The organism is Planktothrix sp. PLAVEN19ND (assembly GCF_057220675.1).
Genome location: NZ_CM170132.1, coordinates 5,497,707 through 5,554,055, shown reverse-complemented (window position 1 = coordinate 5,554,055; position 56,349 = coordinate 5,497,707). Strand labels below are relative to the sequence as shown.

Here is a 56,349-nt window from a genome sequence, read left to right as displayed (position 1 = left end):
TGAATCAGGAGCAATTTCTAACCCTGGTATTTGTCGAATTTGCTGCTGCTCTTTAACTAAATCCGATAAAGAATCAATATTAACTCCAATGCGATGACAAGCGGTTTGCAGTGCGTCCATAAATTTGTCTATATCATCCCCATAACCCGCGAGTTGAGCCGCATTTTCCACACCTTGTTTAGCATTAGCTTTCGCACAATCAATTAATTCTAGGTCGGTCAGAGGTTTTGATTTACTCATTGTTATAATCTTATTAATACAGTTAATCTATTTTACCTTAAATCCCTAAATTTTAATTAAAAATATAGCAATATTCCCTATTCCCTATTCCCTATTCCCTATTCCCTATTCCCTATTCCCTATTCCCTATTCCCTATTCCCTATTCCCTATTCCCTATTCCCTATTCCCTATTCCCTATTCCCTATTCCCTATTCCCTATTCCCTATTCCCTATTCCCTATTCCCTATTCCCTATTCCCTATTCCCTATTCCCTATTCCCTATTCCCTATTCCCTGTTCCCTGTTCCCTCATAACAGCATCTTCAAATTTATATCCCACCCCCGTCACCGTTTTAATAAAAGTGGGATGGGAGGGGTCAGGTTCAATTTTTTTCCGTAGTCTAGCAACATGGGTATCCACAACCCTTTCATCACCAAAAAAGTCATCTCCCCAAAGTTTATCTATCAGTTGGGTACGACTCCAAACCCGACCCGGATAACTCAGAAAAGTTGATAATAAATTAAATTCTAAAGTGGTTAAATCCAGGGTTTCTGTGTCCCCTGACTCTAATTGATAACTGGCTATTCTTTGGTCTAAATCCACTAAAAAATGCGGGGTTTGATACACTTGATTCGGTTGACCACCTTGGCGCAAACTCCTTCTTAATAAAGCTCTAACTCTAGCCACTAATTCTCTCGGACTAAAGGGTTTAACAAAATAATCATCCGCCCCGGTAGACAAACCAATAATCCGATCTAGTTCTTCCCCTTTTGCGGTTAACATCAAAATATAAGGGTCTTTTTGCCCGGGTTTTTGACGAATTCTAGCACAGACTTCTAAGCCATCTAACCCGGGAATCATTAAATCTAAAATAATTAAATCCGGTTGTAATTCTTGAAATTTTTGTAAAGCGGCTAACCCATTATTAGAAATCTGGCAAGAAAATCCTTCCGCTTCTAAGGTATGCTGAATTAAACGAGCAATTTCGGGTTCATCCTCAACAATTAAAATATCCATAAATTAGAATTACATGGCAATTTGTTCAGGACATTCCAAATGTAAATTGCGATCACCAAAGGGAGCATCTACAAAATTACAATGATGGGGGCGATCGCTATTCGGATAACGATTAGCCTGAAAAAAACGACAGGTCATACACATTTTTGAGATCGGAATTTGACCCGCATCTTGTAACTTCAGAATCATTTTAATCAATCCTCGCAAGAAAACAGTCTGTTCCAGTTCAGAAAGTTCTCCCACCGCATCTAGGAATAAATCAGACCAACAAGAAGTTTCTGCCGCGGTGCTTTTGCCTTTCGGAGTGAGGGTAATGGCGATCGCCCGTCCATCTTCGGGAGATCGGATTTTTTGCACCAAACCTTTTTCGGACAACACCCGCACCGCATCACTGGCCGTTGCCGGGGTGACGGCTAAACCTTTTGCCACCGCAGACAAACGCATTCCTTCCGATCCGTTTGCTTCTAATAACGATAGAATTTGGGCTTGGGTGGGCGAGAGTCCCTGTTGTCCAGCATCTTGCCAAGATTGACTTTTCAGGGCAAGGCTGATCTTAGAAAGCCCGACCAGAATTCGTTGTTCGGTTGAGTCAGAACACAAATTCAAACCATTTTTAGATTCATCGGTATTCATATTAGCTGGTGGTTCACTGGTTTCTATAGCCAATGTCTGGGATAGGTGCGTCCGGGTGCTGTGTTATTAAATACAAAAGTCCAGAGAACAATAATAGCTGATCCGGCTAACACGGGAGTTAATAAAAAATGCCAAGATACCCCACTCATCACGCCGACAAGGGCCACGGCTCCCGATGGAGGATGAATGGTGCGCGTGAGTTTCATCAGCATAATGGTAGTAGCCACAGCTAAGGCCATCACCCAAGGTGCCGTACCACATATCTGTACACAGAGAATGGAAACTAGAGCCCCCCAAAAATTGCCCCCGATGACATTGCGCGGTTGTGCTAAGGGACTATCGGGAACACCAAATACCAGAACCGCCGTTGCCCCCATCGGTGCGGCAATCAGGGGATAATGACTATAGGCAGAAAGATAGGCGAGGATACTAATTCCAACAAAACTACCCAGCCAAGAAAGCAACACTTGAGGATAGGAAAATTGAGGCTGATAGGATCGACCTCGATGACGGGAATGCCGAATATAAGCAATTAACCGTCGATGTTTCATCCTTCTAAACACCCTAGCCTTGTTCATCTGAAAACACCCAGAAAAACTCCCATCCTATTCCTCGTTTTCGACTAGTTTTAAAACTTCCGGGGGATAATCTGCACCCTCTAACATGACGGTTGTAATCACGGTATAAGCATCAACCCATGCTTGTTTGACCTCGGGAGTCCACCCATCGCCCGCTAATCCGGCTAGAGTTTTGAGCAGGGAGTTCCCAACTAGGGGATAATGTTGTGGAAGCACGCCATATTCGACATGACGAGTCCCCAAGCCTTTGAGGGTTTGTTCCAAAAGTTCGGAGTTGCGAAGATTCTCGACCACGAACTTCAATGACCCAAACAGATGATCTCCTTGCTGATCCATATGTGTATGGGTAAATAGGGGCTTGACTTCTGGATAATCACCTAAAAGATTGGTGTAGAAAGCCACCTTGAAATCTTGCTCTCGATCCTCTATCAGTTGGAAACTCGTCTGTAGAACCTCAACATTTAACGTCATGTCAGTCAATAGAATATTAGTTAGGAGTCCTAATTATTAGGATTCCTAACTAATATCATGGTCTCCCCAACCTGTCAACCGCTATTGGCATCTGGCAAGAAAGGGGTCTGATGTCCACTGAAACCCAGTACAGGACTTAATCTGTTAAACTGAGAAAACCTAAAATCTAAAGTTAATCCCAACCCCGACAATGCAAGAATTTTTTCAAAACGTTTCTCGCTATCCCCGTTATTTTATTACCTTTACCCTAGGAATTTTCTTTTTCCTATTTGAACGTCTCAAACCCCTCTTAAATCGCCCGGTAACTGCAACTGCATTAGTAATTTTACTATTCAGTGTTTTTGCCTTTACCTTTTTTACCTTAAAAGCAATGTTAGGATTAAACCCAGTTTAAAAAAAAGGGAGGGAAATTCAAACCTTCCCTTTTTATGTTTTGTTTAAATTTAAACTATGTTTCTTGCAATTCATCCAAACGGGCTAACACTTCCTGACTATGAATTGCAGGATTAACCCCGAGAAATATTTCCCTTAAAATCCCATCAGAATCGATAATAAAAGTATGACGCATGGATATAAAATTAATCCATGAACCATAGGATTTACTGACTTTTCCATCAACATCAGCTAGTAAGGGAAATTTTAACCCTTCCGAATCACAGAACTCAGCATGGGATTGAATATCATCGGCACTAATCCCTAAAATTTGGGTATTTTTCGCTAAATATTTTGGTAAATCCTGTTGAAAACGACGAGCTTCTAAAGTACATCCAGAGGTAAAATCTTTAGGATAAAAATAGAGAACAACCCATTGTCCTTGATAATCAGATAAAGAAATTTTTCCCTCTCCACTATTAGTGGGTAAGGTAAAATTAGGAGCGGGTTGATTCAATGGGGGCAGTTTTCCCCCTAACGCCCAAGCGGGTGAAGTTAGGTTGAAGCTGAACACAGCTAAACCCAAAGATAAGAGGAAACTTAGAAATAAACGACGGGACATGATTATTGAGAATAATTACAACTTTTGATCCAGTTTACCCAATCTTAGGAATAACAGGAACTTAAATTTGAGGTGGGGTGTCTGAATATTTGCAATATTTTATCCTAATTGTCATATTGATTGTAAAATATCAAGAGAAAATTAGGTTAATTTAAGACCATCTAACTCATTATTTTATTATGGCTGATCTACCTCAAATTAATAGTGCTGCTACCGTGATTATGGTGGTTGAAGGTTTACCAATAACCATTCAAGTTGATGGAGCAAATGCTCCGATAACGGCGGGAAATTTCGTTGATTTAGTTGAACGAAATGTTTATAATGACACCCTATTTCACCGCGTTGTTCTTGACCCCACGCCCTTTGTGGCTCAAGGAGGCGACCCCCAAAGTAAAGATCCTAATGTTCCTGCAAATTCGTTAGGAAGTGGGGGTTTTATTGATCCTGCTACGGGTGCAATCAGAAATATTCCCTTAGAAATTAAACCTCAAGGCGCCACAGAAACCCCTTTATAGTCAAACTTTTAAACAAGCAGGAATTACCGTTCCTCCGGTGTTAAGTAATGTCGTCGGTTCGATTGCCATGGCGCGGTCTTCAGGAACCGATACCGCTTCCTCACAATTCTATTTTAATTTAGCGGATAATTCCACAAATTTAGACGGGAGTTATGCGGTTTTTGGTACGGTAACTCAAGGCTTGGAAATTGTTAATCAAATTCGAGTCGGGAATGTAATTTGGGATGCCGCCGTTGTCGATGGAATTATTCCCAGTCGGGTTTCTGGAATCATTTCAGATGCCAATATATTGAATGGATTTATTAATACCATCAATCGCGCTAGTCTGCCTTTAAGTTATGCCTATCCTCGTAATTTAGATGCAGATAATGTCATAACCATGACCCCTGATATTACCCAGAATAATCCTCGGGGACTATTAGCCGGAGGTGGAAATGATCGGGTTACAGGTTCCACAGGAAATGATGTCATTAATGGAAATCAAGGGAATGATTCTCTGGATGGAAATGACGGCAATGATTATATTTTGGGAGGAAAAGATAATGATAGCATTACCGGCGGACAGGGCAATGATATTTTAAATGGAAATCGGGAGAATGATACCATCTTTGGAGGAGCGGGTTCAGACTTTATTCGCGGTGGACAAGGTAATGATAGTTTAAATGGCAATAATGGTAATGATTTCCTCATCGGAGATTTAGGTACCGATACTTTAACCGGAGGTGGCGGGGCTGATATTTTCCTATTACGCGGGGATGAAGCCGCAACGGTTTCTGATATCAATTTCGCCGATATTATTACGGATTTTAAGATTTCAGAAGGCGATAAAATTCATATCATCGATACGATTCCTCTGGCTAATTTAAGTTTTACATCTTCCGGGAATGACACCATAATTAAGATTACAAATTCAGGAATTTTAGGAATTGTTAAAAACGTCCAACCCAGTGTTGTCCAAACCGCAACAGTCATCACATCACCTACGGATTTAGCCTTAACAATTGGTTAATCATGTTTAATTGTTGTTGTGCTTTAGTGCTTTTAATAGGGGTGCTAAAGCACAACAACGAAATTTTTTATAGGTGCAAATAATTATAACTACCTAATTATCCGATTCTGTTTGATCAAAACTAGGAGTTAATGGTCGGTTTTGACTGTCTCCCAATCCCGAAGCATTTCCTATAGCAATAATAAAAAAAAATAAAGCAATAATTAACCATCCCAACGTTCCCCAGTCTGGCGGTTTTGGTTTTGGTGCATCGCTTTGAGACATAAAATTAACCTAGAAAATTAGGATTTACAAATTCTTTGTATCTTTGGGGTTAAACAAAGACTAAAATCTATTATTTTAACGGTAATGTTTTCACCGTCAAAACTTGAGGAGCAGAGGCATCAGGAGGATAGAGAAAATCAACTTTGACGGGTCGAGTTTCTTGCGGTTTTATGGTTAATTGTACTAACGCTTCTCCCTGTTGTCCCCGTCTTTGAACTAAATGAATATAGCGAGTTTGGGATTTTCCTTGATCATCTTCATAACTGAACTTAACAGTCCCTCGGAAGAAAACTTGAGGAGCTGGAGGGTCAAAAAACCTTAATCCAGGTTGGGATAATTTGTCTTCTTTGATCGGAGTTTGTAAGGTTAAAATAACTTTTTGGGGTTGACTTTTTGGGTTGTAAAGCGGTAAAATTAGGTTATATTCTACCCCATAATTTCCGTGGGCTTGATAGGCAGTATCGGGATATCTAACCACTAAAGGAGCGCTTTGAATTTGATTAGTTCCTAACTGTCCTTTGGGTAGGGTTGCGATCGGATAAGAAAAGGCTTCTCCTGGTTCGGGAATCGTTAAAATAGAACGGTTTGGATCAACAATATTAGCATTCCAACGGGAACCTAATGCCACTCCCGCCACCCGCCCATAGATAATTTGCTCAGGATTAGTATTAGGAGGAGTGGGGGTACGATCTCTGGGTGTAACTAACATTCCTTGCTGTAATAATTGTTCCCATTCTGTGAGAGTCGGTGCAATTTCCGTCTTGTTTTTTTGCACCGTTGCATATTTAGCCAAACTCGCAATATAAACCTTGCCATCACTCTCTAAACGCATTAAAGTAGACCGACCATTTAAAGGAGGTTCTAAATTTTTAACTGGAATGGGAGCATTTAATAATAGGCGACTACTTTGGGGCGGAATTATAATTTTTTCCACAAATTCAGGTTGTCGTTTTCCGCGTAAAATATCATTCATTACCCGACTTCCTGGCCCAGCAAAAATATTACCTGCTGAATTATCTAAAACCGCATCCAGGGGAATAAAGGGCGCATCCGGTTGACTTAAATAACTGGCGGCTTCTAAAATATTAATAGTAACGGGTTTATTGCCAGGATTATAGGCTAATATTCCTAAATAAAGGGTTCTTAAATCATTTTCTTGGGGAGGTTTAGCAATGTGGTGAGCAAAAATATCAAATTTGCCTTGGAAGGGAAAATTTAAGTGGGCTGCGGGCTGGTTTTTATTGGTTTTAGGAAAGGTAGAAAGTAAAATTCCTTCGTTTAAAATGAGTTCGGGACTGTTACTATTAAACACCGGAATTTGATCTAATTTTCCGGGCAAGGGTCGCACCTGCTGCGGTTGTACAATTTCATTCACCGGAGGGGCGGCTTGAGCAAATAGGGTTAAACTCAGAAATAAGGGTAAGATCATCGATATCAGATTGAATGGTTTTGAGCCTATACAAAACAATATCCTACCTTTCTCATGGGAAATGCAGGATACTGGCTTCAAATTTCAGATTAGGTTATCATCTAACCTGAAATTCAAATAATATTTTGTTAAACTCCTCGGGTGGGATTCGAACCTACGACCAATCGGTTAACAGCCGACCGCTCTACCACTGAGCTACCGAGGAACGTTGTGTCTCTCTTTTAGCCACAGTTACTAATAGTAGCGCTAGATCCTAAATTTTTGCAAGCTTTTTTGAATAATTTTTTTTTGACTTTGGCTGCAAAAGCTGAAACCCTCTTGATGCAGTGATTATAACCCCATCCTCATGCGAGCCAAACGGTTTTGAGCCTCGGCGTCCAGGGAATTCGCCAAAAAACGGCTCGGAGATGGTTTTCGGGGTTGATGACGACGCTGACGACGCTGGGTAGTAGCTTCCACCGCTTCAGCCAACTGTTCGGCGGACATCCACTCCGCCCCATAGCCGGTGACAGTTAACTGTTGAGCGCGGTCTGAGGTCGCCACAATTAACCGACGTCGGGACAACCTAAGTTGACGTCCCAAGGAAGCACAGAGTTTTTCAATATAAGTATCTGCGGTTTGCCCAAAACCGGTATAATGAATCGACACATTGCGAGTAATAGTTTCACTAACGCCGGGGGTATTTTGATAGTGAGCATCAAAAACCAGTCGGGCATCAAGTCCCTCAAAGGCGCTATAGTCCACTAAAGTCTCAATCAAGTGTCTCCGCGCTGTTTCCATGTCGTCAACATCGCGTTTCTGTCGCAATAGAGGCCAGATTCCAATTATGTTATAGCCGTCTACAAATAAGACAGCTTTACTGAGGGAGCTACTCATGGTTCAATTTTAAATAAACTTGCCTGGATTGGACGACCCATCAAAAAGCGCCCATAACCCATTTTTGTTTACATATTATCACAGAACTTTAGGGTAATTTAAGGTAAGAGGACTTATGCAACGGGCGCAGCGATCGCCCTTGCCCCATGACTTTCTGTCCTTAAAACCGGATATTTGCTCGAAGTCCAGCAATAAAGGCATCATCGATAAAATTACGGGGAGGATCAATATATTGAAAATCAGCCGTGAGATAGAAGTAGGGAGTCACCCCATAACTGTAGTACACCTCCAATCCCTGTTCATCGCCAAACCGATTTTTTCGGGAATTTAGGGTGTCTTGCAGATCATTGCTTAAGTCATAGTAGTAATACCCTAAGCCAAAACTATCTAACTCCCGTCCCCGGAATAGTCCCATCCCTCCAATGCCCGCGATCAGAGACTTCTGGACATAATTCGGATTCCCGTCGGAGATAGCCCCCTTGAAAAATACGCCCCACCCCTGTCGGGGGTTACTCGGATTCAGATGCAATAGATGGGAGAATTGGAAGGCAACACTATAAGCTCCCTGCTTTGTCGAAGGTTCTATACCCGCCCTAAAACTCTCAGATATAGAACTAAAATCCGTTCCTGCTTTGGTGGTGTAGATGCCTGTAAGCGAAAAGCTGGTGGGACGTTGGGCAATTTGGGTGTTATAGGAGGTGGTGAGGGAAAAAGTTATCCCATTGCTAAACAGATCCCCTGGCCAGTAATCCCGAGTCCGATCATCGGGATCATAGACCCAAAACGACAGATTGACCGGATCAAGTCTGACATTGGCGATCGCACCGATAAATACCGGTGGCACTAACCCACTGGGCGGAGCCGCAAAGACGGCATTCATAAATCGGCGGTTGCCCCATCCCCCAAAAAAGAGATCGTTTTCCAGCAGATCGAGGGCATTGATTTTGCCGATCAGGAAGGAAGCGCGATCGCCCAAGCGTTGGGAAAAATAGAGAGATGTTGCTATTACAGTATTCGGGCTGGCTGAGGGAAACTCCATCGCTGTATTGGTCGGGAAAAAAGTATTCCCTAAAGCTCCAGGGAGATTGCCAAAGCGATACTCAAGATGGGTATTCAGACCTCCTCCTTCCCAGAGTCCGAGTTTGGCGGTATCCAATTTTACAAAGCTATCCAGCCGACCGCCATATTCAAAGGGTTGATCTCCGGCACCGGATACTAGGCCCTGGTAAAACTGGGTGAATTCTAAGTCAAATGTCATCCCGTGATCGGCAAGGGTGCTGCGAAAACCGCCCCAATCCCCCGTCAGCTTGCCACTAAAAGGGTTTGCAGGTTGGGATTCTGGGGATTGAGGTTGATCTTCTGTCTCCGTTGGGTTGGCTTGAGGGGAAGGAGTCTCAAGGGTTGAATCTGTGCTATTTTCAACTAATAGATCTTTTGCCTGAGTAGAAAAGACAGGTATCTCTGATAATGAGAGAATGGCTTGGTGATCAGTGAATAATTCCGAATATTCGGGTAATTGCTGGGGATTAGAATTGATTTCCTCTGGAGGGGTAGGGATCGGCGATCGCTCATTGGCTCTAACTGGGAAGGGTGCGATCGCGATTGATAACGTCAATAGACTACCAACCAAAAGTTTACTAGCATCATCGCCTCTAGCTCCAAAAAAGACTAGGGCATCGGATGGGATAGTGTTCATTTCTACCTTGATTTTTGATGAGGTCAAACCACATTTAAACACTATATTTCCAGGTTAGTATCTGGGGATATCAACCTGGTTTCTTAACAATAACTAGACCCGAAAGTATGGATTTTTCGGGTTTGGGTTTATTCAATCAAGATTTTAGTATAAAGTACCACCCACGGTTTCCTCCCTTAACATCACCGAATGTGACATCATTCCTCCCGATAGATTTCGGGCTTTAAATCCGTTTTGTACCAGAATCCGTGTTGCGTAGTAAGCACGCTGACCCGATCGGCAAAAGACGAGGATCTCTTGATCCCGGGGGAGTTCGCCCAAACGAGCGCGGAGTTCAGGTAAGGGAATATTGACCGCGCCGGGTACACTTTCTATTTCGAGTTCTTCTGGATTACGGACATCGAGAAGCAGGCCTGATTCTATATTATTCCAATGACTTAAAGGCATATCACCTCTGAGAACATCGGCCGCCACCATTCCCGCAAAGTTGACAGGAGCTTTGGCACTGCCAAACTGAGGTGCATAGCAAAGCTCGGTTTCTTCTAAATCATAAATGGTCGCACCCATCTGAATCGCCATGGCAATAGCATCAATCCGCTTATCCACCCCGTCCAAACCGAGGGCTTGCGCTCCCAGTATCCGGCCATCGGATTTGCGGAAAATGACTTTCATCGCCAGCATTTTCGCACCGGGATAATATCCGGCGTGGGAGTTGGGATAGATATAGATTTTTTCAAAATCCGTATCACCGAGTCGGGTTAGGACTTTTTCACTAACACCCGTCCAAGCGATCGCACCCCCAAACAAGCCAATGATCGCAGTGCCTTGAGTTCCTCGGAAACGGGAGTTACGCCCAGCAATAACATCGGCGGCAATTCTACCCTGACGATTCGCTGGGCCAGCTAGAGCATAGAGAGACCATTGCCCGGTGACAAAATCTTTAACCTCGATCGCATCCCCAACGGCGAAAATATCCGGTTTGCTAGTCCGCATTTGGTCATCAACCCGGATACCGCCTCGCTCGCCGATTTCTAGTCCCGCCTGTTTCGCCAGATCCGTTTCGGGTTTCACCCCAATTCCCAGGATGACAATATCTGCGGGATAAGTCTTACCGGATTTTGTGAGAACTTCCAACGAGCCATTGGCAGCTTGTTGAAATCCGGTCAAACCGTCATTCAGGGAGATGCGAAGACCGTGTTTTTCTAGGTAGCGTTCGCCAAAACGAGCCATTTCCTGATCGATGGGAGTCAGGATTTGATTACCCCTCTGGATTAGGGTCACTTCCAGTCCCAGATGAATCAGGTTTTCGGCCATCTCCAGTCCGATAAAGCCACCACCGACGACCACCGCCCGCTTCGTCCGTTTAACCGTCTGAAATCCCGAATAGGTGTCCATTCCACATGGCTCCGTTGTACCCTGTTCAATCCAGGTGCGGATGGTGCGGGCATCGGGTACAGTCCTAACAGAAAAAATACCCGGAAGATCAATTCCCGGCACTGGGGGACGAATCGGAGCAGCCCCGGGTGAGAGCACCAATTTGTCGTAGGATTCGGTGGTAACTTCACCCGTGGCAACATTCCGCAAATCTACGGTTTTATTTTCCGGTGAAATGGCGATCGCTTCGCAGCGTGTCCGCACATCAATCGCAAACTGGTTTCGGAATGTGCTTTCATCCGCAACTAATAGACTGGACTCTTTTTCAATCAATCCCCCGACATGGTAAGGGAGCCCACAATTGGCGTAGGAAACATAGGGGCCACGTTCTACCATGATGATTTCTGCCGTTTCATCTAATCGGCGCAGACGAGCCGCACAGGATGCGCCACCGGCTACTCCACCTACAATGACGACTTTCATTGACTTATTCTCACTTAACTTAATTTTTACAACAACCATATTCTACATCCCACGTCTTTCAAGTCAAGCGTGGGATGTAGAATACCCGACTTTAGGAGGAGTGAAAGTCAATAAGTTAGCTCTGAAAGGATTGAAATTAATTAAAAGACCTGCACCATATACTTCTAAATCTTGTTCGACTTGTGGTGTGATTGGTAAAAGAAATCGGTACGATTTTAATTGCCCTGATGGTCACTACCATAATTCCGACCTTAATGCTGCACGAAATCTATCTCAATGGGATGGTTTCTCATGTCAGTTAGACCTAAAGAGAGATGCTTCTGTAATGGATTCATCCGGTTTAACTGATGGGGTGCTTGGCACACCCCCGAATTCGGTGAATACGGTTAAACAAGAGTACATTCAACTGTCTCTTTTTGACTGGGCTAGATACGAGAATCCCACCCCTTTAGCATAGCGTAGGGGTGGGAGTATCAACTATTGATTATCTCACTATTTTTGCACTAATAACCATTGAATTCCAATTTATTGGAGATTAGATTTCAAAAAATTGATGTACAGTTCTTGATAGCGATATTGCCAAACACTATAAATCAGATGACGCAAATGTTCAGGAACTTGTGCAGAATAACTCAGCTTAAATTCTGGATAAAGAGAAACTAAGCGTGTCATGAATGATTTCTCCTGTTAAGATGAGGGTGGATAAGGATGATCCCAAAACAAGGTAATTTCAAGATTGGGAAACCTTTGTGTAAACTGTCTAATCACGTCCTGGCAACTTTCACAGGGCTTTCTTTCACTATATAAATAAAGTTTTCCCTCAATTTGGGGATTATCAAACATTTCTAAAGTTTCTGCTAGGGCTGAAAGAGCTTTATATTCAGCATCCGTATCCATGAGATAACCGGAATAAGAATTAACAATTGACTAAAAACGAATTTTCAAATATATTTAAGCTGTTAAGCATCTAAATAGGGGATTGGGAAATCGTGAAACCCTTGTAGTGCCAGCGTCCTCGCTGGCTAGGATATAAAGTTTAAATGCGGAACAGCTTATTCTCAGATATAAATTAAATCAGGATTTCCCCATGACTGTACAAATTGCTGGAAAATACACGTTTGTCTCCCAAGAGAACTTCGAGGATTACTTGAAGGCTGAAGATGTTGGGATGATCATCCGAAATGTTTTGGCATCAACCAAGCCGGACGTGATTGTAGAGATTTACGGCGACAACTTCACGATTACCACCGTCACCAGCCTCAAGACCATCAAGATGAGCTTTACTTTAGGACAGGAGTATCAGTCTGACCCAGGAACAAACAAAGTTGGCAAATACATCACCACTTTTGATGGGAGTGACACCTTGTTCACCCAGAATGTTGAGAATCCCTCTGCCACATCTTCCATAAAATTCACCAACGATCAAATGATCATGACCATGACAACGAACGAAATCACTGCAACCAGAACATTCAAGAGAGCTTAAAGAAATAGAAATAGAGATTTAAGACTCGCCCAAAATTCATCACAATTTCTATTTTCTAGTAATAATAATGTTTAAATTCAATGTTGTTCGGGTTGAGATAAATTCTCTAAACGTTCTATCCATTGATTAAAATGAGGACATTTTTGTCTAATAGTTTTTAAACCAATTTTTTGAGCCATTAAAGGTGCAACAGAAGGTTTTGCACCCTCATAAAGAGGAATAGCTTGAATAATTCGTTTAGAAGGAGCCGTTTGTTCTCCATCATTAATGAGTTCTGGGGAGTCAAAAGATTGACAGAGAGAAACTAATTGTTGAACCTCTGATTGATAGTCTGGAAATCGTTCTTCAAGTTTAATGGGATCAGATAAAATCAGAGCTTCAAATTCATGTAATTGAATATAGGGAATAAAACGACTATCGTTGATATCGCCAAATAAAGCATTCTCTAATTGTTCAACCTTTTGGTAAGGATCAGGTATTTTCTGTGCTTCCTCAAATTCAGGGAAATCATTAGGTAAAGCATATAAATCAAACATTGTTGTAAATCTAGCTTCAGGATGTTTATCCTGTTTTAACCAGAGAATAATATCTTTTTTTGCTTTTTGATAACTGACTAAACCGCCTCGATGAACTGCGGTTCTTGTTCGTTTCGTTGTAATACAATGGACATCAGTGCTAATATTAAAATAGCCTAAATGCTCTGTTAAAATTGTATTGATAAATTCTTCTTCCGTTTGACCTTCAGCAATAATATGTAAGCGGATCATCACTTGGGCCTTCCTCCCAAAACATTTTTATTCCAAAGTTCCGATAAAGAATATTCCTCTAACCAATCTTTCAAAGGTTCAGGATCGAGACGCTTGAACTCAGAAGCACGTTGTTTACGGTCAACAATAATAATATCTTCCGGTGCAAAACAATCAATTAAAAAGGTTGATTGAGTCGCTAAAATTACTTGAACTTCGTGAGAAATACTCTGAATTAATCCTGCAATAATATTAATGGCATAGGGATGTAAACCTAATTCGGGTTCATCTAAGATTAAAACATCCGGTAAATCAGATATTGGTTGTAACAAGAGGGTGACTAATGCCATTGTTCTTAACGTTCCATCGGAAATTTGATGAGAACTAAAAATAATATCCGTATTTTTTTCTGTCCATTGTAAAATAACAGTATTACTAACGGGTTCCAAAACAAAATCATCAAAAAAGGGAGTAATTTGAGTTAAGGTATCAACAATAATTCGATAATGTTTGGGTTCTGTTTCCTTTAATCTCAACAAAACTGAGGCTAAATTGGCTCCATCCTCCCGAAGATAACGATTATCTTCAATACTCCACCTTTGCCGAATTCGAGCCGTGTCAGAGGTATTATGAAATTGATAAACTTTACAATTCTGAACTAAAGAAACTAAAGTTCTAGCTGTCAAATCTCCTTGATTAAAAAGATCAATAATCTTGGCTTCTTTATGACCAGAATCCAAAGAAATCCAATCAGCTACTGAACGAAAACGAGAACTAGAAAATCTGTACTTTTCCTCGCCAAAAATCAATGTATCTGATGCTGCATAAAACAATCTGAAATAGTAATCATTTTGACCTGAATCTGTTTCAAAATTAAGTTCTGCTTCCAGTTGAGGTGTGATTGCAACCCCATCAAACAGTAAGGAATTAGCCCCTCCAGATTGACCGATAAAAAGTTGCAATTTTCCTTGAGATTGTATCATCCACGACAATAACTTAAAAAACGAAATCAAGTTAGATTTTCCAGCCCCATTAGCCCCAATTAAAATATTAATTTTATTGAGTTCTAATTCTAAGGATTGAATTGATTTGTAACCTTTAATTTTGATTTTTTTTAGCATAATCAAGATTATCTAACTTTAGGGTTTAAGATCCGATCGCCTCTCTTAAAGCATTTTGGGTCATCGCCGCGATCGCTTGATCTGTCGCTTTCGGAAGGTGATAATATTTCCCCCCCGCCGTTTTCGCTAACTCCTTCGCAAACCCCGTAGAAATAAATTTACTTTCGGTATCAATCACTAACAATTGCATCTTTAACCCGCGAATTTTTGCAGCAATTTCTAATATTTCCTTCTTAATATCCGGCTTTTCTCCTTCAATTTGGGGTTCTCCCAAAGACCGAGATAAAGAAATATTCCCCCGCCCGTCAGTAATCGCCACAATCACCACTTGACCAATATCCCCCGACTGTTTGGCATTCACCCCGACTCTCACCGCCTGAGTCAACCCGTGGGCTAAGGGCGATCCACCCCCACAGGGTAAGCGTTCCAGCCGTTTTCGGGCCGCCGCAATCGAACGAGTGGGCGGTAACAACACCTCCGCCTGTTCCCCTCGGAAGGGAATTAACGACACCTGATCTCGACTTTGGTAAGCTTCGGTTAACAGTTGTAACACAGCCCCCTTTGCCGACTGCATCCGGTTCAGGGCCATGGAACCCGACGCATCTACTACAAATACCACCAACGCCCCAGATTTCCGGGCCAACCGTTTCGCCCGAATATCCCCCTGTTCCACAATCACTTTTCGCCCCGGTTCCCGCAGACGTCGGGCTTGTTGATAGGGTGCGGCTGCGCGTAACGTCGCATCAACGGCAATTCTTTGGACTTTCCCCTTGGGTAAAACGGGCTTAATGTACCGCCCCCTGTCATCGGAAAAAATCACGCTGCGACTGCCGGATTTCCCTTGACGGTTTGCCATTTGGGTAAAATACAAAACGCTATCATCCAGGATCACCCCTTCCGGGTCAAAAATAAATTCTTCGGGGATGGTGGCTTCTTCTTCCGGCTGGTCTTCCTCGTCTTCCTCGTCCTCGTCTTCCTGCTCCTGATCTTCCGGGGACTGATCTTGAGGCGGTGGGGGTGGCGGGGGTTGCTGTTGCTGTTGCTCGGGAGGGGGAACAATTTTAGCCCGGGGGACAATCACTAATTCCACCGCCCGACGTAAATCATCGGCGTTGACGGTGGTACGTCCTTCCAAGGCGGCCGAGGCTTTGGCTACTCTTACCGCAAAGAGTTCCGCCCGATGACCCATGACACCACCCCGCACGGCTTCTTGCACTAAATATAAGATTTGTTCCGGGGTAATCACCACATCTTTTAACCATTCTCTGGCTAAAATAATCTGGGTTTTCAGATCATCTAATTCCTGATTATATTGTGTTAAAAAATCTTGGGGCGATCGCGCATAGTCCATGACTTGATCTACCGCTTGCACCCGTTCGTCTAAACTGAGAACTCCATCGGCGGATAGGGCGATCGCAATTCTATCGAGTAAATGATCCCGTAATGACCCTTCTTCGGGGTTAAAGGTGGCGATAAATAAAGGTCTACAGGGATGTTCAAAACTAATCCCTTCCCGTTCGATTACATTCCGGCTTTCGGTGAGAACTGTTAATAATAAATTAGCAATATTATCATCTAACAAATTAATTTCATCGACATATAAAACCCCTCGGTTAGCTGTAGCTAAAAGTCCGGGTTGAAATACGGTTTGACCCTGTTTAACCGACTGTTCTAAATCCACCGAACCCACTAATCGATCTTCGGTGATCCCTAACGGAATTTGAACAAAGGCGGTGGGGACAATTTCCGTCGGTTGCGTCTGATCAACGGGTTCAGCGTTAGCAATTGATCCTTTAACAACTTCTATCGGGGGTAATAAAGCGTGTAATGCCCGCGCCATCACAGATTTAGCCGTTCCTCGTCTTCCGGCAATCACCACACCCCCCAAACCAGGGTCAACCGCCGCCAGTAATAGAGCGAGCTTAATGGCACCTTGTCCAATCACCGCAGTGAGGGGAAAGGAGGTAATCACAGGGGCGCTAACGGGCGCAGACATAGCTTTAGAAATGACAGAACAATATCCTATAATAGCAAATAATGGTACTTTTGTTAATTGGTTTTCCTAAAAAGTTATGAAAATTATCAATTTCAGATTATTTCAACAGCTACAAAACTATACCAACACTTGTGGAATAAATCCCCAATTGCGATTAATTATTGTTACGGGTTTAATTAGTTTAGGGGTTGGATTTCCGGTTTTAGCAGAACGTCAGGGAGATGTAGAAAGATTAATCAGTACCAATCAATGTCAACAATGCGATTTAAGTCAGGCTAATTTGGCAGATGCAAAGTTAGAAGGAGCGGATTTATTAGGAGCAAATTTGCAAAAAGCCAACCTCAAAGGAGCTAATTTAAAAGGGGCGGATTTAAGTTCAGCTAATTTAATCGAAGCGGATTTATCTGGGGCAGATTTACGCGATACAAAGCTCCTGAGTACCACGTTAAGAAAAGCGAATTTAAAGGATGCTGACCTTTCTTGGTCTGATCTTTATCAAGCGTTTTTAGAAGATGCTCAATTTAATAATGCTAATTTATTAAATGCTAATCTCAATAATGCTAAATTACAAGGAACTAATTTTTGTGGTGCGACTATGCCCGATGGACAAAAAGGAAAATGTTAATTATCGTAAACTAGAGAGTTCATCCACAATTTTGATTTTTCCGCGAGAGACTCCTCGGAGTAATCGATCTACACAGCGTCTTTCTTCTTCTGAGAGGGATTCATCTAAAATCGCTGCGAGGAGTCCATACCGATCCGCAACGGTTAAATGACCTGTGGCGTTCACTTGAGCGAACAAATCACCCAGGGCAGATTGTAGGAGTTGAACTTTAGGAACCATAAATATTCAATGTTAACCCAATATTCTAATCTTTACAGATTTTTCATACAGTGAACGTGATTTTACATCAGCTTTACTTGTGATTTCTGGGAATATAATTTGTGATTGAGATAACTTAAAATTTGTGATCGGGTTAAAGTGCTATGGCGATCGCGGAACAATGTCAATGTGACCAAAATCACAATTATCAACCCTATTTTGGCTCTATTGAACTTTCAAATCCTTAATTTTATGATTCACCCTTTAATTGCTCATTTTCAACTTTTAGCTCGTTATAATACTTTAGCCAATCAGCGATTATATTCAGCCTGTGCAGAATTAACCGACGCAGAACGTAAACAAACTAGACCAGCTTTTTTTCAGAGTATTCATAACACATTAAATCATATTATGGCGGACAAATTCACGATATGTTAACCCAAACTATTGTTAAACCCCCCAGTTTAGATATGCACCGGATTCTTAGACCTTAGTTATACCTTTAAATCGGATCTCGTAGTGAGGGCTTCAGCCCTCAGAAAAGCCCTTCAGGGCTTACTAAATTTTAAAGAGAATGGTTTTATTGCGGTTTTTTCTGTTATAATAAACCCAACCTGTGGAAACGTAGAATTTTGCGTCTCTCCTCAATAACTAATTTAAAATACCAATGCCCTTTAATTCTACTCCCCACAAATCTAATCCAGTTTTGACAACATTCGTTTCCGTCTTAGGTTTAAGTATAACCTTGCTCAATAACCCTCTAGCGATGGGTGAAATGGTCAATCCTACTTTAATAGCAAGTCAACCTCAAGGGGCAACAGTAACGGGAAAAGATGGTCAATATGTAGCTAAAATTATTGTTAATAGTTCTGCGGATACCACTTGGAAAGTTTTAACAGATTATAATAATTTTTATCAATTTTTGCCGAATGTTATCAGTAGTAAAGTCTTAAAAACTCAAGGGAATCAGAAAATATTTGAACAAATTTATCAAGTTCAGGCCCTTATTTTTAAACAACAAACTAGGGTTCGGATTGCTAGTACAGAAACCTATCCCAAACAAATTGATTTTAAACTGGTTGATGGGGACTTAAAAGCTTTACAGGGAAGTTGGAAAATTGAACCGATTTCGGCTCAACAAGTTTTAATTGAGCATCAAGTTAAGGTTGACCCGGGTTTCACTCCTAGTCTATCTTTATTTTATAGTATCTATGAAAATAGCTTAAAACAAACCCTAGAGGCAATTAAAAAAGAAACTGAACACAGAAATTAGGGAAATTTTGACACTCAGACTTGAGGATTCTAACTAAAGGGGGATTTACCTTCTTTGAACTGGCGGGCGAGTCCCGCACTGTCGATCCCAGCAATACGGAAGCGACGGTCTAAATCCGTGGGGTCGGGAGAGGTTTTTTCGGCTTCTTCCATGGTGACCCGGGCGGCAATCACCTGTTCAAATAGGGCTTGGTTAATCAGTTGCATTCCTTCATAGGTATCGGATTCCATTAACTGTAGGGCGTTTTCCTCATCGCCTTTGAGCAGATAATCTCGCATAGCCGGGGTATTCACCAAAACATCGTGAACCGCCGTCCGTTTATTATCCACGGTGGGAACTAATAATTGAGCAATCACCGCCACTAAGGAATCACAAATCTGAATCCGCACCGTCGGTTGTTCATCCACATTAAACAGGTTTAACAGACGATTAATGGCATTTAAAGCATTGCGGGTATGAAGTGTCCCTAAAACTAAGTGACCCGTTTGGGCGGCTTGTAGGGCTGTATTAACAGTGATCCGATCGCGCATTTCCCCAATTAGAATCACGTCGGGATCTTCCCTCAGAACCGCCCGTAATGCGTTATTGAATTCTAAGGTATGTAACCCCACTTCCCGTTGACTAATCAAACACATCTTTGAGGGATGAACAAATTCAATCGGGTCTTCAATTGTGACAATATGCTTTTTAGCCGTTTCATTCAAGTGACGAATCATCGCCGCTAAGGTTGTGGATTTCCCCGAACCCGTTGGCCCGGTGATTAAGATTAAACCCTGGGGAGAACTAATAATATTTTTCAGAACTGGGGGTAACGCTAACTCATCAATGGAGGGAATTTGTAAATGAATTAAACGTAAAACCATCGCCCCTCCGGTCAGGGAATCAAAACAATTCACCCGACAGCGCACTAACCCCGGATAAAATACTGCCGTGTCTAATTCCTTCGTATCCGCAAACTGTTGGCGTTGATGGGGAGTCAGAATCTCATCCAAATAATGTTCAAATAGTTCAGGAGTGACTTTAGGCTGATCCTTGGCTCTGGCCATTTGACCCTGAATCCTAAATCGAGGCGTATGTCCGACCCGAATATGAATATCTGAGGCTTTTTTGCTGTAAGCATCCTTGACCATCATTTTGATCGAAGATCCAGAGTTGATAGCAACAGATGAAGGCTCCACCCCACTAGGGGGGGGAGGCATTTTGGGGACAGGCTTGGGGGAAGCGGAGTTCGTCATGGTTTTTTAGATGACTTCAACACAATTTGGCATTAATTAAATTATAAAGAATATATATCTCCCCCGTCGGCTTTGTAAAAATTTCGTAACCCAACCCCAATCTCCTTTGTCCTCAATTACTTTTTCCCATGAAAAAAAATCGGTTTAAATTGCAACGTTGGTTAGAATTTCATGCGGTAGCTCCTGCTTATAGCGGTGGATTACTAATGGGACTCTCTATCTTTTTCTTTGGCTCCGCTACTAACACAATGGCGGGATGGTTATATGTGATTAGTGGAATTAGTTTTGCTTTATTAGTGATCGCCGCAATTTTACCCCAACGTTCCCTATCAGCCCTAAAAATTAAACGAGAAACCATTCACCCCGTAAGTGTGGGAGATGATTTAACCCTGGAATTAACGATTGAAAATTCTACCCATCAAGCGAGAATGCTGATTCAAGTTCAGGATTTATTACCCCCCAGTTTAGGAAAATCTACCACAGTCATTGAATATTTACCTCCCCATGAATCTCGTCAATGGGTGACTTATATTCCCACCCAGAAACGCGGAATTTATCATTGGCTGGGAGTGCAATTCAGAACCGCCACACCCCTAGGATTATTTTGGTGTAGTCGAGAACGAGAAGCCCCGGCAACGGCGATTGTTTATCCGTTAGTTTTGCCCTTAACTACCTGTCCGATCATTGATGAAATGGGACAGGATTATAACCCGAATGTCTATGAAAATCGTCAGTTTCAAATGGCAACAGAAGGCATTACCCGCACTTTAAGACCCTATCGTTATGGTGATGCCACCCGTTTAATTCATTGGCGTTCTAGTGCGCGTTATGGAGAATTACGGGTCAGGGAATTGGAAACTTCTAACGGGGGTCAAGAAGTTATTATTAGTTTAGATAGTGCTTTTTTCTGGCAACCCGATGATTTTGAGCAAGCTGTAATTGCTGCGGCTTCTTTATATTTTTATGCGTCTCACAGTCAATTAAATGTGCAGTTATGGACGGCAAAAACCGGACTAGTTTCTGGCAATCGAGTGGTTCTTTATACCTTAGCAGATGTTCGGTTTGGGGAAGATAGAGTTGTAGAAAATCTCCCTAACTTCCCGATAATTTGGTTAACTCAAAATCCCGAATCTTTAAGAAAATTGCCCAGGGGAAGTCGTTGGTTGCTTTGGCCGAATTCTTCTTCCCCATTGTCTCATAAAAAAATTGATGACCCTAGCCAAAAGTTAGCTAATTTGGGATTAGAAATTATTCCCGATCAACCTCTAAAATCTCAACTGCAATCTTCCTTGAGAAAATCAAATTTTTAGTCTATTAATCAGGATAAATTAATTTTTTTGTCTGTAATTTTATCGATCCTGTCTGCTGTTTTTTTCAAAGTTGCCACCCCTTGCGGTACAATCGAAATAATATTGTTATACAAATTACACGCCGATCCATGACCCCAGAAACTAACGATAAATTATCCACTCAAAAGAGCTTAATGGCGATGAAGCAGTTCTCCGAACAGTACGCCAGACGCACGGGAACTTACTTCTGCGCCGAACCTTCGGTTACTGCTGTGGTAATTGAAGGTTTAGCTAAACATAAAGACGAGTTAGGAGCGCCTCTTTGTCCTTGTCGTCATTATGAGGATAAAGAGGCTGAAGTCAAAAATACTTTTTGGAATTGTCCCTGTGTTCCCATGCGAGAACGCAAGGAATGTCATTGTATGCTATTCCTAACCCCTGACAATGATTTTGCTGGAGATCAACAAAAAATTTCCCTAGAAGAAATTGAAGAAGTTCGCTCCACAATGTAATAATTATTGGGTATTGGTGTCGGTGTTAGGTGTTTAATTTTAGGAAAAGATAGAGTTAGTAAATTCTTACTCATATCTGGTTTTGGGTTAGGAGTTTAAATCCATGCAAGAGGAAATTCCCCAGGAGTTTTGGCAAGGAGTTGAAGAATTTAATCAACAACAATTCTATGCTTGTCACGACACTTTAGAGGCTTTGTGGATGGAAGCACCACAACCGGAGAAAAAATTCTATCAAGGGGTTTTACAAATCGCCGTCGGGTTGTACCATTTAAGCCAAAAAAATTGGAAAGGGGCTGTTATTTTGATGGGGGAAGGGCTGGGAAAACTAGACTATTATTATCCTGATTATAGTGGGATTAATGTAGAACAGTTGATGGATGAAACCAGCCAGCTTTTAAAAGCCTTACAAATAGCCGGAGCCGAAAAGGTGGAGGAGTTTTTACCCTTGATGCAGCCTCAAGGTACTGTCCAAGGTTTAAAATTACCGAAAATTCAAATATTGACTCTGACACTGATAACTGATAACTGATAACTGATCACTGATTCCAATGGCTATGACTAAATTACGGGTGGGATTATTATTTGGTGGGTGTTCTGGGGAACATGAAGTTTCGATTAGTTCCGCTAGGGCGATCGCCAAAGCCTTAACCAGCGATGAAAATGCAACTCGATACGAACTGCTACCCGTCTATATTCAAAAAAATGGGGTTTGGAAAGATAGCGAAATTGCCCAACAGGTTTTAGCCTCGGGAAAACCCCTATTAACTAGCGATGAAGCTCAACCGGGCGATCGCATTCCTCAAAATATTAATTTATCAGAAATTGACCTTTGGTTTCCCATTTTACACGGGCCCAATGGCGAGGATGGAACCATTCAAGGGTTATTAACTTTAATGCAGGTTCCCTTTGTCGGTTCCGGGGTATTAGGTTCTGCCATTGGCATGGATAAAATTGCGATGAAAATGGCATTTTCTCAAGCGGGTTTACCCCAAGTTAAATATAAACTGGTGATGCGATCGCAAATTTATTCTAACCCCTGTATTTTCCCTAAATTATGTGATGAATTAGAAGCGGAATTAGGGTATCCCTGTTTTGTCAAACCCGCTAATTTAGGGTCATCCGTTGGCATTTCCAAAGTCAGAAACCGTCAAGAATTAGAAACTGCCCTAGATAACGCAGCCAGTTATGATCGACGGATTATTGTAGAAGCGGGAGTTATGGCTCGGGAAGTCGAATGTGCCGTATTAGGAACAGATAGACCCAAGGCTTCTGTAGTGGGAGAAATTACCTTTAATAGTGATTTCTACGATTATGAAACTAAATATACCGAGGGCAAAGCCGATCTATTTATCCCAGCAAAAATTAGCGATGAAATAGCCAATAAAATTAAAGAAATGGCGATTCAAGCCTTTTTAGCTGTCGATGCCGCCGGGTTGGGACGGGTTGACTTTTTCTATGTGGAAAAAACCGGAGAAATTTTAATTAATGAAATTAATACTCTCCCTGGTTTTACGGCTACGAGTATGTATCCCCAACTTTTGGCAGCAACGGGGGTTTCCTTCCCTGAATTGGTGCATCAACTCATTCAATTTGCCCTAGAAAGACATTCGGAAATTAAACGGGATTAAAACCAGGGGGAAAACAGATCTCGCTCTTTTTAAGGCGATTTAATCTATAGTGCTATCAATTAAGGTAGGACAATACTAAACTTTCTAACAAGGGTTATAACTTACTATTCCCTATTCCCTTAGATTAGTGCATGGGTCTGGGATAACAGGGACGACAAGGAGAGCCGATACAAACTTGGTCGGAGGGCATACTTTTAAATACACTACTACGCGCCCCAATCACTGAATTTGCGCCAATTTTAACCCCTGGCCCAACAAAACAATCCATCCCCACCCAAACCCCATTTTCAATGTAAATGGGGGCTGTTTGTAATTCAAATTTAGGATCTTTAATATCGTGACCTCCGGTGCATAAATAGCTTTTTTGGGAAATAACGCAATGTTCACCGACAATAATTTCATCTAAACTATAAAATACAACATCATCCCCAATCCAACTGTAATCACCAATGGTAACTTTCCAAGGATAGGTAAATCGGGCGGTGGGACGCAGGATCACGCCTTGACCGACTTTAGCTCCAAATAATCGTAGGATTTGACAGCGAATTCCATTAAAAGGATGTAAGCTGAGGGGAAATGCGATCGCTTGCACTAACCACCATAACAACACAAACCAACCCGGTTTTCCCCGATCAAAATTAGATTGATCATATTGGCGTAAATCCACAAAAGTTGTTTTTTCTTGCAACATAAATCAATGGGGAATGGGGGGTTTAGCAGATTTTGGAGTAACATTTAATTGTCCACCAAATGTACGCAATTCAAATAATTTCACCCCGATTTGATATTCATATTGGCTCAAAAGACGGCCATAAATATATCCGGCTTTACCATCTAAGAATCCCAAGCGGATGATATAAAATATAATAAATCTTAGCAAGGGTTTAAAGGGTAATCTCACCCAAATTTTCTTTAAAAATCGTTTGCGTTGAACCGAATCCCCAAATAGATCAGCACCAATAGTTTTGCTATCATCCGTCCCCATCAAAGTATTATAATAAACCCGAGCTTCCCAATTAGAATAACGATTATGACGCTCAATCCAGTGGAATAAATCTCGAAAATCTTCATGGAGCATATCATTTTTCAGATATCCTACTTGACCGGAAGACATGACAACGTGTTCATGAACTTCATTATCGCCAGTATTGGGAACATCTTCCGTATTTAAGTTTTCATAACGGCCTAATTTATGCTTAAATAAACGCAAATTCCAGTCGGGATATTTGCCCCCATGACGCACCCATGTTCCCAAAAAGAAGACCCGACGATTAATATAATATCCTGTATATTCTGGGTTTTTGATTACTTCAGCAATTTCATCCCAAGACTCGGGGGTAATCCGTTCATCGCAATCTACAATTAACACCCATTCATTTTTAAAGGGTAAGGTTTCTAATGACCAATTTTTCTTTTTCGGCCATCCCCCTTTAAAATAAAATTGAACCACCTTAGCCCCATAATCTTCGGCAATTTCCACACTGCGATCGCTACTTTGGGAATCAACTACAAAAATCTCATCAGCCCGGGCTACACTCGCTAAACAGGCGGGTAAATTCGATTGTTCATTTCTGGCTGGAATCAAAACAGAAACGGGAAGTTTGGAGGGGTTAGAATTCATAGTTAAACTTAACAATAGATAAAATGATTGACCACGATTGCAATTTATTTTTGAGAATTCTCTGGTTTAGATTCAGAATGAACTAAGCCAGAAATTGCAGCACCCAAATAACCGATTTGACCATAAGCATACACGAAATTATCAAATCGTAAGGCAGGATTATCAAAATATTTAATGGTTTTGTATAACCCTCGGATAATGCGTTCCCCACCTCGTCCCAGTTGCACAATTCCATCCCGCCCTGCTAACTGTTCCCGATAACATTCGCTAATGCCTTGCCACCATCCCCGCTCCATAAACCAAGCTCGGTTGACGCGTTCCGGTGCAACATGGTGGGCAACTAACGCTTCAGGAATATAAGCGACTTGCCAACCTTGTTTAAGGGCGAGTTCAGTCATCTGTAATTCTTCGTTAGATAATAACCGTTTTCCCACCCGACCTAAATTGACATCAAAACCGCCAATTTTCTCTAAGAAACTGCTACGGATGGAATAATTTAACCCTCTGGGTGTCAAACCAGGATTTTGAATTTCAACCCACTGGTCTCCCAAATTGTATGCACCCAAATTTCCGGCTAAATTATCAGACAACCAAGGTGGGGGAGTGATTCCCTCTGGCCAAATCAATGTGACTTTCCCTCCAGCGATCGCCAGTTTTGGATGATTTTCATAAGCTGAATATAACACTCTTAACCATGGAGGTGTGGCAATGGCATCGTCATCTAAATAGGCAATAATCGGGCTTTGGGAGTTTTTTGCCCCTGTATTACGAGCCACGGATAACCCCGTTACGGGTTCATAAATATATCGGAGTTTAGGATGGGGAAGACGAGCTTCAACGACTTGACGGGTTCCATCCGTTGAAGCATTATCAACAACAATAATTTCAAAATCAGTAAAATCTTGTTGCAGTAAACTATCAATTGCTAAACCCAAATATTGTTCTCGATTGTGGGTACAAATAATCGCCGAAATCAGAGATTGTGACATGAATTAGACTCCATTCTGGTGCATAAGAACAACGGGAAATAAATTGATAAATACAGAGTGTCTATTTGAGATTAGACTGATGGGAACTGACACGAGTTAATAACCACAAACTCACGGCAATTCCGATTACTTCCGCAGCCATGGCACTTAGCATAGCCTGAATTGCAATTAGATTGAACGGGGTGACAATAGAACCTGGATTCAAAACCGTTGTCCCCGGAGTTGGAGTCAGAATTTTAGACCCTCCCGGGGGTAAGGTCAGCATCCGATACAATAAGGTTCCCACAATTAAGAAACCCACTAAAATTACACAGATCATACCAATCAGATTAATCACAATTCCAATCCATAGGGCATGAACTACTTCTACTTTCGGGGGGCGCTCATTCGGATCTTCTAATTTACTGCCAATTTGAGTGTATCGGAAACACCAATAAATTGTAAAAATTAAAGCAAATAAACATCCATATCCTAAAACTATAACCAAGGCTGAATTGTTAGTATTAGAAGGGGAAGCCGGTCTTAAAAACAAGACAAAAATTAAAAGCAATATCGGAATAATTGCCAAGATAGATTGTACCCAAAACCCGACATAACCCAAACGACGGAAATCTTGGGCAATTTCATGAACATTAGGAGAATTCGAGTCATAATTCGTATAGGGATCAACCATTTTTTTCCTTTGGTAATTATAAAAAGAGGCAATAGGGAATAGGGAATAGGGAATAGGGAATAGGCAATAGGCAATAGGTAATGGGTAATAGGTAATAGGTAATAGGGAATGGGGAATGGGGAATGGGGAATGGGTAATAGAAAGAGTTTACCTCCCCCTGCTCCCCTGCCCCCCTGCTCCCCCTGCTCCCCTGCCCCCCTGCTCCCCCTGCTCCCCCTGCTCCCCCTGCTCCCCCTGCTCCCCCTGCTCCCCCTGCTCCCCCTGCTCCCCCTGCTCCCCCTGCTCCCCCTGCTCCCCCTGCTCCCCCTGCTCCCCCTGCTCCCCCTGCTCCCCCTGCTCCCCTGCTCCCCCTACTCCCCCTACTCCCCTAACTCCCATTGATCTAATAAATCATTAAGTAAAAGTTCTTGAATCCAAGTTTTACTAACTACGGTTAAGGGTAAAGCTAAAATTAAGCCTAACACGCCGAAAAAGGTGGCAAAAAAGATTTGGGCTGTTAAGGTAATCGCGGGTAACAGATCAACCTGTTTTTGCATGATTAGGGGACTTAACCAATAGCTTTCTAAGTTTTGAATAATAACGTATAAGATAATCACTGCCAAGGCTTTCCAAGGGGTATCTAATAAGGCAACCGCAACGGGAAAAATGACGCTGGCTGTTGGGCCAATATTAGGAACAAAGTTAAAGATTCCCGCTAATAGGGCATGGGCAAAAACAAAGGGAACCCCCAAAATTAATAGACCAATACCACTCAAGACTGCAACAAAAGTGGAAGTAATCACAATACCCCCCATCCATTGCAACAAGACTATTTCACATTGAGATAGAATATAATCTGCCCGATGGCGGTAAAATGAGGGAAATAGACGCACAAATCCTTGACGATAGGACAAAGGATCTGCTAATAACATCAAAGTAAATATTAATACCAATACAAACTGTAAAAAATTGCCAATTGAGTTAGAAAAGAACGCAAAGAAATTTCCTAATAGTTTTTGAGCTAGAGGCCCAACTTGTTGTGCTATTTGAGTTACATTCGGTAGTTTAATATTCAGATTCGGAAGCCAAATTGGAGGATTTTTAATTAAATGGTTTAGCCAAATCAGAAATTTATCGTATCCTATAGGAACCAGTTTAATTAGTTCTTGAAACTGCCCCCAAAACGGAGGTAAAACCATACTAATTAACACCGCACCCATGACCACAATTAAAGTTAGGGACAGGAGAACAGCCCACCCTCGTCGCAGTCCAAACCGTTGTATCCGACGCACTAAACTGTTAATCGCAATTGAGAAAACAACCGAGGTAAACACCAGCAGTAAGATCTGCCTAAACTGCCATAGAATAATTAAAGCAATAATTAAACAAAGAAACCCGATCCAGTCTGCTAGTTTCAAGAGATTAACTCCTTCAATATGCTACAGCCTCAACTTTTAAATTGGGAATGTTGTGATACCCTTCCTATCCATTCCGATGCAGTACGAGTGGTTGCGATTAGTTGTGATGGCCAACTTCTTGCCAGTCGCAGTGATGACACCACTTTGCAAATCTATAACTTGAAAACCCCCTGCCAGCCTATCATTTTAGCGGACAATTTAGACCGAGAATATCCGGGCTATGGGTTAGCATTCAGTCCAAATTCTCCCATACTAGCGATTGAATCTGACAAAAATGTTCATCTTTGGAATACAATTACCCGTCAACATCAAGTATTGGACTTAGGACTATCGGTTCCAATTTGTTCTTTGGCCTTTAGTCCCAATGGTCAACTCTTGGCCGCGGGCAGTTTTGATGGTATGATTGGGTTTTGGGATTTAACCTCTAATCAACCTCTCCCCCATTTAAAAGCCCATTCCTTTCCGATTTGGTCATTAGCTTTTAGTCCCGATAATTTGTTCTTGGCTAGTGGGAGTGGAGATGGCACAGTAGGATTATGGAGTTTAGATCACCGACATTCCGATGCTCTTTTAGTCGGTCATTCCTTCCCCATTTGGTCAGTGGCTTTTAGTCCCGATGGTTTAACCGTGGCCACGGGGAGTGAGGACAAAACCATTAAACTCTGGTGGCTAGAAATTGGTCAGGAGTTAGTAACTTTCCTTGGTCATACGGGTGCTGTGCAATCCCTGGCCTTTTCTCCAAACGGTAGAATTTTAGTGAGTGGAAGTCAGGATAAAACCTTAAAGCTATGGCAAATTAGCCCAAATTTACAGGTCGGAAACCAATCAGACCCGATTCAGACCTTCACTGGTCATACAGATGGGGTTGGGACGGTGGCTTATAGTCCTTCTGAAGATTTAATTGTTAGTGGAAGTACGGATGGAACAATTAAACTTTGGCGACAAAGGGGTTGAGGGGTTGAGGGGAGCAGGGGAGGCAGGGGAGGCAGGGGGAGCAGGGGGAGCAGGGGGAGCAGGGGAGCAGGGGGAGCAGGGGAGGCAGGGGAGGCAGGGGAGGCAGGGGGAGCAGAGGGAGCAGGGGGAGCAGGGGAGGTAAACTCTTTCCATTACCCATTCGTAATTCGTAATTCGTAATTTCGTTATGGCAGAGAATGCCCGGTTTTGTTATGAATAAAATCTAAAATTTTAGAATAGGCTTCAGCATTGGTTTGAGGGTTAATAATAACGGGTTCTTTACCATCGGGAAGCCAAAATGTAATGCGTTGGCTCGAATCAATTACAAAGGTATTAAGACGATTCAAGTCAATAATATATTCATGACGATCATAAACAATTCTAACCCAATAGTTAGTTGGGCAATGGGTTGTAATTCTTTGAATATATCCTAAAATATCCTCATAGGTTTTGGGATTAATTTGATGGTTAATAATCATTTGTTTGCCATTAGCTGGCAACCAAAAGGCAATCCGTTTATTAAATCCAGATGCAAACGCACTTACACTATCGAGATCAACGAGATAGGTTTCTCGCTCATAATTCATTTTGATCCAGTACGCCACAGAACCTCCTCAGACCTGTGAATCCTTCCCGGGACTCAACTCGCTTGTAAATCGGATCAACAGACCAGAGGACAATGATCGCTTACCCATTCTGTATCATTATAGAATAATTACCGATCAGATAGGATCAAAATCTCCCCTGAAATTAGAAATTGATGCCCCTGCTCTTTCTTTCTGACTGAATTAACAATTCTAGGTTGACATCCGCCCCGGCGTGAACGCACGGGGATTCCATCTATTTAAGCAGAGCAACCCTTCGACAAGCTCAGGGGACAACTGCTTGAATTCTAGTGGGTTGACGCTTCGCGGGCTGCTGCCACAAATCTTAGTGGTCTTCTGCTTGCCTCCACGTCCGTTTAAAGTCTCCGAAAGCCCTCCGGCGACCTTGATATTAATTGCGGCGTTAACATCCCTATCGTGAGATTCACCGCAATTTAAGCAAATCCACTCTCTAATATTTAACTCTTTTTTGCCACCACGAAAACCGCAGCAAGAGCAAGTTTGAGAAGTAGGAGTCCATCTATCAATTACTCGAAAATCACGCCCGTACATGACTGATTTAGCTTCTAACATAGTTCTAAAACTACGCCAGCCTAAATCCGAAATGGCACGGGATAGTTTTCGGTTTTTCATCATCCCTGATACATTCAAGTCTTCCAAGACTATTGTTTGGTTTTCACGAATAATCTGGGTTGAAAGTTTATGTAAAAAATCGTTTCTAATATCAGAAATCTTGGCGTGAAGTCTAGCTAGTTTTTTTCTAGTAAGTTCTCTTCTTTTGCTCCCTTTCTGTTTTCTTGACAAATTACGTTGTAATCTCCTTAAACGCTTTAATTGTTTCTTTAAAGGTTGAGGGGATTTAATTTTTTTACCATGGCTTAATGTCGCAAAATCAGTAATCCCTAAGTCAATCCCAACACTTTCTTCATTCTGGGGTAATTGTTGAGAATTAAACTCAACAACAAAACTAATGAAATATCTATCAGCACTATCCTTGATTAAGGTAGCACTAGAAGGAACTGCGGGTAATTCTCTGCTCCAGATTACTTTAATATCACCTATTTTAGCCAGGTGAATGTAATCAGAATTAGGATAGAGTTTGAAACCATTATCGGTAAATCTAGCTGATTGCTTAGATTTACGTTTCTTGAACTTGGGAGGTTTAACTTTCTTGCCTTTTCTCTGTCCTTTACAAGATTTGAAAAAGTTAGAATAGGCTTGCTCTAAATCCCTTAAACTTTGTTGTAAGGGAATGGCAGAAACTTCTGTTAACCATTGCTTTTCAGTTGTCTTTTTGAGTTCTGTTAGCCTTTTAGAAAGCTCATTACCAGAAGGTTTTTTGTTACCCGCACGGTATTGTTCTTGGCAGTAGGCTAAGGCATCGTTAAAAACCACCCGACAGCAACCAAACAATTGAGATATTAGCCTCTTTTGTTGGTCTGTTGGGTAGATTCTGTATCGATATCTTAGCTTCATTACCTGTGTTTGAAACTTTCTTATTTAGTATACACTAAAATACAACAAAAAGCCTAAGTGGAACTTAGGGGTTTTCAACCCAAAATTTCCGATAATTCAGTCTAAGAATTAAACAGGGAATTGGAATACAACCCGGTCTGGTCTAATTGTCCATGGGTAGGGTGCTGTCCTTTAGGTTGGGCTGAGTTCCAATAAATTGGTTGCTGCGGCTACAAATCCCTGAAATAGCGGGTGCGGACTATTCGGTCGGGATTGGAATTCGGGGTGAAATTGGGTAGCCACGAAAAAGGGATGGTTGGATAATTCAATGATTTCTACTAAACGGCCATCGGGAGAGGTTCCACTAATCAGATATCCAGATTCTAAGAATAGTGTTCGGTAGGCATTATTGAATTCATAACGATGACGATGGCGTTCATAAACAACTTCCTGTTGATACAGTTTAAATGCTAAAGTATCCGGCTGTAAGCGGCAGGGATATAACCCTAAACGCATGGTTCCCCCCAAGTCCACTACATCCTGTTGTTCAGGTAATAAATGAATTACAGGATTAGGGGTTTGGGGATCAAATTCAGCACTATGCGCCCGCTCTAGTTTGGCAATATGACGTGCCCATTCAATCACAGAACATTGCATTCCTAAACATAACCCCAGGAAGGGTATTTTATGTTCTCGGGCATATTCAATTGCCATAATTTTACCATCGGTTCCTCGTTGTCCAAACCCGCCGGGAACCACAATTCCTTGCACATTTTTGAGATAGTTCTCAGGATTATTCCCCTCAATATCTTCGGAGTTAATCCACTCTAAATGTAATTCTGCCCCCTCCTGAATAGCCGCATGACGCAGGGATTCTACCACTGATAAATAGGCATCGGTTAACTGGATATATTTGCCCACAATGGCTATTTTGATTTGAGGATGGGGGAGAGGACATTTTGTATTTAGATCCCGATGATAAAGCCGATCAACTAATGTTTGCCATGCGGTTAAATTCGGTTGTCGTTGTTCTAATTGTAACAGTTTTAAACTCTGTTCGGCAAGTCCTTCTTTCTCTAAAAGTAAGGGGACTTCATAAATACTATCTGCATCGGGGGAGGTAATAACACAATCAGCTTCTACATCACAAAAACCAGCAATTTTTTCTTTAATTCCTAGGGGAATTTGGCGTTCACAACGACACACTAAAATATCCGGTTGAATCCCAATTGATCGTAATTCTTTAACCGAATGTTGGGTCGGTTTGGTTTTCATTTCCCCCGCCACACCAATCCAAGGAATTAACGTAACGTGCAGATAAATTACATTTTTCCGACCCACATCTTTCCTAAATTGACGAATTGCTTCTAAAAAAGGTAGGGATTCAATATCACCAACGGTTCCCCCAACTTCCGTAATCACCACATCAGGATTCGTGTTTTTTGCCACTCGATGAATCCGTTCTTTACATTCATTGGTAATATGAGGAATCACTTGAACCGTGCCTCCTTGATAGTCTCCCCGACGTTCTTTATTAATCACCGCTTGATAAATAGCCCCGGCCGTGACACTATTAAGACGGGACATGGAGGTATCGGTGAAACGTTCATAATGTCCTAAGTCCAAGTCCGTCTCCGCCCCATCTTCGGTCACAAAGACCTCCCCATGTTGAAATGGACTCATGGTTCCAGGGTCAACATTAATATAGGGATCGAGTTTAAGAATAGATACGGAGTAGTTCCGCGATTTGAGCAGACGTCCTAAACTGGCTGCAACAATTCCTTTTCCAATACTCGATACCACCCCACCCGTGATAAAAACAAACTTAGTCATAAAACAATACCTGAGCCTTTCTATTCATCTATTAATTGTGCCATAACTACTTACATAAATTTGAAAACGACTGATAAATTTAAAGGTTACCAAGTTGTGATTCCTTAATGGCATTACTTAGAAGAACGAACTAATAAAAAACTCGCAATTCCAATTCCCAAAAATGTCGGTAACCAAGCTGCAAAAAAAGGAGTCATAATTTCTTTTTGACCCAATGCCCCGGTAACAAAAGAAAGTAAATAATATCCGAAAATCACAATTACACTAATCCCAAAACTGGTTGCTCGACTGGTACTTTGGGGTCTACTTCCTAATGCAACACCCAATAAAGCAAAGACAACACAGGAAAAAGGGAGAGCATATTTTTGTTGAATTCTAACTTTGGTTTTAATAATTTTTTGTTGATCTCCACTCAATTTCATTAACTTTAAATAATCTCGAGCTTGAGCAATATTCATCTCATCAAACCCCCGTTTCCGTGACGCTAAATCTAGGGGAGTACGGGAGAGTTTAATCTGTTTATGATCAAAACGAACAATATTCCGATAAGATCCATCGGGATTTACAATATAAACCGTGCCATTAAAGAAATCCCAAGTATTAGCAGAAAAATTCCAATTGGCAGATTTTGAAGAAATAATTTGAGTTAATTCCGGTTGGGAAAGATCTAAGATTGTCACTTCTAACATTTGACCTTTGTCAAATCTTTGGGCATAAAATAACCGGATTAAGCGACTAAACTTTTTGTCAGTACCCTCTATTTTAATTTTCTCATATTCGGGATAAAAAATATTATCTTCTTGAACGGGAAGGTTGCCTTCATTTAATGCCTGTTCATAGGTGACAGATGCTTTATAATTAGCCGCCGGAACAATCACCTCATTAAACCAAAAGGTTAACCCCGTGATCATTAAACTGAAAATTAATGTGGGTACTAATAGCCGATATAAACTAATTCCACAACTTTTCAGGGCAATTAATTCACTATCACTAGATAAACGACCATAGACCATTAAGGTACTTAAAATCATCGCCATAGGAAAAGCTAAAACGATGAATTCCGGCATTTTTAAGAGAAAAACCTCAACCGCGATCGCCACGGCCAAACCCGACTCCGCCACCTGTCGAACTAAGTCAAAAACCGTTCCTACGGTTAACGCAACCGAACTAAATAATCCCACCCCAAACACAAAGGGTGGAACTAATTCTTGGATTAAATATCGATCTAAAATTGAAAGATAGGGCGGGAGAAATTTACCAGAAATAAAAGACTTATCAAGAGTAATTTTCATAGTTGAAAACTGTCACCTAAATAATACTGCCGCACTAGAGGATTATTATAGAGTTCTTCAGCAGTTCCCGATGCAAAAATTTGTCCATCTCGCATAATATAAGCTCGGTCTGTAATAGCTAAAGTTTCCCTAACATTATGATCCGTAATCAAAATTCCCATATTCCGAGTGCGTAACTGAGCCACAATTTCTTGAATTTCGGAAACTGCAATCGGGTCAACACCAGCAAAGGGTTCATCTAAGAGCAAAAACTGAGGTAATTCCAACCCCGTCGCTAAAGCCCGGGCTAGTTCCGTCCGTCTTCGTTCTCCCCCAGAAACCTGATAACCTAAAGTCGAGGCTACTTTTTCTAAGCGAAATTCCCTGAGTAAAGTATGCAGACGTTTTTGCCACAAATGACGCGGAACATGGGTTTGTTGTAACACCAATAAAATGTTATCCCTGACACTCAGATGTCGAAAAATACTCGGCTGTTGCGTTAGATAACCAATTCCTAAACGGGCACGTTGATGAATCGGTAAATGGGTAATATCAATTTCATTCAGATAAACGTTCCCTTGGGTCGGTTTTTCTAATCCCGTGGCAATATAGAAAGTTGTGGTTTTACCTGCACCATTAGGCCCCAATAATCCCACAATTTCCCCCTGGGAAACTGATAAATTGACTCGACTAACAACTATGCGTTTACGGTAGGATTTGTGAATATTCTCCAGCACTATTTTCATAACCAAATTTGTTATAAATAATTTAAGGATTACGCGGTGCTGAAGGTGCGCTTAATGGGGTTTTAAAAGCAGGTTTAGGATTAAAAGGTTCAACGGTGGCGTTTTTCGGGCTGGCACTTTCATCGGGGACTAAATACATGGATTCTACCTGTCCTCCCCCTTGCGGTAGGGCAATAAACCGTCCTTCATCAATTAAATAGGTGACGGTTTCCCCGCGAATGGTATTCCCTTCTTGTAAAACAAATACATTTCCACTGAGAATGATTCGACGTTCTCGACTGAAATATTGGGCCTGGGCTGCGGTAGCCTGAATACTACGGGCGGGATAGTTAATTTGAACGTTCCCCCTGGCGGTGACAATTCCCGTTTGAGCATCGGCTTCTTGAATATCGGAACGCACGGTCATCGCCCGCCCGACGGCATTTTTCGCGGGGGGTGCGGTTTGGGCATAACTGACTACACTATCCGTGACAAAACCACCGACTAGAGCCATGGGTAACAGCAGGATGAACCCTAGGGGGAGAGTGATTGAATTGAACAGTTTGGCAATCGGCATTATGACGCTAGAAACTCTAAAAGGGTGACTGGGTGGTGCAATTAAGTAGTGGACGCTGAAATTGACCCACCATAAGTCTGTGTGCCCATTGTACTCTATCCCTAACCCTCAAGGCGGGCATCGGTTATTACTAATTGATTTCGGATTACTCAAGCTATTGGAAAGGCGAATAGATAAATATATAGCAAAAGATAGGTCGGGCGGGTTTATTTAGATTATTGGTGGGTAACATAATTTATCAGGTCGGGCGGGTTTATTTAGATTATTGGTGGGTAACATAATTTATCAGTGAACCCGCCCCTACCAAATTTATTAAATATCACACTGAAATTACAAATAATCCCTGTAGGGGCGGGTTCGCCTGAATATTTGAAACCCATCAACAAATTATCAAAACCCGCCCCTACTACCCCACCGACTACTAAATATGTCCGATGGAAGGTTTACCATTACCCATTACCCATTACCCATTATTACCGTTGACGTTTTTCATCTTCTCGACGTCTGCGATCACGCCATTCTGCTACGGTTAAATATAGGACACCCCCAGTAAAAATGATCAACATGGAAAAAGCCACCAATACCAAAATTTCAATCAGAGTTAACTCTTGTAAAAATTCCATAGGTCAATTAAAAATCCAGTTTTTATCTATTTTAATTCAAACGGTAGGGCGCGTGAAATTAATTTATTAATTATCACTCACCCTACAAAAATTTGGCAAAAGTATCAATCCATCAACCAGGTTTCCAAGGTTTAAACCGCAGGTAACTCATCCAAAATGGTAAACCGAACATGATTAATAGCTAAGGTTCCCAAAGAGACTTTTTCCCTGTCAACATCAACCCCTTCACTGGTCAATCGTTGAAAACGAATACCCTTGCCAATTTCAATATGATACCAAGCTAATCCCATAAAAAATCGCAGAGGATAGGGCCCACCTTCTTGAATATCATCGGGGTTAGATTCCATGGGAACCCAACCGAAACCAGGGATATAAAATTCTAACCAAACATGATTATATTCCGGTTGTAAAGGCACTCCTCGACGGTCAGCAAATTGCGGGCATTTATAACGGCCAATAGTTCGACAGGCGATGCCATTTAATCGGGCTAAAGCTAATAAAACCCCCACATATTCCCCACAGGAACCTATGCCTCGCTCCAGAACTACATCAGGATTTTCAATCTTAGAAGTCAGACTATAGGATAACTGATCATAGACATAATTACGAATACTTAAAAGTTTTCGCAGGAAATTAGTTTCATTGCGAATGGCTTCCTTCGCTGCGGCTTGAACAACTGCCGTATTCATGGCTAAATGATCATCATCTACCAAATATTTTTCAGGCATATCTGGGGGAATTTCAGGTAAATTTTCTACGTGACGAGGATGGATTTGATATTTGATACTCCGAACTTCTAATAAGGCTTTCCAACCAAAAATCAAACGCTCCGTCGAGGTCAAAGGATTAAATTGAAATACCGCAACTTTTTCCCCATCTTCCACTTCCTCTCGAAAAGGAATTCCAATGGCTGAAACCTCTAAAACCTTCTGGCGATTTGTATTAGAAGGTAAAGCAATTCGCCATTCTAAATTTTCAATATGAACCGCATCTAAGGGTTCTAATTCCTCCACATAGGACATTTCAATCAAATATCCATTAGAGGTGGCATAGTTTTCCTGGGAATTAAAATGAAAAGAGAGGGGATGGATAAAGGTGCGATCGCGTTTTGCTAATTCAAACTGATCATAAGAACTGGGATTATCTCGGATATAAAGTTCACTTCCAGCATAGGCTACATAGAGAACTTCTTCACCCGTTTCTGGATCGGTATAAAAGGTTAAACCACTGGGGGATTCAAAGGGAGTTAAGACACTAAATCGAGTTTCTCCCGTTGCCTTTTCTAAACAATAAACCGTTTGTTCTTCCCGATCACAAACCCATAATTCTTCATTTCTAATTGTTAAATTTTCTACCCCAATTCCTGGGGCAGAAAAGCGGGTAATTTCTCGTTTGGTATTTTGACTATAAACCAGAACAGAAGCAATGCGATCGCAAGCCAAGTAAAGAGTAGATTCATAAACCGCAATTCCAGTAGCTACATCCGGTAATTGCATGAACAATTGAGGCTCAAGATTAATAATAGAATTATCCTGAACAACCCGGGGACAAAAATAGACTTCATTTCCGCGAGTAAACCAAAGATTGTCCCCCCAAATTGCTAAACCTGTAACATCTCTAAAAGCCAAAGTTAAATCAGGATTAACCACCTTGGCATTATCAGTTTTAGGGTCAATTTGCAGTAAAAATCCTCGGGAGGTATCAATCGCTAATAGGGTATTTCCTAGCCCCGTTAAGCCATATAAAGCCGAAACCCCAATCGGTCGAATTGTTCGAGGTTTAAAACTGCTATTTTTCCCAACAGTCAATGAGTTAAGATTCATAGAAATTGTCATTATAGATGAAATCAGGATATTTATTGATCGAATCAGGTCAAAGTTCAGACTTAGGATAGGCGACAACACCTAAATTTTCCTAAAATCTGATTCAGACTCAAACATTTAAGATTAAGCACAGATTTTGACAAATTTTGCAGGAACATTAGATACAATAGTGATGTCGATAAATGCTACTCTCTATGCCCATCGGTAAGCGTGATTAATTATGGCTATGCCAATGTTTTTCCTCCACCGTGCAACCCTTGGACTAACGTTATTGTTGCAAATCGTGGTTGCTAATAGTTTGATTGTGACTGCCGCCCATTCAGCCTCTTTACCTCAAAATCGGGGAAATGAAGATAATCGGGTTGATTTTGGGAATGGGGAACGGGTTCAGCAACCTGAACAACCCAGCCCAAGTAGTGATTCACCGTTCACCAACTGGAATGCCTTTACACCACCCCAACGGGGAGTACCCGGGCGTCGAGAAGGGGGCGGCACTCGGGGTATCGGTTGTCCCAGTTCAATGACTGCGTTAATTCCAGAGTCTACAATGGGTCGCACCGCATCAGGTCAACCCGCATTTTTTCTTTATATTCCAGGGACAGTCGATCAAAAGACATTAGAATTTGAGATTGCAGATGAAGGGGATAAAACCCTTTACAAAACCACATTTCCCCTCAGCACCGATCGCCCTGGAATAGTAGGAATTCAATGGTCTGAGAACTCTAAATTCGCAACTTTACAAAACAATAAAAACTATCGTTGGTATATAGCACTAAAATGTAACAGTAGTGATTCTTCTAATGATATTCTCGTTAGTGGCTGGATTAATTCCGTTGCTTTAAGTCCTAATCAAAAACTTCAATTAGGACAAACGACCGATCCCTTAGAACGTTTAAAAATATATGCTAAACAAGGACTTTGGTATGAAACACTATCAACTTTAGCAACCTTGAAATTGAAGGATTCTGGAAATTTATCCATTGAAAATAAGTGGAACGATCTATTAAAATCTATTGGCTTTGATCCGGCTCAAAAACAAACTCAGATTGAAAGAGAAAAAGCTCAATCTATCCTCGATGCTCCTATTCTGAAAATTCAAACCAATTAGTAATCCCCGTCAACGGAAGTAGACAGTCATTGTAAACAAAAAGTTTGATTTTATTGTTTCCATGATTGACTGATTACTGATTACTGATTACTGTTAACTGATAACTGATAAAAAAATAGGCATTCTATGGGCAGGAGTGAAAATTTTACAAAATTTCGTCGCGGTGGGGTGATAGTTACCAGTACCCTATTGCTGCTTTTGTCCCTATTTTCTCGTCAAGGTCTTTCCCAAAACTCTCCAACCCTGATCTCCTCTGGAACAGAAACCCCGGAACCCCTGACCCCCGATGAGGAGATTCCAGTTGTCAAATCAATCCCATTCCTTTCCCCGACCGCTATAACACCCTCGGAACTCGCTGATATTCCTCCAATTCCTCCTCTACAAACCCTGAACTTGGCGGATTTCTCAGGACAAGGGGTTTCAGGAGAATCTTGTGATTTCGGGAATTGTCCCACTTTAGCCCAAGCCTCACCGATTAATATTCCCCCCCAGGTTCCCCAACCCGATCCGAATCGCGATCGCTTTTTACCCCGACCTCCGATTCCCCCCAAACCTGAACCCCCGCCAACTCCTGAATTAACCCCGACTCCGACCCCCGCCCCTACCCCATCAACGGATGAAACCCCGATTCCAGTTCAACAGATTAAGGTGACGGGTAGCACCATTCTCACCTTGGGGGAAATTCAAACCCTAGTTACCCCTCTGGAAAATCGTTCCGTTACTCTCACCCAACTACGGGAACTGGCCGATAAAATTACAGCTATTTATTTAGAACGGGGTTACATTACCTCCAGGGCGATTGTCCCTGAACAAACCATTAATAATGGCATTGTCGAGATTCAGGTGATTGAAGGAACCCTAGAAAATATTGAGGTGGAAGGAATCAAACGTCTCCATCCCTCCTATATCACCCGAAGGATTCGTTTAGGGGCCGCTAAACCCCTGAGTACGGCTGCCTTAGAAGATCAATTACGACTATTAAGAATTAACCCTCTCTTTGAAACCGTAGAAGCCAGTTTAAGGGCTGGAACCCAGGAAGGTCAAAGTATTTTAATTGTGCGGGTTGTAGAAGCACCGCCCTTTGGGGTTAGTTTGAATGTGGATAACTATTCGCCCCCGAGTATTGGTTCTGAACGCATGGGGATTAGTGTGCGTCATCTTAACCTCACAGGTCGCGGGGACTTCCTGGGACTGTCTTATAATACCACTCGCCTGATTGCCAATGGGGATTCAGATATTATCGATGCTTTGTATAGTATTCCGATTAACCCCATGAACGGAACTATACAACTGCGAGTTCAACCTTACCAAAATCGGATTACTCAAGAGCCATTCAACGCCCTGAATATTGAAGGGAAATCTCAACGGTATGAAATTAGCTATCGTCAACCAATTATCCGTAACCCGATCTCAGAATTTGCCCTTTCTTTTGGCTTTGCTTACCAAGACAGTCAAACCTTTTTAGATAATAACGGAGAACCCTTTGCCTCCGGGCCAGATAGTAAGGGTTATACTCGCACCAGTGTGCTGAAATTTGGACAGGATTATCTGATTCGAGACACAGAAGGCGCTTGGGCTTTGCGATCGCAATTTAGTCTCGGTTTAGATATCCTCGGCGCTACGGATGTCAGTACCCCCAATGCGGCGTTTTTAAGTTGGTTAGGTCAAGTCCAACGGGTACAACGTTTAGGAGAAAATAATCTATTGATTGCCCAAGGGGACATACAATTATCGGCTGATCCATTATTTCCCTCGCAACAATTTGTTATAGGTGGTGCGTTATCCCTCCGAGGCTATCGTCAAAACGTGCGGGCTGGGGATAATGGCTTTCGGATTTCCTTTGAAGATCGGATTACCCTTGATCGCAATAAGGACTCCGAACCCGTGTTTCAACTGGCTCCATTTCTCGATTTTGGTGGGGTTTGGAACCATGACCGCAACCCTAACCAAATTATCGGCAAAACATTTTTAGCAGGTGCAGGACTAGGATTAATTTGGCAACCTGTTAACGGGTTAAATCTTCGCCTAGACTATGGGATTCCCTTAATTAGTATTAGCGATCGGGGCAATAATATTCAAGATGATGGGATTTATTTTAGTGTGACTTACACACCTTAATCAGTTATCAGTAAACAGTTTAACTTTAGCTGGCATTGGCAACCACCAATTCAACATCTTCTGGTAATGTCTCTCCTCTGTCTTGATATTCTTCCTGAATCATTTCAAAAACATAAACTAATTCAGATAAAGCTGCTTCTGAACTTTTTCCCCAAGCATGACAACCCGAAATTGCACCGAACGTAAGCGACAAATGTTCCATTATCATCAGGACGGGTAACAATCGTATACTCTTGTAAAATCTTCATGGCTATCTAATCACGCACATAATATCCAGAATTAGTTAATTCAATCCTATCTAAATCTAGGTATTTTGGCTACCATTAACCCCAAAAACCCGGTTTCTTCAAGAAACCGGGTTTTTAATCCCCAAATATGAAATTTGATGAGAGATGTTACAGATGCTCCCTCTAACGTCCATTAAATACTTTTGTTCCAGTATTCTAAACCCGTCAAAATTACATCTTCTAACCACTGCTTGAAGCGTTCTATTAAATTATCTTCTTCGTCTGCATAAGAGAACTGGAATGGGGAATCTGTTAAAGACTCAATATCACTAATATTGCTTTTATCTTCCTCAGAATCATCTCTATGATAAGCACAAGCAGTACATACAAGCAATCCTCGGTATTCATGTCCTAGAACATGAAATGAAAGAAGAAGCATTGTTGATGTTTCTACATTAATAACTAATTGAATCCAAGTGTGGTAATTCCGAAGATTTGCAAAGTATCCCAACTGTTTGGCTGTTTGGAGCACTTGATAGCGATGATAATATGAGCGATCATCGTTACTAGGAGCAGGAATCGTAAAAACCTCTGCATTATTAACGAAATTCTGGATAGATAACTTAATTTCATCAGCAACGTCTTGTAGGCGATTAGAAGCTATATCAAATAATTTTGAGGCAAAGCTTTCAGCCTTCTGGCATCGTTCTTGAATAGATGCTGGTTGATTTTGTTTGAATTTTTCAGCGATAGAAGAAATGATAACTTTAGTTCGTCGCGTCTCTGATAATACCTGCTCTGACAGACCCAGGCTTCTTAAGAAAGATTGCTTTTGACTCTTAGCAAAAAGATTAATTAAGCTGGATAGATTACCCTGATCTGCCTCTTCCAAAGCTGCGATGTAGACTGCTCGATCATCACGAGTGAGAACCAAAGGAAACCAACTAGCTTGGATAAATACTAAACTAGCTAAACAACGAGCAACACGACCATTTCCATCTTGAAATGGATGAACTTGTGTAAATCGATGATGTAACCATGCAGATTCAATCTCAGGAGGAACTTTTTGAGCACAATGTTGATGATGTAACAGAATCAGTCTATCCATCTCAGAGGCAACTTGCTCGGGAGGACAGTAATGATGAACAGAAACCGTCCGGTCGCAAAGGATTATTCGGTTGACGTTTCCAGTCGCCTTTTATTAAAGAGACAGGAAATATTCTTCCTGTACCTGGATCTAGGGCTTCTGTACTGTCTTGACTCTGGGTTAAAAGTTGATGTAACTGCTTGATATAGGAATTTGATAGTGTTCTTTGCCCACCTACAAAATCAAATAATCCTTCAATTGCCGCCTCTTGATCTTTAATCAGAGAAACCACCTGTTTAACTGGACGATCTGTGGCTCCATGGGGAATTAACGCTTCATTAATTCCCTGTTCGATCAGCAAACGAGTGATGCCGCGATCTATTGTGTATAAGCGCTCCATTATTCCAGTTTCAATTGCTATTTCCCTGCGTAGCTTCTCATTGAAAGTTTGAAACTCACTAGATTGACGTAGACGCTCTGCTTGCTCGTTCCAAACAGTTACTAGAGGTGGCAATTCAGAACTTGCCAAATTCTTCCAGTCTGACTGTAAGTCTTCTATTGGTTCCCAAAACATAAACCTTTGCCTCTATTGACATAAATTGATTCTAACTTTCTTGTCTTCTGATAGATAGCCTTTTGGCTACCTTTGCACTGAACTTAGAACAAATTTGATAAGCCCCGTTGTTGTGCTTCAGCACAATCAGAAACCTATAATAAAAACAATTAACCTCAATAATTTCCTCGTTTCTAGGTTCTACCTAGAAATGATATTAATGGAGGCTCCGCCTCCTGTTATTTGAGACAGAGCCTCAAGTTTTCATTCCAATGCAGAGCATTGGAACGAGGGGAAAAATTGAGAAATCCATGATTTATTTCTTATTGGCACCAGAAATAATCCCTCCCAAAACAGCAAGTCCAAACATGACACTTCCAAAGATAGCTCCGCCATTGTTATTAGATCCTTCTCCTTGAAAATATTGACTGACGTGTCGTACTCCGCTAACTTGATTATATCCCCAACCTGCTTCTGACGGTTTGACATGGGTGACAAAAATAGTCGTAACTGCAATGATCGTACTCAAAGTTAATGTTTTCAATTTCATAGGTTATATAAAGATAAGTAAACTTGATGTTGTCATAGTGAATCAGATAGCTCCTATTCATTTGGGCTAATTCGCTCAGATGAATAATTACTACACATCATTTTAACTAGGTATTATTATCGGATAATTTTTGATTCTGTACAGTCGGAAAAAGTCGGATTAAGTCGGGAATTTTATATTTTTTTCAGATTTGAGAAAGTCGGAAAAAGTCGGAGAAAGTCGGAGAAAGTGGTTGAGGTCGGAAAAAGTCGGGTACAATAGAGACAAAACTAACATCTAACACAGGGTATGGACGTGCAAGAAGTCCTCAGACTAGCGGATCACTTGGTTTTTACCAAGACGGGAAAGCGCCTGGATGATCTTCAAGAAGCGATATTAAGGGGGAGTTTAGAGAGCGAAAAATACTCAAAAGTGGCGGATGCGTTTCACTGTTCTGAGGGTCATGTCAAGGATATTGCTTCTGATTTATGGAAAATTCTCTCCGATGCTTTAGGGGAAGAAGTGAGAAAATATAATTTACGTTCGACTCTGAATCGGCAAAAATATTCTAATTTCCTAAATTTTGCTAAAGATTCTGTACAAATTAATCATATTAATGTTTGTAATGAACCTCCTTTATCCTCAGATGATTCTGCTACACCTAAAAATTATAAAAATCAACCTTTATTAAGAGTTAATTTAGATGATGCACCGGATATTTATGAATTTTTTGGACGAACAGAAGAACTCGCAACTTTAACAGATTATATACTCGAACAACGCTGTCGAGTGGTGATGCTTTTGGGGATGAGTGGGATCGGAAAAACCGCATTAGCGGTTAAATTAGTTCAAGAGATTCAACAACATTTTGATCTGGTAATCTGGCAAAGTTTGGAGACTGCGCCCGCTTTAAATGAATTATTAATAAATTTACTGCAATTTTTATTAGATAAACCAGCAAATCAACTTCCGATCAATTTGAATGAACAATTGAGTGAATTAATGAAGGGATTGCGATCGCAACGTTGCTTAATTATTTTAGATGATTTTCAAACTCTATTTAATTCAGGTCAATTAGCTGGAAATTATCGACCAAATTTTGAGAATTATCGGTTATTTATTAAAAAAATTAGTCAATTCAATCACCAAAGCTGTATTATACTAAATAGTTGGGAATTACCAAAAGATTTAATTGAATTAAGAGGGAAAAATACAGCGATACATTATTTATTGCTTTCTGGTTTAGGAGAATCAGCAAAAGATTTGTTAAAAGCTCAGGGATTATCAGATATTGAAAATTGGAATACTTTACTTGATTATTATGGGGGAAATCCATATTTTCTAAATAGTATTTCTACAGTTATTAAAAATTTATTTGGGGGTAAAGTTTCTGAATTTTTAGACTATGAAACTTTATTTCTAGGAGAGGATTTAACGGAAAGTTTGACCCAACAGTTTAATCGGTTATCGGAATTAGAGCAAAAAATTATTATTCATTTAGGACAAATTCCTAATGGGATTATGCTATCAGAGTTTCAATCTAATCTAAAAATATCTCATTCAGATGTATTAAAAGCCTTAGCTTCTTTAGGACAAAGGTGTTGGATTGAAAGATTAGAATTAGATAATAAAACCTATTTTACCCTTCAACCGATGCTGAAATATTATATAGCGAGTCTAAATGAATTGTAAAAAATAGGGATCAAGATATTTTGAAGATATCATTTGTCCTGGAGGTACGCCCCAAAAACCCGGTTTCTTCAATAAACCTGGTTTTTGATGTTTTGCAAAAATTAACATTTAACGGGGTTAGTTTTGATCCAGGAATTTTTAGGGTGAATAATCAGTAAAATTGCTTAGTCCCGTGGGCCGAAAATTCCTGAATTACGATGGGATACCAGAGTCAATGATCCGTCTTTAACTGATTACTGATTAGGGTCAGGGGTGATGATCACGATAAATTTTCAAAAGCTGTATCTAGTCCTATTTTATTTTTTTTGCTTATTGTAACTATTTTTATAAAAAAAATAATATAAAAAATTAAAATAATGTTAATTTAGGGCTTAAAATAGCTTTTAAAGCTATAAAATTGAAATTAACTTTTTAATCAACCCTCAAACTTTAATTTAAAGCCCGATCTATTAAAATCACCCCTTTCCTTTCTGGGGCAGTTAGACAATAATGGCTGTATCGAATCAAGAAAAGCACTGCTATGGCAGTCAAGAGTCTTTAACAAAAACCGATAAGGAGAAAAAATCGTGAAATTAGCAGTCTACGGTAAAGGCGGAATCGGTAAATCAACCACAAGCTGTAATATTTCTGCCGCTTTAGCCAAACGGGGTAAAAAAGTCCTGCAAATTGGCTGCGATCCCAAACACGACAGCACCTTTACCCTCACGGGGTTTTTAATTCCCACGATTATTGATACCTTGCAGGAAAAAGACTTTCATTACGAAGATATTTGGCCCGAAGATGTGATCTACAAAGGCTATGCCGGGGTTGATTGCGTGGAAGCGGGGGGCCCTCCGGCGGGGGCTGGATGTGGCGGTTACGTCGTGGGAGAAACCGTCAAACTCCTGAAAGAACTCAACGCCTTTGACGAATACGATGTCATCTTATTTGATGTTTTAGGAGACGTGGTTTGTGGTGGTTTTGCCGCCCCCCTCAACTATGCCGACTATTGTGTGATTGTCACCGATAACGGTTTTGATGCCCTGTTTGCCGCCAACCGCATCGCCGCCTCAGTCCGAGAAAAAGCCCGGACTCACCCCCTACGGTTAGCAGGTTTAATTGGTAACCGCACCTCGAAACGGGATTTGATTGAAAAATACATTGAAACTGTTCCCATGCCCGTGTTAGAAGTGTTGCCATTAATCGAAGATATTCGGGTTTCTCGGGTCAAAGGAAAAACCCTATTTGAGATGGCCGAAACCGATCCCTCCCTCAACTATGTCTGTGACTACTACCTGAATATTGCCGACCAACTATTATCCCAACCCGAAGGAGTCGTCCCCCAAGACACCCCGGATCGGGAATTGTTCTCATTGTTATCAGATTTTTATCTAAATCCGAGTCAACCCCTTGTTCAAAGTCACGATCCTGAGCTAGACCTGATGATGGTTTAATATGTCTAGCTATCTCAGGATGAGGATATAGAGGTTATGGCTTTCTTCAAAGACTTTTCCGTCGCACTTAAAGATAAGTGGTTGCAATATTACCAGGCCAATCGGGATTGGCTGGTGCTGCAAATGGATTTGAATTCAATCCCGACCCCAGATGGCGGTCGAAGACCTGCCTCATCCCTCATTTTGGGAACGATCAACGCCCTTGACCCCGAGGCAGCCCAATTGATGTTGCCATTTTCGAGGCTCAATCCCGATCCCGAAAAACTGATTGAGGTATTAGGGCTAAATTTTGACCCGGATTTGGCGTTGGGTGGTAGGTCTACATCGGAACAGCCTGCAACTGTTGTGGTTCAAGCCCCAACTTCTGTTCCCGTTGCCCCAGGTTACTCTCCCTCAACAGAAATACCTACTTCCGTAGCTCAGGCTGTCCCTGGATATCATCCTCCGGCACCTCCAGAAACAGCGAGTTTAGAGGGGGACATCACCCCGGCACAAAAACTCAATGTTGCGGGTGCTGTGGCGGTTGCGGCGGGCGCTGCTGCGGTTGTGGGTGGGGCTGCGGTGATGGAGGAAACCCTTGATGACTTCGATCTCGAAGAAGAAGAAATCACCATCGATGATGATTTGGACATGGGGGATCTGGATACGGATGTCGGTGAGGATCTGGATTTAGATATCGACGCAGAGACAGCTACCGCAGCCGAGGAAGACTTTGATTTTGGGTTGGGGGATGAATCAGAATCTCTGGAGACTGATGACCTAGATATGGACTTGGAGTCTGATGAACTTGAATCCGATGATTTGGATATGAGTTTGGAATCCGATGAACTTGAATCCGATGATTTGGATATGAGTTTGGAGTCCGATGAACTTGAATCCGATGATTTGGATATGAGTTTGGAGTCTGATGAACTTGAATCCGATGATTTGGATATGAGTTTGGAGTCTGATGATTTGGATATGAGTTTAGAGTCCGATGAACTTGAATCCGATGATTTGGATATGAGTTTGGAGTCCGATGAACTTGAATCCGATGATTTGGATTTTGGGCTAGAGTCGGAAACAACATCGGCGGAATTGGACATCAATACCGACTCGGATGTCTGGGGAGATGAGGTTCAGACGGAACTGGGAGAAGATGATGGTTCGACTAATGAGCTCGATCTGAGTTTAGACTCCTCCGATGAGATTGGTTTAGGGGGAATGGATGATTTTGGGTTAGAAGCGGACGACCTCGGTTCAGACGAGATCGGCGAGTTGGAATTAGGAGATACGGATTCCGGTCTGGATGATGATCTCGGTGATTTCGGGTTAGAAGATAGTTCCTCCGATGGCTTAGGCTTCGATACTGGAGGCAATTTAGATGATTTGGGATTAGGAGATGATGATTTAGGGGAGTTTAATCTCGATGATATGGGGGATTTAACCACGGGAGATATGGATGATATCGATATCGAAGGGTTAACTGGTTCTTCCGATGATGATGAAATTTCCCTGTCGGATTTTAAATAATTTCCCGACTTAGTTTCCTAATCCTTAATCGGGTTTGGACTTTGGATCGTGCCGATTCAAAGTCATAGATATTCTTGTCAAATTTTGAGTACAAAACATCCGATTAAGAGGAGAACATTATGACCGTTGCTCAACCACAACCGGAAGGTTTAAGCTTTGAGTGTGAAACCGGAAATTATCACACCTTTTGTCCAATTAGTTGTGTCGCTTGGTTATACCAAAAAATTGAAGATAGTTTCTTTTTAGTAATTGGGACAAAAACCTGCGGCTATTTTCTGCAAAATGCCATGGGGGTGATGATTTTTGCTGAACCCCGTTATGCCATGGCAGAATTAGAAGAAGGGGATATTTCCGCTAAACTCAATGATTATGATGAATTAAAGCGGTTGTGTTTACAAATTAAACGCGATCGCAACCCCAGTGTGATTGTTTGGATAGGTACTTGCACCACTGAAATTATTAAAACGGATTTGGAAGGGTTAGCGCCGAAATTAGAATCTGAACTGGGAATTCCGATTGTGGTTGCCCGGGCTAATGGGTTAGATTATGCCTTTACTCAAGGGGAAGATACGGTATTAGCAGCCATGGCCGCCCGTTGTCCCGATAAAGCACCCGTAGCAGAAACGGAAAAAAATGAACGGAATGCCATTCAAAAATTAATGAATTTTGGCAGACAAAAAGAAGATGTTGCTCAAGAAGAATCGGAATATGCAAGTCATCCGCCGTTAGTTTTATTTGGCTCTTTACCCGATCCGGTTGTTACTAATTTAACCTTAGAATTGAAGAAACAGGGGATTAAAGTTTCCGGGTGGTTACCTGCAAAACGTTATACAGAATTACCTGTATTAGAAGAAGGGTATTATGTAGCAGGAGTTAATCCCTTTTTATCTCGAACTGCAACAACATTAATGCGGCGTCGTAAGTGTAAATTAATTGGTGCGCCGTTCCCGATTGGCCCCGATGGAACTCGAGCTTGGATTGAAAAAATCTGTTCTGTTTTTAATATTGAACCCCAGGGTTTAGATGAACGGGAAGCGCAAATTTGGGCGAGTATGGAAGATTATCTTCAAATTGTTCGGGGAAAATCGGTGTTTTTCATGGGGGATAATTTATTAGAGGTTTCCTTAGCCCGGTTTTTAATTCGGTGTGGGATGACTTGCCCAGAAATTGGGATTCCTTATATGGATAAACGGTATCAAGATGCAGAGTTAAAACTATTAGAAAAAACCTGTCATGAGATGGGAGTTCCTCTGCCAAGAATTATGGAAAAACCGGATAATTACAATCAAATTCAACGAATTTATGAGTTAAAACCGGATTTAGTGATTACTGGAATGGCTCACGCTAACCCCTTAGAAGCCCGGGGTATTAATACTAAATGGTCGGTGGAATTCACCTTTGCCCAAATGCACGGGTTCACCAATGCACGGGATATTCTGGAGTTAGTGACTCGGCCGTTACGTCGGAATAACAGTCTCAAGGATTTAGGTTGGGATAAGTTAGTTAAGGAAGATGCAAAGGTTTAATTGGCGAAATTAGCTAAAATCCATCTATGATTATAGGGGCAAGGTAAGACTTGCTCCTATTTTGGTTTACTAGAGGTTAGAAAATGATTAAAGAATTTAATGTACTGATTGAAAAAGATTCTGATGGTTATTTTGTGGCATCAGTTCCTAGTTTAAAAGGTTGTCATACACAAGCAAAATCCCTTGATGAGCTTATAGAACGGATTCAAGAAGCGATAGAACTTTGCCTAGAATTTGAAGATTTTTACTAATAATTATTATGTTATTCAACTCAGATGATGAACTAACAATTTCAGAGTTTTTTGACCCTGATTCTATTAGTGTTTCAACTCGACCCATGACGGTTCAGCAACTTCTAACGAGATTGGAAAATAATCAACTGAATTTAGCGCCAGAGTTTCAAAGAAATCAAGGAATTTGGACTCAAGTAGCTAAAAGTAGATTAATCGAATCTGTTTTAATTCGTTTTCCAATTCCAGCTTTTTATATTGATGCAACAAATGAAGAAGAATGGTTTGTTATTGATGGAATACAACGGTTAACTACTTTTAAAGAATTTTTAATAGAAGAAACCTTAGAATTAAAAAAATTGGAATTTTTAGATCAGCTTAATGGAGCAAAATCTTCCGATATTCCCAATTATTTAAAGCGACGAATTAGAGAAACAGAATTAACTATATTTTTAATTTTAAGAGGAACATCTAAAGATGTTATTTTTAGCTTATATAAAAGAATTAATCGAGGTGGTCTTCCTTTATCATCACAGGAAATACGTTATGCAAAAAATCAAGGTAAAGCGACAAATTTATTAAAATTTATAGCAAACTTAAAATCTTTTAAAAATGTTACGGGTAAGAGTTTAACAGATAAAAGAATGTTGGCTCAGGAGTGTATTTTGAGATTTTTAGCTTTAACTGATAGTCATGCTTTTGAATATAATTTTAAAGATTATGATGTTTTTTTAAATGACAAAATGGCTCAGATAAACCAAATGAGTGAGCCAGAACTTGAATTATTAAGACAGCGTTTTGAACGAGCGATGGATGCAGCTTTTAAAATATTCGGTAAAGATGCTTTTCGTAAACCCAAGTCACCTGAGCGGAAAAGACGGTATCCTATCAATAAAGCTCTATTTGAGGCTTGGTGTGTTAACTTAGATCGATTAGATGATAATGCTATACAAATTTTAGCTGATCGTAAAGATAATTTATATTATAATCTTTTAAATAGAAAACAAAAGGGTGAGTTTGATGCTAAAATTTATAGAGAGACAGGAAATAAAGAAAGTGTAAAAAAACGTTTAGCCCATATTGAAACAATTATTAAGGAAGTGTTGTAATGATTAAAAATTTACGGCTAATCAATTTTAAATCTTTTCAAGATCAAAGCATTTCTTTTAAACATTTGACTTTATTATCAGGTTTGAATAGTACAGGAAAATCTTCAGTATTACAAGCTTTGATGCTGTTACGTCGTTCATACCAGAGAGACTTGCTTCCTGACAAGGGTTTAATTTTAAACGATGAACAAGTCTATATTGGTGCAGGACAAGACGCACTTTTTGAGTATGCAGAAGATGAATTAATTGGATTTGAAATAGATTTAGAAAATGAACAGAAAGGAATATGGTGCTTTAATTATGCTAAAGAATTAGATGTTTTAAAGATAGCATCAGAAAAAGTTGATGATAAAATTTATAAATCCCGCCTTTTTAATGATAAAAAATTTCATTACTTAAAAGCAGAACGAATTGGGCCTCAAATATCATACCCAATGTCAGAGGTTGATGTGATTCAAAAAAAGCAACTCGGAATAAATGGAGAGTATGCAACTCATTTTTTAGACGCTTTTGGAAACAAAGATATCCACAATAAAAAATTAAGTCATCCTAAAGCAAAATCAGACAGTTTAAAAGATCAAGTTGATGCTTGGATGGGAGAAATAAGCCCTGGAATTTTAATTAATACTGAACCAAACTTACAAACCCAGCGTGTAACACTTAAATATTCTTTTAAAAGAAGTAGAGGTTATAGTCCATTTAATGTGGGTTTTGGAGTCACATATACTTTACCTATTTTAGTAGCAATTCTGGCTTCAGAACCTAAAACTTTAATTCTTGTTGAGAATCCAGAATCTCATCTGCATCCTAAAGGACAATCTCATATTGGTGAATTGTTAGGAATTGCAGCGAGTTGTGGGATTCAAGTTGTTGTGGAAACCCATAGTGATCATGTGTTAAATGGGATTTGTTTGGCTGTTAAGCGTAGTGAAGTTAATTATAAAGATGTGCAAATTCACTATTTTCAACGTGAAAAAAGCAATGAAAAGATGGCAACAGAAATAATATCTCCTAATATTGATGAAGATGGGCGGATTGACCAATGGCCTGAAGGGTTCTTTGATCAACGTGAAAATGACTTAATGGAGCTAACTTATAATGTATGTCGTGATTAATGAGCTTTCATTCATTGGACAAGCTGAAAATAGTTATGATGAAGCAGATAACCTGATGAGTGTTGTATTTGGAATCATCGAAGCACTCGATCATATTTATAAAGGAATTACAATTAAAATACATACTAATTTTTATGCTTGTAAAATCTCTAAAAATTTAACAGTGCAACAATGGTTACTTAACAAAATAAAGTTAGATCCTAAAAATAACAAAGTCAAGATCTTTTTAGATAAAACTAGCAAAGGCCCTTTTATAGATAAAGAAATGAGAAAAAATCTGGGAGAATATAATAATTTTTTTAAATGCTTTTTTATTCAAAAAGAATTGGATAAAAAACGTGTTGATATTTCCGAAAGTTCTCTAGCAGGTTTCGTTTATTTTCATAAATCCGAAAATAACAATATAATTAAAATTGATAAAGTTATTAGTTAACCAACACAAAAGCCTAATTTCTCAAGTGAATATATTGAAGTTATATTTACCACAGATGGAAAATATAAGTCAATAAAAATTCATAATTTGACTACGATTAGTCAAGCTCATAAGTTACGACTTAAATATGATCCCAGTCCTAAACATCGACAGAAAGGAGAAAGAGGAAAAAAAGGTACTAAGATGGATTTAGGTGATATAGAAGCTCAAGAAGTCTTAGATGAAAGCTATATTAATAATTGGCGTGAAGGGAAAAAATTTTACGGCTACAGAAATAGTCAGTTTTATGAATTTCAACCTGATAATGTTGGTGGTTATCATGGATACCCTGTTGAACGTAATGAAGTTCCTAGTCAGGTTCTTAAAAAGATGAAACTATAAACAATAGATTAGATTAAACATAGCAGAATTTAAACTCGGTAATTAATAGCTTAAATTCAGACAATAGAATTATAACCTATTTATAGATTAGCAAATTTTTAAAACTTATGTTTCAAGCCACCCGACGACGGTTAGCGATTTGGTATACGGCAGTTACCGCTATTTTATTATTACTATTCGCCAGTGGATTTTATTTCTATGTGCGAAATACCTTAATTGAACGGATTGATGATACCTTAAATCACGTTGTGGAGGTGGTAGAACGTTCTTTGGTAATTGAACCCGTAACGACGCCTCCGGCCATGTCTCCGGCGGTTTTAGGAGGTCAATTTCAAGTGAATGTTGAAGCGAGTTTTAGAAATAATTTGAACACCGTTGAAGATGATCATATTGATATTGAATGGTTTAGTCAAACAGGGGAATTATTATGGTCTACTTTTTCCCAACCTTTAGATATTCCGCTTCATCCGAACCGCAGTGGGGAAACCGTACATATTTCTGAAGATAATAATGTTTCAGAAATGATTTTAAGACAGGTGACTGATCGGGTGGAAATCGGACGACAAGTATTAGGCTATTTGCGAGTTAGTCATCCTTGGTTTGAAGTGACAAAACCCATTCAGCAGTTAATTTTTGATTTGGTTTTAGGCACAATTTTAATGTTGATTGGTGTAGCTACTATTGGCTGGTTTTTATCGGGTTTAGCTATAGAACCTGTGCGGGATTCTTACCAACGGTTAAAACAATTTACTGCCGATGCGTCCCATGAATTAAGAAGTCCAATTGCGATGATTCAAACCAATGTACAAGTGGCTTTAGCTGAACCTAATTTATCCAGTTCTGAACAACAACACCTACAAGTTATTGAACGAATTACCCGCCGTTTAGGTCGGTTGGTGGATGATTTATTGTTTTTAGCTAGACAGGATAGCGGCATTGTTCAACCTCAATTTATTTCTCTACCATTGGATGGGTTATTGATGGAAGTAGTGGAAGAACAAATGGCGATCGCAACTCAAGAAGGAATTCAACTTTCCTTAGATTTTATTGAGGATATTCAGGATAGTATTATTAATTTAGATAGTCATTATTCCCAGGAAAATGAACCCTTTACTTTAGAGGGAGATTGGGATCAATTGGTGCGATTATTTACGAATTTAGTCAGTAATTCGGTACAGTATACTCCTGCCGGGGGTGAGATTAAAATTGAATTAAAATATATAACTAAACCCAAGCGACAAGCTACCTTAGGAAAGGTGACAGAATCTTGGGAAAAATCAAATTCAATCTTGAAATTTGAAGGATTACAAGTTATAATCAAAGACACAGGAATTGGCATTCCAACTGAAGCATTACCTAATATTTTTGATCGGTTTTATCGGGTTGATCCCTCTCGTACCCATCGCCATCGGGGGGGGTCGGGTTTGGGTTTGGCGATCGCTCAAGCTATCGTGGAAAACCATCACGGTCAAATTTATTTAGACAGCCAAATTAACCAAGGAACAACCGCTACAGTCCTTTTACCCCTGCATTCTAGCGGGTTATAGGCGATGGGGAATTTAATTTTCCATTTCCCCTTGACACTCCAGTAGAGAGGAGACTTTAGAATAAAAATCAACAACATTGTGGGGTGTTTAAACCGAGGAAACGCACCACTGAAATGAACTCAAACGGGAGTTTCAACGATGAAAACAAGCTATTTACGATTAAAAGGAATGGGGTGCGCCTCCTGCGCCAATACCATCGAAACAGCGATTCAAAATATTGCTGGGGTTGGGATTTGTCACGTTAATTTTGGGGCCGAACAAGCAACAGTTGAATTTGATTCTACTCAAACAACTATTGAGCAAATTCAACAAGCGGTTACGGATGCGGGATATACGGCTCAACCCATAGAAGATACAACATCTGATCTTGAAAATAGTGAAAAAGATAATAGAGAAATTGAGAAAAAGTTAACCCAAAAAGTTTTAATTAGTGCCATTATCAGTGTGTTTTTAGTCATCGGAGGATTACCGATGATGACGGGTTTAAATTTACCCTTTATTCCCCCCTGGATGCACAACCCTTGGTTACAATTAATCCTGACTACGCCGATTTTATTTTGGTCGGGTCAATCTTTTTTTCTCGGAGCTTGGAAAGGGTTAAAACGTCATCAGGCGGACATGAATACCTTAATTGCCGTAGGAACAGGAGCCGCTTATTTGTACTCTGTTTTTGTTACCTTTTTTCCACAATTTTTTCTGAATCAAGGGTTATCGGCGGATGTTTATTATGAATCGGCGGTTGTAATTATTACCCTAATTTTACTGGGGCAATTATTGGAACATCGCGCCCGGGGAAAAACCTCCGATGCGATTAAAAAATTAATGGGATTACAAGCTAAAACTGCCCGGGTAATTCGGTCTGGAGTAGAAATTGATCTCCCCATTGAAACTGTTAATTTGGGGGATATTATTCGGGTACGTCCCGGGGAAAAAATCCCCGTTGATGGGGAAGTCATTGAAGGTAATTCTACGGTAGATGAAGGGATGGTGACGGGGGAAAGTATTCCCGTTGAAAAATATCCTGGGGATGAAGTGATTGGAGCTACAATTAATAAAATGGGAAGTTTTATATTTCGAGCTTCACGGGTGGGAAAAGATACGGTATTAGCCCAAATTGTGCAGTTAGTTCAACAGGCCCAGGGTTCAAAAGCGCCGATTCAAAAATTAGCAGATCAGGTTACAGGTTGGTTTGTTCCGGTTGTAATTGCGATCGCGATCACAACTTTTATTCTCTGGTTTAATTTAACGGGAAATCTAACTTTAGCTATTACCACAACCGTTGGGGTTTTAATTATTGCTTGCCCCTGTGCATTGGGATTAGCCACACCGACTTCTGTGATGGTTGGAACGGGTTTAGGGGCAGAACATGGGATTTTAATTAAAGGAGCCGATAGTTTGGAATTAGCCCATAAAATTCAAACGATTGTATTAGATAAAACCGGAACCATTACCGCCGGAAAACCTACCGTAACCCACTATATAACAATTGGAGGAACAAACAACGATCATGAATTAAAATTATTACAATTAGCCGC

General features: G+C 40.7%; 61 protein-coding genes and 1 tRNA gene (2 of these 62 running past the window's edge). 26 read left to right on the top strand and 36 right to left on the bottom strand.

The genetic code is table 11. The features are described 5' to 3' along the window. The 5 genes from AC2D3N_RS24075 to AC2D3N_RS24055 form a co-directional block, all read right to left on the bottom strand. On the bottom strand, nucleotides 1-240 hold the 5' portion of the coding sequence (locus AC2D3N_RS24075; RefSeq protein ID WP_484692390.1) for a hypothetical protein. It extends 15 nt beyond the left edge of the window; only the first 240 of its 255 coding nucleotides appear in the window; its start codon is at nucleotides 238-240; its stop codon lies beyond the left edge, outside the window. 259 nt (nucleotides 241-499) lie between these two features. Further along, nucleotides 500-1,237, bottom strand: coding sequence for a response regulator transcription factor (locus tag AC2D3N_RS24070; RefSeq protein WP_079680125.1), 738 nt, complete (start codon nucleotides 1,235-1,237; stop codon nucleotides 500-502). A 9-nt stretch (nucleotides 1,238-1,246) separates the two neighbouring features. Next, nucleotides 1,247-1,903, bottom strand: coding sequence for a MarR family winged helix-turn-helix transcriptional regulator (locus AC2D3N_RS24065; RefSeq protein WP_200816804.1), 657 nt, complete (start codon nucleotides 1,901-1,903; stop codon nucleotides 1,247-1,249). Then, nucleotides 1,894-2,421 (bottom strand): HPP family protein, encoded by a 528-nt coding sequence (locus AC2D3N_RS24060; protein ID WP_484692389.1) that lies wholly within the window; start codon nucleotides 2,419-2,421, stop codon nucleotides 1,894-1,896. Before AC2D3N_RS24060 ends, AC2D3N_RS24065 begins: the two co-directional genes overlap by 10 nt. 54 nt (nucleotides 2,422-2,475) lie before the next feature. After that, nucleotides 2,476-2,919, bottom strand: a complete 444-nt coding sequence (locus AC2D3N_RS24055; protein ID WP_484692388.1) for a globin family protein — start codon at nucleotides 2,917-2,919, stop codon at nucleotides 2,476-2,478. 190 nt (nucleotides 2,920-3,109) lie between these two features. On the opposite strand from AC2D3N_RS24055, the gene AC2D3N_RS24050 reads away from it, so the two are divergent. Continuing rightward, on the top strand, nucleotides 3,110-3,313 hold the full coding sequence (locus AC2D3N_RS24050; protein ID WP_079680129.1) for a DUF751 family protein: 204 nt from the start codon (nucleotides 3,110-3,112) through the stop codon (nucleotides 3,311-3,313). Between the two features lie 54 nt (nucleotides 3,314-3,367). On the opposite strand, the gene AC2D3N_RS24045 is transcribed toward AC2D3N_RS24050, so the two are convergent. Beyond that, a complete protein-coding gene (locus AC2D3N_RS24045) occupies nucleotides 3,368-3,913 on the bottom strand; it encodes a peroxiredoxin (protein WP_144017803.1) in 546 nt (181 codons plus the stop codon). A gap of 179 nt (nucleotides 3,914-4,092) precedes the next feature. Between AC2D3N_RS24045 and AC2D3N_RS24040 the strand changes: the two genes are divergently transcribed. Both AC2D3N_RS24040 and AC2D3N_RS24035 read left to right on the top strand, forming a co-directional pair. Beyond that, entirely contained in the window at nucleotides 4,093-4,428 is a 336-nt protein-coding gene (locus tag AC2D3N_RS24040; protein WP_484692387.1) for a peptidylprolyl isomerase, read from the top strand. Nucleotides 4,429-4,465: 37 nt separating this feature from the next. Beyond that, complete coding sequence (locus AC2D3N_RS24035; protein ID WP_484692386.1) at nucleotides 4,466-5,437, top strand: peptidylprolyl isomerase; 972 nt, start codon at nucleotides 4,466-4,468, stop codon at nucleotides 5,435-5,437. Nucleotides 5,438-5,530: 93 nt separating this feature from the next. On the opposite strand, the gene AC2D3N_RS24030 is transcribed toward AC2D3N_RS24035, so the two are convergent. The 6 genes from AC2D3N_RS24030 to AC2D3N_RS24005 form a co-directional block, all read right to left on the bottom strand. After that, the gene (locus AC2D3N_RS24030) at nucleotides 5,531-5,701 is read right to left on the bottom strand and encodes a hypothetical protein (protein WP_159451552.1); all 171 of its coding nucleotides are present in this window, start codon (nucleotides 5,699-5,701) and stop codon (nucleotides 5,531-5,533) included. Nucleotides 5,702-5,771: 70 nt separating this feature from the next. Beyond that, the gene (locus AC2D3N_RS24025; RefSeq protein ID WP_484693789.1) at nucleotides 5,772-7,127 is read right to left on the bottom strand and encodes a DUF3370 domain-containing protein; all 1,356 of its coding nucleotides are present in this window, start codon (nucleotides 7,125-7,127) and stop codon (nucleotides 5,772-5,774) included. A gap of 136 nt (nucleotides 7,128-7,263) precedes the next feature. Continuing rightward, nucleotides 7,264-7,335: transfer RNA gene (locus AC2D3N_RS24020), tRNA-Asn, on the bottom strand. A 125-nt stretch (nucleotides 7,336-7,460) separates the two neighbouring features. After that, nucleotides 7,461-8,006 (bottom strand): NYN domain-containing protein, encoded by a 546-nt coding sequence (locus AC2D3N_RS24015; protein ID WP_079680132.1) that lies wholly within the window; start codon nucleotides 8,004-8,006, stop codon nucleotides 7,461-7,463. A 160-nt stretch (nucleotides 8,007-8,166) separates the two neighbouring features. Continuing rightward, entirely contained in the window at nucleotides 8,167-9,702 is a 1,536-nt protein-coding gene (locus AC2D3N_RS24010) for a carbohydrate porin (protein WP_484692385.1), read from the bottom strand. Nucleotides 9,703-9,846: 144 nt separating this feature from the next. Continuing rightward, the gene (locus AC2D3N_RS24005; protein ID WP_484692384.1) at nucleotides 9,847-11,559 is read right to left on the bottom strand and encodes an FAD-dependent oxidoreductase; all 1,713 of its coding nucleotides are present in this window, start codon (nucleotides 11,557-11,559) and stop codon (nucleotides 9,847-9,849) included. Here AC2D3N_RS24005 and AC2D3N_RS24000 point away from each other — a divergent pair. Continuing rightward, nucleotides 11,546-12,016, top strand: coding sequence for a zinc ribbon domain-containing protein (locus AC2D3N_RS24000; RefSeq protein ID WP_200816805.1), 471 nt, complete (start codon nucleotides 11,546-11,548; stop codon nucleotides 12,014-12,016). The genes AC2D3N_RS24005 and AC2D3N_RS24000 overlap by 14 nt on opposite strands. 68 nt (nucleotides 12,017-12,084) lie before the next feature. Here AC2D3N_RS24000 and AC2D3N_RS23995 read toward each other — a convergent pair whose 3' ends face one another. Both AC2D3N_RS23995 and AC2D3N_RS23990 read right to left on the bottom strand, forming a co-directional pair. After that, on the bottom strand, nucleotides 12,085-12,231 hold the full coding sequence (locus AC2D3N_RS23995) for a hypothetical protein (RefSeq protein ID WP_159451553.1): 147 nt from the start codon (nucleotides 12,229-12,231) through the stop codon (nucleotides 12,085-12,087). Between the two features lie 15 nt (nucleotides 12,232-12,246). Further along, a complete protein-coding gene (locus tag AC2D3N_RS23990; protein WP_484692383.1) occupies nucleotides 12,247-12,456 on the bottom strand; it encodes a deaminase domain-containing protein in 210 nt (69 codons plus the stop codon). A gap of 190 nt (nucleotides 12,457-12,646) precedes the next feature. Here AC2D3N_RS23990 and AC2D3N_RS23985 point away from each other — a divergent pair, with 190 nt between their 5' ends. After that, nucleotides 12,647-13,045: a lipocalin/fatty-acid binding family protein gene (locus AC2D3N_RS23985; protein ID WP_484692382.1), complete on the top strand. Its 399-nt coding sequence runs from the start codon at nucleotides 12,647-12,649 to the stop codon at nucleotides 13,043-13,045. Nucleotides 13,046-13,122: 77 nt separating this feature from the next. On the opposite strand, the gene AC2D3N_RS23980 is transcribed toward AC2D3N_RS23985, so the two are convergent. The 3 genes from AC2D3N_RS23980 to bchD are packed head-to-tail and all read right to left on the bottom strand — an operon-like array spanning nucleotide 13,123 to nucleotide 16,908. Next, a complete protein-coding gene (locus AC2D3N_RS23980) occupies nucleotides 13,123-13,812 on the bottom strand; it encodes a DUF4276 family protein (protein ID WP_484692381.1) in 690 nt (229 codons plus the stop codon). Then, nucleotides 13,812-14,912: an AAA family ATPase gene (locus tag AC2D3N_RS23975; RefSeq protein ID WP_484692380.1), complete on the bottom strand. Its 1,101-nt coding sequence runs from the start codon at nucleotides 14,910-14,912 to the stop codon at nucleotides 13,812-13,814. The genes AC2D3N_RS23980 and AC2D3N_RS23975 overlap by 1 nt, the downstream gene beginning before the upstream one ends. Nucleotides 14,913-14,937: 25 nt before the next feature. After that, nucleotides 14,938-16,908: a magnesium chelatase ATPase subunit D gene (gene bchD / locus AC2D3N_RS23970; RefSeq protein ID WP_484692379.1), complete on the bottom strand. Its 1,971-nt coding sequence runs from the start codon at nucleotides 16,906-16,908 to the stop codon at nucleotides 14,938-14,940. A 76-nt stretch (nucleotides 16,909-16,984) separates the two neighbouring features. Here bchD and AC2D3N_RS23965 point away from each other — a divergent pair, with 76 nt between their 5' ends. Further along, nucleotides 16,985-17,533 carry a pentapeptide repeat-containing protein gene (locus tag AC2D3N_RS23965; RefSeq protein ID WP_234996751.1) on the top strand — a complete coding sequence of 183 codons (549 nt, stop codon included), beginning with the start codon at nucleotides 16,985-16,987 and terminating at the stop codon, nucleotides 17,531-17,533. On the opposite strand, the gene AC2D3N_RS23960 is transcribed toward AC2D3N_RS23965, so the two are convergent. Continuing rightward, a complete protein-coding gene (locus tag AC2D3N_RS23960) occupies nucleotides 17,534-17,752 on the bottom strand; it encodes a hypothetical protein (protein ID WP_079680139.1) in 219 nt (72 codons plus the stop codon). Between the two features lie 231 nt (nucleotides 17,753-17,983). On the opposite strand from AC2D3N_RS23960, the gene AC2D3N_RS23955 reads away from it, so the two are divergent. Both AC2D3N_RS23955 and AC2D3N_RS23950 read left to right on the top strand, forming a co-directional pair. After that, entirely contained in the window at nucleotides 17,984-18,169 is a 186-nt protein-coding gene (locus tag AC2D3N_RS23955; protein ID WP_200816806.1) for a DinB family protein, read from the top strand. Between the two features lie 229 nt (nucleotides 18,170-18,398). After that, the gene (locus AC2D3N_RS23950) at nucleotides 18,399-19,004 is read left to right on the top strand and encodes an SRPBCC family protein (RefSeq protein ID WP_484692378.1); all 606 of its coding nucleotides are present in this window, start codon (nucleotides 18,399-18,401) and stop codon (nucleotides 19,002-19,004) included. Nucleotides 19,005-19,033: 29 nt separating this feature from the next. Here AC2D3N_RS23950 and AC2D3N_RS23945 read toward each other — a convergent pair whose 3' ends face one another. Continuing rightward, nucleotides 19,034-20,203: a type IV pilus twitching motility protein PilT gene (locus tag AC2D3N_RS23945; RefSeq protein ID WP_234996761.1), complete on the bottom strand. Its 1,170-nt coding sequence runs from the start codon at nucleotides 20,201-20,203 to the stop codon at nucleotides 19,034-19,036. 164 nt (nucleotides 20,204-20,367) lie between these two features. On the opposite strand from AC2D3N_RS23945, the gene AC2D3N_RS23940 reads away from it, so the two are divergent. The 4 genes from AC2D3N_RS23940 (at nucleotide 20,368) to AC2D3N_RS23925 (ending at nucleotide 23,668) form a co-directional block, all read left to right on the top strand. Next, a complete protein-coding gene (locus AC2D3N_RS23940) occupies nucleotides 20,368-21,549 on the top strand; it encodes a DUF58 domain-containing protein (protein ID WP_079680142.1) in 1,182 nt (393 codons plus the stop codon). Between the two features lie 128 nt (nucleotides 21,550-21,677). Further along, entirely contained in the window at nucleotides 21,678-22,040 is a 363-nt protein-coding gene (locus AC2D3N_RS23935; RefSeq protein WP_079680143.1) for a ferredoxin-thioredoxin reductase catalytic domain-containing protein, read from the top strand. A 103-nt stretch (nucleotides 22,041-22,143) separates the two neighbouring features. Next, nucleotides 22,144-22,569: a DUF309 domain-containing protein gene (locus AC2D3N_RS23930; RefSeq protein ID WP_484692377.1), complete on the top strand. Its 426-nt coding sequence runs from the start codon at nucleotides 22,144-22,146 to the stop codon at nucleotides 22,567-22,569. Nucleotides 22,570-22,594: 25 nt separating this feature from the next. After that, nucleotides 22,595-23,668, top strand: a complete 1,074-nt coding sequence (locus AC2D3N_RS23925; RefSeq protein WP_484693788.1) for a D-alanine--D-alanine ligase family protein — start codon at nucleotides 22,595-22,597, stop codon at nucleotides 23,666-23,668. A 124-nt stretch (nucleotides 23,669-23,792) separates the two neighbouring features. Here AC2D3N_RS23925 and hpsU read toward each other — a convergent pair whose 3' ends face one another. The 5 genes from hpsU to AC2D3N_RS23900 all read right to left on the bottom strand — a co-directional run bounded on the left by hpsU (nucleotide 23,793) and on the right by AC2D3N_RS23900 (nucleotide 28,348). Next, the gene (gene hpsU / locus AC2D3N_RS23920; RefSeq protein WP_484692376.1) at nucleotides 23,793-24,359 is read right to left on the bottom strand and encodes a hormogonium polysaccharide biosynthesis acetyltransferase HpsU; all 567 of its coding nucleotides are present in this window, start codon (nucleotides 24,357-24,359) and stop codon (nucleotides 23,793-23,795) included. Between the two features lie 3 nt (nucleotides 24,360-24,362). Then, nucleotides 24,363-25,289, bottom strand: coding sequence for a glycosyltransferase family 2 protein (locus tag AC2D3N_RS23915; RefSeq protein WP_484692375.1), 927 nt, complete (start codon nucleotides 25,287-25,289; stop codon nucleotides 24,363-24,365). Between the two features lie 44 nt (nucleotides 25,290-25,333). Beyond that, nucleotides 25,334-26,278, bottom strand: coding sequence for a glycosyltransferase family 2 protein (locus AC2D3N_RS23910; RefSeq protein WP_484692374.1), 945 nt, complete (start codon nucleotides 26,276-26,278; stop codon nucleotides 25,334-25,336). Between the two features lie 61 nt (nucleotides 26,279-26,339). After that, nucleotides 26,340-26,951 carry a DUF3611 family protein gene (locus tag AC2D3N_RS23905; protein WP_079680148.1) on the bottom strand — a complete coding sequence of 204 codons (612 nt, stop codon included), beginning with the start codon at nucleotides 26,949-26,951 and terminating at the stop codon, nucleotides 26,340-26,342. A gap of 359 nt (nucleotides 26,952-27,310) precedes the next feature. Further along, nucleotides 27,311-28,348 (bottom strand): AI-2E family transporter, encoded by a 1,038-nt coding sequence (locus AC2D3N_RS23900; protein WP_079680149.1) that lies wholly within the window; start codon nucleotides 28,346-28,348, stop codon nucleotides 27,311-27,313. An 18-nt stretch (nucleotides 28,349-28,366) separates the two neighbouring features. On the opposite strand from AC2D3N_RS23900, the gene AC2D3N_RS23895 reads away from it, so the two are divergent. After that, entirely contained in the window at nucleotides 28,367-29,302 is a 936-nt protein-coding gene (locus tag AC2D3N_RS23895) for a WD40 repeat domain-containing protein (RefSeq protein WP_079680150.1), read from the top strand. Nucleotides 29,303-29,487: 185 nt separating this feature from the next. On the opposite strand, the gene AC2D3N_RS23890 is transcribed toward AC2D3N_RS23895, so the two are convergent. The 8 genes from AC2D3N_RS23890 to AC2D3N_RS23855 all read right to left on the bottom strand — a co-directional run bounded on the left by AC2D3N_RS23890 (nucleotide 29,488) and on the right by AC2D3N_RS23855 (nucleotide 38,214). Beyond that, nucleotides 29,488-29,907 carry a hypothetical protein gene (locus AC2D3N_RS23890; protein ID WP_079680151.1) on the bottom strand — a complete coding sequence of 140 codons (420 nt, stop codon included), beginning with the start codon at nucleotides 29,905-29,907 and terminating at the stop codon, nucleotides 29,488-29,490. Between the two features lie 192 nt (nucleotides 29,908-30,099). Further along, a complete protein-coding gene (locus AC2D3N_RS23885; protein ID WP_484692373.1) occupies nucleotides 30,100-31,383 on the bottom strand; it encodes an RNA-guided endonuclease InsQ/TnpB family protein in 1,284 nt (427 codons plus the stop codon). A 171-nt stretch (nucleotides 31,384-31,554) separates the two neighbouring features. Continuing rightward, the gene (pyrG, locus tag AC2D3N_RS23880; protein WP_079680152.1) at nucleotides 31,555-33,195 is read right to left on the bottom strand and encodes a CTP synthase; all 1,641 of its coding nucleotides are present in this window, start codon (nucleotides 33,193-33,195) and stop codon (nucleotides 31,555-31,557) included. 113 nt (nucleotides 33,196-33,308) lie between these two features. Continuing rightward, entirely contained in the window at nucleotides 33,309-34,487 is a 1,179-nt protein-coding gene (locus AC2D3N_RS23875; protein ID WP_484692372.1) for an LptF/LptG family permease, read from the bottom strand. Beyond that, nucleotides 34,484-35,212, bottom strand: a complete 729-nt coding sequence (lptB, locus tag AC2D3N_RS23870; protein ID WP_079680154.1) for an LPS export ABC transporter ATP-binding protein — start codon at nucleotides 35,210-35,212, stop codon at nucleotides 34,484-34,486. Before lptB ends, AC2D3N_RS23875 begins: the two co-directional genes overlap by 4 nt. A gap of 22 nt (nucleotides 35,213-35,234) precedes the next feature. Continuing rightward, nucleotides 35,235-35,768 (bottom strand): LptA/OstA family protein, encoded by a 534-nt coding sequence (locus AC2D3N_RS23865; RefSeq protein ID WP_079680155.1) that lies wholly within the window; start codon nucleotides 35,766-35,768, stop codon nucleotides 35,235-35,237. A gap of 473 nt (nucleotides 35,769-36,241) precedes the next feature. After that, nucleotides 36,242-36,391, bottom strand: coding sequence for a hypothetical protein (locus tag AC2D3N_RS23860; protein ID WP_200816807.1), 150 nt, complete (start codon nucleotides 36,389-36,391; stop codon nucleotides 36,242-36,244). A gap of 131 nt (nucleotides 36,392-36,522) precedes the next feature. Continuing rightward, the gene (locus AC2D3N_RS23855; RefSeq protein WP_484692371.1) at nucleotides 36,523-38,214 is read right to left on the bottom strand and encodes a transglutaminase-like domain-containing protein; all 1,692 of its coding nucleotides are present in this window, start codon (nucleotides 38,212-38,214) and stop codon (nucleotides 36,523-36,525) included. Between the two features lie 220 nt (nucleotides 38,215-38,434). Between AC2D3N_RS23855 and AC2D3N_RS23850 the strand changes: the two genes are divergently transcribed. Beyond that, nucleotides 38,435-39,322, top strand: coding sequence for a DUF928 domain-containing protein (locus AC2D3N_RS23850; protein ID WP_484692370.1), 888 nt, complete (start codon nucleotides 38,435-38,437; stop codon nucleotides 39,320-39,322). Nucleotides 39,323-39,448: 126 nt separating this feature from the next. Then, nucleotides 39,449-41,440: a ShlB/FhaC/HecB family hemolysin secretion/activation protein gene (locus AC2D3N_RS23845; protein WP_484692369.1), complete on the top strand. Its 1,992-nt coding sequence runs from the start codon at nucleotides 39,449-39,451 to the stop codon at nucleotides 41,438-41,440. A gap of 25 nt (nucleotides 41,441-41,465) precedes the next feature. Here the strand turns inward: AC2D3N_RS23845 and AC2D3N_RS23840 are convergent, their stop codons facing one another. From AC2D3N_RS23840 to AC2D3N_RS23825, 4 genes are all read right to left on the bottom strand, one after another. Further along, entirely contained in the window at nucleotides 41,466-41,642 is a 177-nt protein-coding gene (locus AC2D3N_RS23840) for a type II toxin-antitoxin system HicB family antitoxin (protein WP_484692368.1), read from the bottom strand. A 218-nt stretch (nucleotides 41,643-41,860) separates the two neighbouring features. Then, nucleotides 41,861-42,775 (bottom strand): Fic family protein, encoded by a 915-nt coding sequence (locus AC2D3N_RS23835; RefSeq protein ID WP_484692367.1) that lies wholly within the window; start codon nucleotides 42,773-42,775, stop codon nucleotides 41,861-41,863. Nucleotide 42,776: 1 nt separating this feature from the next. After that, a complete protein-coding gene (locus AC2D3N_RS23830; protein WP_484692366.1) occupies nucleotides 42,777-43,328 on the bottom strand; it encodes a hypothetical protein in 552 nt (183 codons plus the stop codon). Between the two features lie 295 nt (nucleotides 43,329-43,623). Further along, entirely contained in the window at nucleotides 43,624-43,836 is a 213-nt protein-coding gene (locus tag AC2D3N_RS23825; RefSeq protein WP_484692365.1) for a hypothetical protein, read from the bottom strand. Nucleotides 43,837-44,145: 309 nt separating this feature from the next. Here AC2D3N_RS23825 and AC2D3N_RS23820 point away from each other — a divergent pair, with 309 nt between their 5' ends. The 11 genes from AC2D3N_RS23820 to AC2D3N_RS23770 all read left to right on the top strand — a co-directional run. Then, on the top strand, nucleotides 44,146-45,528 hold the full coding sequence (locus AC2D3N_RS23820; protein ID WP_484692364.1) for a helix-turn-helix domain-containing protein: 1,383 nt from the start codon (nucleotides 44,146-44,148) through the stop codon (nucleotides 45,526-45,528). 566 nt (nucleotides 45,529-46,094) lie between these two features. Next, on the top strand, nucleotides 46,095-46,961 hold the full coding sequence (bchL, locus tag AC2D3N_RS23815) for a ferredoxin:protochlorophyllide reductase (ATP-dependent) iron-sulfur ATP-binding protein (protein WP_079680162.1): 867 nt from the start codon (nucleotides 46,095-46,097) through the stop codon (nucleotides 46,959-46,961). A gap of 36 nt (nucleotides 46,962-46,997) precedes the next feature. Then, on the top strand, nucleotides 46,998-48,473 hold the full coding sequence (locus AC2D3N_RS23810; RefSeq protein ID WP_079680163.1) for a DUF5331 domain-containing protein: 1,476 nt from the start codon (nucleotides 46,998-47,000) through the stop codon (nucleotides 48,471-48,473). Between the two features lie 119 nt (nucleotides 48,474-48,592). Further along, nucleotides 48,593-49,999 carry a ferredoxin:protochlorophyllide reductase (ATP-dependent) subunit N gene (locus AC2D3N_RS23805; protein ID WP_484692363.1) on the top strand — a complete coding sequence of 469 codons (1,407 nt, stop codon included), beginning with the start codon at nucleotides 48,593-48,595 and terminating at the stop codon, nucleotides 49,997-49,999. A gap of 83 nt (nucleotides 50,000-50,082) precedes the next feature. Next, entirely contained in the window at nucleotides 50,083-50,250 is a 168-nt protein-coding gene (locus tag AC2D3N_RS23800) for a type II toxin-antitoxin system HicB family antitoxin (protein WP_484692362.1), read from the top strand. A gap of 8 nt (nucleotides 50,251-50,258) precedes the next feature. Beyond that, nucleotides 50,259-51,338 (top strand): DUF262 domain-containing protein, encoded by a 1,080-nt coding sequence (locus tag AC2D3N_RS23795; protein WP_484692361.1) that lies wholly within the window; start codon nucleotides 50,259-50,261, stop codon nucleotides 51,336-51,338. Next, nucleotides 51,338-52,453: an AAA family ATPase gene (locus AC2D3N_RS23790; RefSeq protein ID WP_484692360.1), complete on the top strand. Its 1,116-nt coding sequence runs from the start codon at nucleotides 51,338-51,340 to the stop codon at nucleotides 52,451-52,453. Before AC2D3N_RS23795 ends, AC2D3N_RS23790 begins: the two co-directional genes overlap by 1 nt. Then, entirely contained in the window at nucleotides 52,437-52,886 is a 450-nt protein-coding gene (locus AC2D3N_RS23785; RefSeq protein ID WP_484692359.1) for a hypothetical protein, read from the top strand. The genes AC2D3N_RS23790 and AC2D3N_RS23785 overlap by 17 nt, the downstream gene beginning before the upstream one ends. Nucleotides 52,887-52,973: 87 nt before the next feature. Further along, nucleotides 52,974-53,267, top strand: a complete 294-nt coding sequence (locus tag AC2D3N_RS23780; protein WP_484692358.1) for a hypothetical protein — start codon at nucleotides 52,974-52,976, stop codon at nucleotides 53,265-53,267. A gap of 107 nt (nucleotides 53,268-53,374) precedes the next feature. Then, on the top strand, nucleotides 53,375-54,814 hold the full coding sequence (locus tag AC2D3N_RS23775; RefSeq protein ID WP_484692357.1) for a sensor histidine kinase: 1,440 nt from the start codon (nucleotides 53,375-53,377) through the stop codon (nucleotides 54,812-54,814). Nucleotides 54,815-54,952: 138 nt separating this feature from the next. Then, nucleotides 54,953-56,349, top strand: the 5' portion of a protein-coding gene (locus AC2D3N_RS23770; RefSeq protein WP_484692356.1) for a heavy metal translocating P-type ATPase. The gene runs 874 nt beyond the window's last position; the window shows 1,397 of its 2,271 coding nt (coding positions 1-1,397); its start codon is at nucleotides 54,953-54,955; its stop codon lies off the right edge, out of view.

What these genes read in the sequence shown, in the direction of transcription:
- AC2D3N_RS23865 (WP_079680155.1), bottom strand. Translation starts at nt 35,768, where the DNA reads ATGCCGATTGCCAAACTGTTCAATTCAATCACTCTCCCCCTAGGGTTC.
- AC2D3N_RS23810 (WP_079680163.1), top strand. Translation starts at nt 46,998, where the DNA reads ATGGCTTTCTTCAAAGACTTTTCCGTCGCACTTAAAGATAAGTGGTTG.
- AC2D3N_RS23975 (WP_484692380.1), bottom strand. Translation starts at nt 14,912, where the DNA reads ATGCTAAAAAAAATCAAAATTAAAGGTTACAAATCAATTCAATCCTTA.
- AC2D3N_RS23945 (WP_234996761.1), bottom strand. Translation starts at nt 20,203, where the DNA reads ATGCCTCCCCCCCCTAGTGGGGTGGAGCCTTCATCTGTTGCTATCAAC.
- AC2D3N_RS23930 (WP_484692377.1), top strand. Translation starts at nt 22,144, where the DNA reads ATGCAAGAGGAAATTCCCCAGGAGTTTTGGCAAGGAGTTGAAGAATTT.
- AC2D3N_RS23800 (WP_484692362.1), top strand. Translation starts at nt 50,083, where the DNA reads ATGATTAAAGAATTTAATGTACTGATTGAAAAAGATTCTGATGGTTAT.
- AC2D3N_RS23860 (WP_200816807.1), bottom strand. Translation starts at nt 36,391, where the DNA reads ATGGAATTTTTACAAGAGTTAACTCTGATTGAAATTTTGGTATTGGTG.
- AC2D3N_RS23980 (WP_484692381.1), bottom strand. Translation starts at nt 13,812, where the DNA reads ATGATCCGCTTACATATTATTGCTGAAGGTCAAACGGAAGAAGAATTT.
- AC2D3N_RS23775 (WP_484692357.1), top strand. Translation starts at nt 53,375, where the DNA reads ATGTTTCAAGCCACCCGACGACGGTTAGCGATTTGGTATACGGCAGTT.
- AC2D3N_RS23950 (WP_484692378.1), top strand. Translation starts at nt 18,399, where the DNA reads ATGCCCTTTAATTCTACTCCCCACAAATCTAATCCAGTTTTGACAACA.
- AC2D3N_RS24045 (WP_144017803.1), bottom strand. Translation starts at nt 3,913, where the DNA reads ATGTCCCGTCGTTTATTTCTAAGTTTCCTCTTATCTTTGGGTTTAGCT.
- AC2D3N_RS24015 (WP_079680132.1), bottom strand. Translation starts at nt 8,006, where the DNA reads ATGAGTAGCTCCCTCAGTAAAGCTGTCTTATTTGTAGACGGCTATAAC.
- AC2D3N_RS23910 (WP_484692374.1), bottom strand. Translation starts at nt 26,278, where the DNA reads ATGTCACAATCTCTGATTTCGGCGATTATTTGTACCCACAATCGAGAA.
- AC2D3N_RS23830 (WP_484692366.1), bottom strand. Translation starts at nt 43,328, where the DNA reads ATGTTTTGGGAACCAATAGAAGACTTACAGTCAGACTGGAAGAATTTG.
- AC2D3N_RS23985 (WP_484692382.1), top strand. Translation starts at nt 12,647, where the DNA reads ATGACTGTACAAATTGCTGGAAAATACACGTTTGTCTCCCAAGAGAAC.
- AC2D3N_RS23805 (WP_484692363.1), top strand. Translation starts at nt 48,593, where the DNA reads ATGACCGTTGCTCAACCACAACCGGAAGGTTTAAGCTTTGAGTGTGAA.
- pyrG (WP_079680152.1), bottom strand. Translation starts at nt 33,195, where the DNA reads ATGACTAAGTTTGTTTTTATCACGGGTGGGGTGGTATCGAGTATTGGA.
- AC2D3N_RS23850 (WP_484692370.1), top strand. Translation starts at nt 38,435, where the DNA reads ATGGCTATGCCAATGTTTTTCCTCCACCGTGCAACCCTTGGACTAACG.
- AC2D3N_RS23795 (WP_484692361.1), top strand. Translation starts at nt 50,259, where the DNA reads ATGTTATTCAACTCAGATGATGAACTAACAATTTCAGAGTTTTTTGAC.
- AC2D3N_RS23960 (WP_079680139.1), bottom strand. Translation starts at nt 17,752, where the DNA reads ATGGTTCCTAAAGTTCAACTCCTACAATCTGCCCTGGGTGATTTGTTC.
- AC2D3N_RS24030 (WP_159451552.1), bottom strand. Translation starts at nt 5,701, where the DNA reads ATGTCTCAAAGCGATGCACCAAAACCAAAACCGCCAGACTGGGGAACG.
- AC2D3N_RS23895 (WP_079680150.1), top strand. Translation starts at nt 28,367, where the DNA reads ATGCTACAGCCTCAACTTTTAAATTGGGAATGTTGTGATACCCTTCCT.
- AC2D3N_RS24005 (WP_484692384.1), bottom strand. Translation starts at nt 11,559, where the DNA reads ATGAAAGTCGTCATTGTAGGTGGAGTAGCCGGTGGCGCATCCTGTGCG.
- AC2D3N_RS23905 (WP_079680148.1), bottom strand. Translation starts at nt 26,951, where the DNA reads ATGGTTGATCCCTATACGAATTATGACTCGAATTCTCCTAATGTTCAT.
- AC2D3N_RS23875 (WP_484692372.1), bottom strand. Translation starts at nt 34,487, where the DNA reads ATGAAAATTACTCTTGATAAGTCTTTTATTTCTGGTAAATTTCTCCCG.
- AC2D3N_RS23785 (WP_484692359.1), top strand. Translation starts at nt 52,437, where the DNA reads ATGTATGTCGTGATTAATGAGCTTTCATTCATTGGACAAGCTGAAAAT.
- AC2D3N_RS23915 (WP_484692375.1), bottom strand. Translation starts at nt 25,289, where the DNA reads ATGAATTCTAACCCCTCCAAACTTCCCGTTTCTGTTTTGATTCCAGCC.
- AC2D3N_RS23940 (WP_079680142.1), top strand. Translation starts at nt 20,368, where the DNA reads ATGAAAAAAAATCGGTTTAAATTGCAACGTTGGTTAGAATTTCATGCG.
- AC2D3N_RS23935 (WP_079680143.1), top strand. Translation starts at nt 21,678, where the DNA reads ATGACCCCAGAAACTAACGATAAATTATCCACTCAAAAGAGCTTAATG.
- AC2D3N_RS23925 (WP_484693788.1), top strand. Translation starts at nt 22,595, where the DNA reads ATGACTAAATTACGGGTGGGATTATTATTTGGTGGGTGTTCTGGGGAA.
- AC2D3N_RS24055 (WP_484692388.1), bottom strand. Translation starts at nt 2,919, where the DNA reads ATGACGTTAAATGTTGAGGTTCTACAGACGAGTTTCCAACTGATAGAG.
- AC2D3N_RS23820 (WP_484692364.1), top strand. Translation starts at nt 44,146, where the DNA reads ATGGACGTGCAAGAAGTCCTCAGACTAGCGGATCACTTGGTTTTTACC.
- AC2D3N_RS24070 (WP_079680125.1), bottom strand. Translation starts at nt 1,237, where the DNA reads ATGGATATTTTAATTGTTGAGGATGAACCCGAAATTGCTCGTTTAATT.
- AC2D3N_RS23840 (WP_484692368.1), bottom strand. Translation starts at nt 41,642, where the DNA reads ATGGAACATTTGTCGCTTACGTTCGGTGCAATTTCGGGTTGTCATGCT.
- AC2D3N_RS23955 (WP_200816806.1), top strand. Translation starts at nt 17,984, where the DNA reads ATGATTCACCCTTTAATTGCTCATTTTCAACTTTTAGCTCGTTATAAT.
- AC2D3N_RS23790 (WP_484692360.1), top strand. Translation starts at nt 51,338, where the DNA reads ATGATTAAAAATTTACGGCTAATCAATTTTAAATCTTTTCAAGATCAA.
- AC2D3N_RS23885 (WP_484692373.1), bottom strand. Translation starts at nt 31,383, where the DNA reads ATGAAGCTAAGATATCGATACAGAATCTACCCAACAGACCAACAAAAG.
- AC2D3N_RS23855 (WP_484692371.1), bottom strand. Translation starts at nt 38,214, where the DNA reads ATGAATCTTAACTCATTGACTGTTGGGAAAAATAGCAGTTTTAAACCT.
- AC2D3N_RS23990 (WP_484692383.1), bottom strand. Translation starts at nt 12,456, where the DNA reads ATGGATACGGATGCTGAATATAAAGCTCTTTCAGCCCTAGCAGAAACT.
- AC2D3N_RS23995 (WP_159451553.1), bottom strand. Translation starts at nt 12,231, where the DNA reads ATGACACGCTTAGTTTCTCTTTATCCAGAATTTAAGCTGAGTTATTCT.
- lptB (WP_079680154.1), bottom strand. Translation starts at nt 35,212, where the DNA reads ATGAAAATAGTGCTGGAGAATATTCACAAATCCTACCGTAAACGCATA.
- AC2D3N_RS24050 (WP_079680129.1), top strand. Translation starts at nt 3,110, where the DNA reads ATGCAAGAATTTTTTCAAAACGTTTCTCGCTATCCCCGTTATTTTATT.
- AC2D3N_RS24040 (WP_484692387.1), top strand. Translation starts at nt 4,093, where the DNA reads ATGGCTGATCTACCTCAAATTAATAGTGCTGCTACCGTGATTATGGTG.
- AC2D3N_RS23835 (WP_484692367.1), bottom strand. Translation starts at nt 42,775, where the DNA reads ATGGATAGACTGATTCTGTTACATCATCAACATTGTGCTCAAAAAGTT.
- AC2D3N_RS23965 (WP_234996751.1), top strand. Translation starts at nt 16,985, where the DNA reads ATGAAAATTATCAATTTCAGATTATTTCAACAGCTACAAAACTATACC.
- bchD (WP_484692379.1), bottom strand. Translation starts at nt 16,908, where the DNA reads ATGTCTGCGCCCGTTAGCGCCCCTGTGATTACCTCCTTTCCCCTCACT.
- hpsU (WP_484692376.1), bottom strand. Translation starts at nt 24,359, where the DNA reads ATGTTGCAAGAAAAAACAACTTTTGTGGATTTACGCCAATATGATCAA.
- AC2D3N_RS24000 (WP_200816805.1), top strand. Translation starts at nt 11,546, where the DNA reads ATGACGACTTTCATTGACTTATTCTCACTTAACTTAATTTTTACAACA.
- AC2D3N_RS24010 (WP_484692385.1), bottom strand. Translation starts at nt 9,702, where the DNA reads ATGAACACTATCCCATCCGATGCCCTAGTCTTTTTTGGAGCTAGAGGC.
- AC2D3N_RS24060 (WP_484692389.1), bottom strand. Translation starts at nt 2,421, where the DNA reads ATGAAACATCGACGGTTAATTGCTTATATTCGGCATTCCCGTCATCGA.
- AC2D3N_RS23845 (WP_484692369.1), top strand. Translation starts at nt 39,449, where the DNA reads ATGGGCAGGAGTGAAAATTTTACAAAATTTCGTCGCGGTGGGGTGATA.